The sequence below is a fragment of the Halorubrum shenae genome, assembly GCF_051194165.1.
In the GTDB taxonomy this organism is placed as follows: Archaea; Halobacteriota; Halobacteria; order Halobacteriales; family Haloferacaceae; genus Halorubrum.
In genome coordinates this window covers 1-45,414 of sequence record NZ_JBLZNI010000018.1, presented here as the reverse complement: position 1 = coordinate 45,414, position 45,414 = coordinate 1, and the positions used below count along the sequence as shown (strand labels likewise).

The window sequence follows — 45,414 nt, the reverse complement described above, 5'->3', positions numbered from 1 at the left end:
CGTCTTCGGCTCGAAATCGTTGGCGACCCGAACTGGCCCGACTACGAAGACCAAGGCCGACTAGAACTGTGGTACGACGAGACTAATAGCACCTTCCGAGCTTCGCAACCCGTGACTGTTTCTGACGAGACACGGGACACTCCACTGGCCAATGAGAAGGCCGCTCTGGATATTGGCGCAAACAATCTCGTCGCCTGTACCACCACAACCGGCCAGCAGTACCTCTACGAAGGCCGTGAGTTGTTCCAGCGATTCCGCGAGACAACGCGAGAAATCGCCCGGTTGCAGTCGAAACTTAAAGAAGGCCGATACAGTAGCAGACGTATCCGGCGGCTGTACCGGAAACGGACTCGTCGCCGCGACCACGCTCAAGAGGCACTGTGTCGTGGCCTGCTGGAACGGCTGTACGCCGAAGGTGTCGATATCGTGTATATCGGTGGCCTGACCGACGTGTTGGATACACACTGGTCAGTCGAGGCGAACGCCAAGACCCACAACTTCTGGGCGTTCAAACAATTCACCGAGCGACTGGCGTGTACTGCCGAGGAATACGGCATCTCGGTGGAAGTCCGGTCAGAGGCTTGGACCAGTCAGGAGTGCCCGCAGTGTGGTTCGACAGAGCGAACGACACGGCATCAGGACACGCTCACCTGCCCGTGTGGGTTCGAAGGGCACGCTGACCTCACGGCGTCAGAAACGTTCCTGAGACGGCACACAGAGAAGGCAGTCAGGCCGATGGCACGGCCCGTGCGGTTCGAGTGGGACAGTCACGAATGGCTGGAGTCACCACGCTCTCACGAAAGTCCCAAAGAACAGCGCACAGACCCGAGTACCGTCCACCGTGACGGGAATGTTGCCTCCGGGGATTCTCAAACAGTCTGAGACTCCCACGCCGGCGAGGAAACCCCGTCGTTCACGACGGGGAGGATGTCATTCGACGTCCGGCGTCTTCTCGCCCGCGGGGACAACGATCTCCAGCCAGTTCTCCTCGGGCGGGAGCGGGCAGGAGAACGTCTCGCTGTACGCGCAGAACGGGTTGTACGCGAGGTTGAAGTCGATCGTCACCGCGTCGCCGTCGGCGATGTCGCCGTCCGGCTCCAGCTCCATGTACCGCCCGTTGTGGTACGTCTGCTGGCCGGTCGTCTTGTCGCGGAAGGGGACGAAAACCGCGCCGTCGTCGCCCTCCTGTCGGTAGCCCGCGAGGGCGTGTTCCTCGCCCCCGACTTCAAACGCAAACGTGACGATCCGGAGGTACCGCACCGGGTTGCTCGCGGTGGTCTCCATCTCGACCGGCTCGGGATCGTCGTGGACGGTGACGGTCGCCTCGACCCGGTAGTCCGCGTCGGGCGCGAAGTAATCGAGCCCCTCGAAGTCGTCGCGGCTCTCGGGCGGGATCGGGGACTGCGGGTGTTCGGCGAAGAACTCGTCCTTCTCGCGGCGGTTCGCGCGGAGGCGCTCGGCGTAGTCGTCGGTCATACGCGCAGCGAGGGTCGCCGGGGGTTTCAGGCTCGCGGTCCGGGGACGGGCCGTCTTCGACGCACCTGCGACGGCCGCCTCACAGCGCTTGCAGGTCAGCCAAACAGTCGTCCAGGTCACGAGTCGAGGTCGCCAGCGAGAACCCGTCGACGCGAGCGAGGTCGGCAGCGTGGTCCCACAGGTCGCCGTCCTCGATCCCATGGAGCACGACCGCGTTCGGCGTCGGGCTCACGACCCGCAGCGCGACCAGCGGCGACTCGCCGCGCGTGACGCGGGTGAACACGAGCGCGCGGTTCGTCGACTGCCCGTAGAGCCGGTAGAACTCCTCGCTCGAGAGACGGGTGATCGCCTGTATCGAGTTGATGACGGTGTGGCCGTTGACGTGGTCCTGCTCGCCGCGCACGATCTCCGTCGCCCCCATCGCCTCGTAGAACTTCTCGAGGGGAACCGCCGTCGAGTACTCCCGGAGGTCGTGGACGATGTCGCTCTCGAAGCCGGCGGAGAGCACGCGTGCGTACTGGCGAAGGCGCCCGCCGCCCCGTCGCTCGTCGATGTCCAAGAGCCCTTCGACCGTCCGTCGAACGACGCCGATTCCCGGGCTCTCGCGGCGTCCGCTCTCGTAGTCCGAGACGACCGACGAGGAGACGTCGAGCTGATCGGCCAGCTCCGTTTGGGAGACGTCGAAGTCGGTCCGCCACTTCCGGAGCGTCGCCCCGGGGTCGTCGCTGAGCGTTATCTCGCCGGCGATCCGGCGAGAGAGCTCCTCACGTGCGTCGCTCATAGCCCGATCTGATGACGGAACGCTGCAAAAGACTACCGAAACCGAGGTTCGTCGAACGTCGATAGCGGGGGAGGGCGCGACGGGGACGCGACGGGGATGCGACCGTCCCGCCCGCACTACTCCATCGACAGCGAATAAACGATAACGCCGAACCCGATCGCCGTCAGCAGGCTGTTGATCGCGATCCCGACGACGAGTTCCGATCCGATGACCTGGTGGGAGACGCCGCCGATCAGCGCCCCGACGGTGACGACACCGAAGCCGATACCGAGCGCGCGCAGCGAGGGGTCTCCGGTCCGGCGGAACGCCCGAAGCGCATAGTAGGTGATGCTGCCACCGAGTACGAGGATGGCGGTCTTTGCGACGATGATGATCAGGTCGATATACATAGTCATGTTTCCTCGCGAAGTTCCGACCACAGGTCGGCCAGCCGTTCGTCCCGGGTCCGGTCCGGACGGGTGAACTCGATCGCGAACTCGCGGTCGTTCTCCTCGCTTTTTGCCCCGTCGATCGAGACGGTCACCGTCTCGAACGAGACCGAGTAGCGGGTCGTGTGTTGCCCGTCGCGGCGAATGTCCGTCGACTCCGACAGCAGGGACGCCTCCGTGAGCAGCTCCAGTTTCCGGTAGGTCGTCGACAGCGGAATGTCGCACTCCTCCGACACGTCGCTCGCCGTCTTCGGCTCGGAGAGTGCCGACACGATCCGCCGTGCGTCGTCGTCCGCCAACGCATCCAGCACGTCGTCGACCGACGGTGGCTCGCTCTCGCGCGACGGATTCCGCACCATACCTATCCGTTCGCCCGCCGGGACTTAAACCACCGAGCTTCGGAGCGGACGCCGACCGGTTCCCGGCGGCCGCCGAACGCACCCCGTTTCGCCGAACGCACCGTGTTTCGCCGGACGTTCCCGTTTCGTCGAACGCAACCTGTTTTTGTGTCGGGATGCCATATCCCGAACCAATGAACTCGTGGAAGCGGCGGGTCGCCGGCTACTCGGCCTTCGTCCTCTTCGTGCTGATTTTCACCGCAGTCGTCTACCAGTACGGGATGCGGGTGTACGAGGGCGATCCGCGGACGATGATCGAGGCGCTGCGCTTCTCGATCGAGATGTTCACGACGACCGGGTTCGGCGGGGACTCGCCATGGGAGAGCCAGCAGCTGAACGCGTTCATCGCCGTGATGGACCTCGTCGGCATGGTGCTTCTGATCGGGGCGCTGCCGGTCGTGGTGACACCGCTCTTGGAGGAGGCGTTCTCGACGACCGTTCCCACGTCCCTGGACGAGGAGCTGTCGGGTCACGTCGTCGTCTGTTCGGACACGTCGCGGTCGGCGGCGCTCATCGAGGAGCTCGACTCCCAAGAGATCCCCTACGTGATCGTCGAGCCGAACGCCGACCGAGCGGTGCAGGTGTATGAGGCAGGCCGGACCGTGATCCGCGCCGATCCGGAGTCCACGGACGGACTCGCTGCCGCGAATCTTCCGGACGCGCGGGCACTGGTAACCGACGTCTCCGATCAGGTAGACGCGAGTATTGTGCTCGCCGCGAAGGAGCTGTCGCCGGACGTGCCCGTCATCAGCGTCGTCGAGGACCCCGACCGCGAGCGGTACCACCGACTCGCCGGCGCGGACGAGGTGCTTTCGCCGCGGTCGCTGCTCGGCGAGAGCCTCGCTGCGAAGGTGACGACGGCGCTCCAGACCGACCTCGGCGGGGCGGTCTCCATCGGCGACTCTCTCCAGCTCGCGGAGGTGTCGATCCCGCACGGAAGCTCGCTCGCCGACTCGACGCTCGCCGACAGCAGGATCCGCGAGCGCGCCGGCGTCAACGTGATCGGGGCCTGGTTCAACGGCGAGTTCGACGCGGCGCCACCGCCGGACGCGGCGCTGTCTGCCGGGACGGTGCTGCTCGTTTCCGGGCGGGCGGATCAGCTGGAGCGGCTCGTCGAGCTGACGAACTCCGCCACTCGGCGGTTCGGCGCGGGTGAGACCGTGGTTATCGGATACGGGCAGGTCGGGCGGACAGTTACGGAGGAACTCGTGGACGCGGACCTCCCGGTGACCGTTGTCGACCGCGAGGAGATGGACGGCGTCGACGTGGTCGGCGACGCGACCGAACCGGAGACGCTGCGCGCCGCTGACATCGAGACGGCGCAGACCGTCGTCCTCGCGCTACCGGACGACACCACGACGGAGTTCACGACGCTCGTGATCCGGGACTTAGCGCCGAACGCGCAGGTGCTTGCCCGCGTCGAGGAGGCCGAGAGCGTCCGGAAGATGCACCGGGCGGGCGCCGACTACGTCCTCTCGCTCGCGACCGTCACCGGGCGGCTGTCCGCCTCAACCGTCGTCGAGGACCGCGACGTGCTCTCGCTCAACCAACAGATCGAGGTCGTCAGGAGTCGCGTCCCCCGGCTCACGGGACAGACCCTCGGCCGGGCGAACATCGGTGAGGCGACCGGTTGCACCGTCATCGCGATCGAGCGCGGCGACGAGACCCTGACGGAGATCGGCCCTGACACGCGGATCGGCGACGACGACGAGCTTGTCATCGTCGGCACCGACGAGGGGATCCGAGAGTTCGAGCAACGGTTCATGTGACCGATCGCCAAGTGGCGCATGGGTGCGTCCAGCCCACCGTGCCGCCGGTCTCGGCGGCCTCGGGGCCGACACGAGTCGAACGCTTCAAGTATTCGCTGGCTGTTCGTACCTGTATGAAAGACCAGGGACGCTCCACGCGCAAGCGGACGGGCGGTCGACTGAAGCACGCCTCGAACAAGAAGCGCCACCAACTCGGCCGCGAGCCGGCCGAGACGACCGTCGGCGAGACGCGGGTCCAGTTCATCGACTCACGCGGCACCGAGCAGAAGGTCCGCGCGCTCGCGACGAACGTCGCACAAGTCGCCGACGGTGGCGAGGTCAGCGAGGCCGACATCGAGAACGTCGTCGACAACCCCTCGAACGTTAACTACGCCCGCCGGAACATCGTCACCAAGGGCGCCATCATCGAGACGTCCGCGGGACGCGCCCGCGTCACCTCCCGACCCGGCCAGACCGGTCAGGTCAACGCGGTTCTCATCGACTGAGCGGCCCGCCGCCTGACGCGCGCCCGATCGCTTTCTGAACCTATTTACCGTTCCGAGACGACGAGCGACGCGTGTATCTCGGCGTCGACGAGGCCGGGAAGGGCCCCGTACTCGGACCGATGGTAGCCGCGGCGGTACTGGCCGATCCGTCGACTCTCCCGGACGACGTGGACGACTCGAAGCGAATCACGCCAGCGCGGCGCGAGTCGATCGACGCCGCGATCCGCGAGGCTGACCGCGTCGCCGTCGGCGTCGCGTTCGTCGAACCCGCCGAGATCGACCGCCCGGACACGGACATGAACACGCTCACCGTGCGCGGGCAGGCGCGGGCGGTCCGCGCCGCGCTCGACGGGAGTCTCGCCGCCGGCCTCGACGAGCCGATCCGGGTCGTCGCCGACGCGGGCGACACCAGCGAGTCGCGGTTCGCCCGTCGGCTGGCCGAGTTCGTCGCCGACCCCGGCGACGACACCGCCGATACCGACATCCCTGCGGTCGACGTGGCAGCCGCCCACGGCGCCGACGAAGACGATCCGATAGTCGGTGCCGCGAGCATCGTCGCGAAGGTGGCCCGCGACGAGCGGATGGCGACTATCGACGCCGACTACCTCGCGTACGACGGCGTCGGGAGCGGCTATCCGAGCGATCCCACGACGCGGTCGTTCCTGCGGGCTTACGTCGACGACCACGGCGACGTCCCCGACTGCGCGCGGCGCTCGTGGGCGACCTGCGACGACGTGCTCGCGGCCGCCGAGCAGGCCGGGTTAGACGAGTTCTAGCGGACCCGCAAAGAGTTAGAAGAGCCCCGACGCGGCCGCCGTCACGGCCCCGATAAACGTCTCCCAGAGAGAGAATCCGGCGACGATGAAGAGTACGGTGTCGGCACCGAAGAAGGCGAACAGTACTGCGGACGCGAGGTGCGCCCGTCGCATGTCGAACCGATGGGCGAACGTGTGGAAGAAGTACGCGTTCGCGAGGCTGATCGGGATGATCGCCAGCATCTCGCCCAGCCAAATGGCGGAGGTCGCGCCGTACTGGACGGCCAGCCCGATCGTCACCAGCTGGGTCTTATCGCCGAACTCACCGGTGGCGGTGAGTACGAAGATCGGCAGGAATCCGCCGTACGACCCGGCGTAGCGGTCGAGCGGGCCCGGAAGCGTCACCGATTCCAGCGCGGCGAGGGTCGAATCCCGCGGCTCCGGATCCGAATCGGTCGTCTCCAAGCCGCCGTCGCCGTCGACGGTGAGGCGCTCCGAGGCTTGGTCCGGCATCGACCGGTACAGCAGGTACGCGAAGACGAAGAACAGCGCCGCGGTCACGGCGTCGAGCACGATGCCGGGCAGCGCCGACTGCAGGGCTTGGCCGAAGGCGATCTCGACCGCCGTCCAGCCGGCGAACGCCGATCCCGCGGCCGCGACGACCACCTTCGGGTCGTATCGGGTCGACAGCGCGGCGATCATGAACTGCACCTTCTCGCCCGGCAGCACCGCGAGCTGGGCGACGAACGCGACGACGACGATCTCGGGGAAGGGCGTCACGCCGGATACTCCACGCGACTCCGCCCGCGCGACCGCTGCGGCTCCGGAGCGGGGTCCGTCGGAGCCGTCGCGTCGGGTTGGTTGTGAGTCACGTTTGAGCCGCTCTCGATATGGGGAACCGCGTTTGCGTTCGAAAGGCAGTCGCGGAGGGTCACCTCGTCTCTCGCGCTCCGATCCTCACCGGATCGTCAGTAGGCGACGCAGGATGTCGCCGTACGCGGGGCGCGTGATCAACACGCCGATCAGGACGCCGAGGATGGTGAAGATCGCGAACCCCGACAGGTCCCCGAGCGACAGCACCATCAGCGGTGACATCGCGACGATCGTCGTCGCCGCAGCCGCGCCGATCACCCAGAAGGCGCGCCGGAAGCGAGAGTCGAACACCTTCTTGGAGTTCACGTCGCCCTCGCTCATCACCTCGTCGGCGATGATCACGAGGTCGTCGACCCCCGTCCCGACGACCGCGATGAAGCCGGCGATCACGGCCAGTTCGAGGGGATAGCTCAACAGCGCGGCGAAGCCGAGCAGCGCGTACACCTCGGCGAGCGCCGTGACGATCATCGGCAGCGCCACCGCGGGCTCGCGGTAGCGGAGGAACACCATGCCGGCGACCGCGAACACCGCGAGGACCCCCGTCACCAGTGAGTAGTTCTTGTAGTTCTCTCCCTGTGACGCCGAGATGGACCGCGAAGTCCCCTGTCCGCTGATGTCGAGGTCGGCCGGGAGCGCGCCGGCACGCAGGTTGATGGCGATCCGCTCGGCCTCGGCGAACTCGCCCGTCGTAAGCCGGAACCCGCCGTCGGTGGCCCACGAGCCGCTCGCCATGCTGTCCGCGAGGCCCGGGTCCATCCCGAAGGAGTTGACGACCTCGCCGTCGACGGTGAGCAGGAGACACGGTCTGCTCACGTCGTCCGGGTTCTGGCTGTAGTCACACTGGTCTCCCGGACCGTTGTACGCCGCGGCGAACCCGCGGTCAGCGACCGCCTGCTGGAAACTATGGGCGGGCGACTGCTCGCCCTCCGGAGCCGTATTCCGGACCGTCACCGGCACGTACGCTCCGGTACCTCGCTCGCTCTGGGCCGCGGAACCGAGCTCCGCGAAGTCGTCCTGTGTCAACACCTCATCTTGGATAGCGGTCCCGTTCTCGGTCGGGTATGCGATGTCAATCTGGACGGTCCCGCGTTCTTCGAGGAGACTAGTCACGCTGCTCCGGTTCTCTCCGGGTACCTCAATGAGAATGAAGTACTCGCCGGTGAGCGACTGGACCTGCTGGACCGTTCCGCCGGAGAGGCCCGTCTCGTCGATCTTGTCCTCGATGACGCGCTGTGCGACGTCGCGGGTCTCCTGTGTCACGCCGTACCGAACGTCCTCGTAGGCGTATCCCGAGGCGTCCATCGCTTCCCGGAACTGTGCTTCGGTGACCGACGGCTCAGTGACGTCGACGGCGCTCTCCGCGGGCACCGCAGTGATGTCGCCTGCCGAGGCGTTCGCCAGCTCGCCGGCGATCGCGCTAGCGACCTCGTTCGGTTGGTCGCCGTCGAAGTCGACCTCAGTCGCTGTGTACCCGACGAGGGGGGCGCGGACCCGCGTCCCGCCCGCCAGGTCGAGCCCGTATTGGAGGTTCGTGATCCCCTGTTCGGCCTCGGAGACGTTCTCGCCGGGGGCGGTCTGGGGGCCGAACTGCGGCGCGAAAAGCGCCACCGTCGCGCCCAGCACGACGACGACTAAGAGCAGGATTCGCCAGTTGTTCTTAATGGATTCGAACATCAGCGTTTCACCCCCTCGAACTTGTACCAGCGAAGCAGCGAGACGTTCAGCAGGTACGTGTTCATCAGGTCGGCACAGAGCCCGACGGAGAGGATGATGCCGATGTTCCGGAGCAGGTCGACGCCGAACAGCGCCGCGACGATAGCCATCACGATCATCGCCGCCATCGACGTGAGCGTCATCGTCACCCCGGTCCGCATCGCGCGGCTTACAGACTCGTAGAAGTCACCCGTCCGGCGCAGCACGGAGTTGTTCAACAGGATGTCGGAGTCGACGCTGTAGCCGATGATCATCAGGAGCGCCGCGATCGTTCCGAGCGTCATCTGGATCCCGAGGAGGTTCATCACCGCGATGGGGACCACGAGGTCCGAAAACGCCGACGCGACGACCGCGATCGACGGGACGAACGTCCGGAACAGCGCGAACACGAGCACGCTCATCCCGAGGAAGGCGAGCGCGACGCCGTAAATCGCGGTTCGGGCCGTGTCGGATGCGAAGCTGGGGGACACCTGATCGATCGCGGTCGTGGAGAGCCCGGCCTCGTCGGCCTGCGCGGACAGGTCGTTAGCCAAGCCTTCCGGGTCCTCGTCGGCCGCCCGGAACGTCACTATGTACACGTCGTCCGCGGGAATCGACCGGACCGAGTCGGGCTGCCGCTCGAACGCGGTCTCGATCTGCTGTTCTACGTCGCCGCCGTCGTCGGCGATCCGAAGCTCCACGCCGCCCGTGAACTCCAACCCGAGGTTCGCCGGCGCCCCCGTGACCAGGTACCACCCGCCGATGATCGCGAGCGCGAGAACGAGGACCGCGAGTGGAATCGCCACGAGCTGCCGGTTCGAGTACTCGGTGTAGTTGACCTCCGGTACCTCGATCGCTACCATAAATACCGCTTCCACCGCGGGCGCGAATAAGCCTTCTTACTCACCGCTTCTCGCTCACCCGCGGCTCCGCCTTCGACCGCTCCCGTTTGCGACCGACCGTGGAGCGATCCGTCGCGCCGAAACCCATTAGCTGGCGGATATCGTAGTTGAACCCATGGGACAGAATGCCAGCCGCGTCGTCCTCTCGTACCCGGAGGGACTCAGCGACTGGGGACGCGATCAGGTCGAGACGGACCGCTACCGGGGCCACTTCGCTCGGGTCCTCGACCGCATTGCCGTCGGAGACGCCCGTGAGGAGTTCGTCGACGTCGGCTGTTGCGGCGACAGCCTCGACGTTCCCTTCCGCGTCGAACGGATCGAGGTCGACGGCGATTCGGTCGACGCGGCGACCGGGAGTGACCGTGCCCTTCGGCTCCGAGGCCGCGCTCAGGGCATGTACCGCACACTGACTACGCCCGGCTCCGACCGGATTTCGACGCGGTTCACGCCGAGTCGGGCCGCCCGCGAGAGCGTCGCCTCGCGGTCGTCGATCACGTCCGCGACCGCCTCCGTGGTGTCGTCTTCCGGCGGCGTCAACACGTGGATCTCGCCGACGCCCGCGCGGTCCTCGCGGGCGAGCTCGCCGGGATCCGTCTCGGCCGCGAGTTCGCGTTCGTGGACGGTCGGCGGCTCCTCGCTCTCCTCGATCGAGAGAGACCGCCGCTCCGCGACCTCGACGACCTGATACGTGACTTCCATCGGGGGGTTCGGGGCGACGGTCGCTTCCAGTGCGTCGTCGAGGGCGAGCTCAGGATTCGTGCTCAGCGTGTGTACCTGGCCGTCGTGGACGTCTTTCAACACCGCGGAGTCGCTCTCGGCGTGCGTGACGAGGAACGTGCTCTCCTTCTCGTCGGTCATTACCGGTCGGAGGCGACGGAGCCTTATCGGGGTTTCGAGCCGCGCTGCTCGCGGTTTTACGCACCGGGAGCCCGGACACCGGACCGTCGCGTCAGTCCCGAATGACCCGCGGGTCCCCGTCTTCGACGATCACGTCGAGGCCGTGTTCGTGGACGAACGCGGCGGTGTAGTCGGGGACGACGCGCTCGGCGGCGAATCGGGCGCGGAGCAGGGGGACGGCGTCGAGCAGGTCGTCGCCGTCGACCATCGAGGGCGAGGACGCCAAGAACTCCACGTCGAGGTCGGCGTCGGCCCCGCGTGCCGCCAGCGTCGGGAGGCTGGGGGCCTCGAACGCACCCTCGAAGTCGATCGGCGCGGTGAAGCCGGCGTAGTAGGTGCGCCCGCAGGTGGAGGGGCCGAGGACGACCTCGTTGGTCCGGAGCTTCATCGCGGCCGAGTCGATCACGGTCCGCGACAGCATCGGCGCCTGCGGGGTGACGATAGCGACCGAGTCCGCGTTCTCCTCGCGGAGCAGGTGGGTGACGGTGTTGCCGGCGCGCGCGCCGAACGACGACCCGACCTGTCGCTCGAAGCGGACCTCCTCGGTACCGCCGAGGGTGTCGGCGACGAGGGTTCGCAGCTCGGCCTCAGGGGGGGTGTCGGTGCGGTGCTCGGCGGGGAGGTCGTCGTCGACGGGGTAGTTGACGAGAAGTTCGCCGCCGGAGCGGTCGACAGCGAGTACGGCGTCCCGGAACAGCGCCTCGTACAGGTCGGCCGCCTCGGCGGTCGACAGCGGCGTCGACTCCGCGAGTCCGGTCCCGACGAGCCCCTCGCGGGGCGGCTTCGCAAGCACGGCGACGACGGTCATACCGAACGGAGTCGCCCGCGCGCCTTCAAGTCGCCGCTTCCGCTGCGTTCGCGGGGACGCTCGGCTCGCCCGCTCAGGAGAAGTCGCGCCGCATCGCGATCTCGAACCACGGGCACAGGCGGAGCTGCCGGTAGAGCGCCGGGTTCTCGTAGAGGTGGTCGTAGTCGGCCCACAGCATCCCGCCGATTTCGTCGTCGTCGGGATCGAGCGAGGTGTCGTCTAAGGTCACCTTCAGCACCGAGCAGACCTCCCACTCGACGCCCTCGTTGGGGTAGTAGCGCTTGTACTCGAACTTGTCCGTCACCCGGAGGTCGTCGTACTGATCCGGGGTGATTCCCAGCTCCTCCGCTAAGCGCTGTTCGGTCGCGTCCGCTTGCGACTGTCCCTCGATCGGGTGGGAGGCGACCGTCCCGTCCCAGTGGCCGTCCCACAGCCGTTTCGTGGGCGCGCGCTGCGCCAACAGGATTCGGCCGTCGGTGTCGTACACGAGGCAGGTGAACGCTCGGTGGCGGATCCCGTCGCCCGTGTGGGCGTCGAGCCGGTTCACCGTCCCCTGCTCGTCGTCGTCGGGATCGACGGCGATCACGTCTTGGAGCGCGTTCTCGTGGTCCGCGTCGGCGTCGGCCTGACCGGCGGAATCACCGGCGGCGGCCGCGTCGTCGGAGCTCATGCGACGTAGGTCGACCACCAGGGCTAATAAGCGTTCGATACGTCGGCAGCGAGTCGGCGGTGGTTGTCCACCACGCACATATCGGCCGCGGTTCGACGCGCTTAACCGCCTCCCGCGGCTACATAGCCCGGATGAGTGACCCGGCGCTCGACGTCGTCGAGTTCGTGTTGACGACGCACCTCTACACCGAGAACCGCGACCTCGACGAGAACGACCTGCCGCCGCGCTTCCGGCAGGTATTCTGGTCGCATGACGCCACCGATGACGCCCCGGTCGGCGTGGAACGGCCGCTCAAGCCGACGAGCGAGAGCACCCGGACCGCGACGGGTATCGATCACCCGTGGGACGCCGTCTCCGACCTGCTGTTCACCCAGCGGACGGAGTTTTCCGGCGAAATATCGCTGACCCAGCCGGCGATGGCGCTGGAGTGGTACCGCGACCACGCCACCGACGATCGGATCGCCGAGAACCCGACGATCGTCGCCGCGCTCGAGCTCGCGGAGGACCTCGACGCGCCCGTGACCCACGAGGAGGCGCGCGACAGCGTCCGACCGATTCAGGCGGATCGCGTCTGGATCGACGCCCTGCTGGAGGAGTACTTCGACGAGGACGAGGACGGCGAGATGCTCGACCTCGTCAACGTACAGGCCCCCGAGGAGATCGAGACGACGCTCGCGGACCTCGTCCTCACCGGCGATCAGGAGGGCGAGATCCAGAAGATCGTCAAGGCGATCGAACACCGAGAGTACCTCGCGCAGATCGGGCTTCGCGAGATCGGAAAGCTCCTGTTCGTCGGCCCGCCGGGGACCGGAAAGACGACCGTCTCGCGGGCGCTCGCACACGAGCTCGGTATCCCCCTCGTCGAGGTGAAGATGTCGATGATCACGAGCCAGTACCTCGGCGAGACGGCCAAGAACGTCGAGAAGACGTTCGAGGTCGCGAAGCGGCTCTCGCCGTGTATCCTCTTCATCGACGAGTTCGACTCGGTGGCGAAGACCCGGCGTTCCGACGAACACGCCGCGCTGAAGCGCGCGGTCAACACCCTCCTCAAGTCGATCGATGAGGTGTCGCTCGTGCGCGACGAGGTCCTCTTGATCGGCGCGACCAACCACCCGGACCAGCTCGACGCGGCCGCGTGGCGCCGCTTCGACGAGATCGTCAACTTCCCCAAGCCGGACCGCGACATGCGCGCGGACATCCTCCGGGTCGTCACCCGAGAGATGCAGATCGCCGACTTCGACCCCGAGGAAGTCGCCGACCGGACGAACGGGCTCACGGGCTCGGACCTCCGAATGGTGCTTCGCGAGGCGGTCCTCGGCGCGCTCACCGAAGACCGGATGACGATTACGCAGGAGGACGTGATGGAGGCCGTCGAGGACTTCGAGGAGCGCGACAACCTCAAGAACATGGACATGATCGACGGCGAGGGCGCCGAGGTCCTCGGCGAGACGGACCCCGACGGGCAGGACCACACCCACGACGACGAGGGCGACGGCGGATCGCACGGCGAGGACGCTGCCCACGACCACGGCGCACACAGCCACTCGCACGACTAGGGCGCGCTGAGAGAGCTTGAAGAAGTTCAGACGAGTGAGTGTTGCAGTTTGGTGGCGTCGATACGATATTTAAGTGAGTATGAGCGACGGCGAAGGTTGCTTATAAATGAACGCGACGTGATGCGGTGGCGCGCGCCTCCGAGCGGCCGTTTATAAACGGCCGCGAGGTGCGCGTGCGAGGGAGGCGGCGGGCCGGCGCGGACAGAACCGCGCCGGCCCGTCCGCCGAGGCTGGGGAGGTGTTCGGTGCCGATCCGGTGTCAACGACTTCTACGCGAGCGGCTGGGCTTTGCAGGTGTTCACTCCAGAGTCGTCGATCACGGATACATAGCCGTCAGCGATGTCTCGTTCTCACTTATAAACAACGACGCCACTGCATCGATATCCCCACTCCCGCTGTCGGTCAAGAGGCGATCGTCGCTATCCAACGTCTGCGACGACATCGACGCGTGTCCCGGTCTCTCCGTCACGGGCCAGATTCGCGTCCCTCACTCTCGCACGCCGACGACCGTGTAGCCGAAACCGCGGTCGACGATCCGCGGGTCGAACCCGGCGTCGGCGAGCGCCGCGGCGAGGTCGTCGGGCGATCGGAACTGCGACTCCATCCCGATCGCGTGTTCGCTCGCCACGAGCCCCCGCCCGAGCGGGTGCGTCGGGTCGAACTCCCGGATCACGAGCGCGCCGCCCGGAGCAATGACGCGCGCGGCCTCATCGATCGCGGCCGTCTGGTCGGGCAGGTGATGAAAGGCGTCGACGATCGTCGCCGCGTCGACCGACCCGCCGCGGAACGGGAGTCGCCCCGCGTCCCCGCCGACGGCCGAGAGCCCGCGATGTGCCCGAGCACGCGCCAACATTTCGATCGAGGCGTCGACGACGGTGATCTCGGGGCCGGTCAGCGCGGCCGCCGCGCGCCCCGAGCCGCCGCCGATGTCAAGCAGCCGGTCGATCGGCCGCGTCGCGTGGGCGAGCCCCGCGGCCAGCGCCTCGCCGTCGGCCGGCGGCATGACGCGGTCGTACAGCGGAGCGATCCGGTCAAAGAAGCGAACGTCGCCGAGGCCGTACATGACCGTTATCAGCGACGGAAGTATTTAAAAGCCGTTCGCGACGAGCCGCGCACATTTGTATACCCGCACCGTACCGGCCGCCATGGAGTACGCGTTCGTCGGCGCCCCGGGCTCGGGAGCGACGCTGCGGCTCGACTACCGCGCGTTCGCCTACGCCGGCAAGTTCGTCGTGGGCGCTCCGGGCAAGGCGGTGTTGCGGACTCCCGACGGCTCGCCGGCGGTCCCGGAGTGGGAGCCAGACGAGCCACTCCCGCCGACCGTCGAGGCGAGCGAGTTCGACGACGACGTGGTCGCGGCCGTCTCCTTCTCGCCCGACCGGACCGACCCCGACTGCTGTCGCCTCCGGTACGTCACCGTCCACGTCGCGCGCCGCGGCGAGGGGCTCGGCCCGCGTCTGATCGATCGGATCGTCCCTCGACTCGCGGCCGACGGCTACGACCGGGTGAAGATCGCGGTCAACAATCCGTTTGCCTACGCGGCGCTTTATAAATGCGGCTTCGCGTACACGGGCGAGCGGACCGGTATCGCGGAGCTGGTACTCGAACGTCCCGCAGCCGAGCCGGCTGCGGGACGCGGGGCGGGCGGAGGAGGCGACGCGAGCGGGGAGAACAAGGCAGATGGAGACCGGTACCGGGCGGGGTTGCACGCGTTCCGCGACGGCGACCGCACCCTCGATCCGGCAGAGCGGGAGTTCATCGCGGCGCGGCTCGGAACATGCGGGGAGTAGCCGATCTGTTAGTTCAGCGTCCAGATCCCGTAGTTGAGCGCGGTCGCGAAGCAGATCCACGCGAGGTACGGGACGAGCAGGAGGGCGGCTCGGCGGTCGACCCGGTCGAAGGCGACGATCGTCGCGACGACGAGCGGGAGGAGCGCGATGAGCACGACGAGGCCGAGGTCGGCGCGTTCGAGCCCCCAGAAAACGGGTGACCATCCGATGTTGACGACGAGCTGAGCGCCGAACAGCGCGAGCGCGATTCGGGCGTCGCGGGCGAGTCGTGGCGAGCCACCGACGTTCTCCTCTCCCTCGCGCCCGCCGAGGTAGACGAGCGCGGCCGCGGCGCCGATGAGCGCGTACAGGATCGGCCAGACGACGCCGAACGCCCAGCTCGGCGGGTAGTACGCCGGTAAGTCGAGCCCGGCGAACCACGCGCTCTCGGTGGCGGTGAAGGGGACGCCGAGCGCGCCGAGGAGGTTGACGGCGACCGCGGCGCCGACGACGAGCAGGGCGTCACGCCGGTCCGGGAGGCGCGGGCCGACGGAAGTAGTCATAAAGATCGATAGGTGCGCGAGCGATTTAAAGTGACCTCCGCGTGCCGTCTTAAAAGGGACCTCCGCGTGCCGTTTGGCCGCGTACCGTCAGATCACGTCGTAGTCCTCCCGGAACGTCTCTAGCGTGGCCGCGAGCACCCCGATGACGATAGGGCCGACGAACAGCCCGGTAAAGCCGATGGCGTAGATCCCGCCGAACACGCCGAGGAGGATCACCGCCGGGTTCAGGTGCGCCTGCTGGTCAATAACAATCGGGCGCGCGTAGTTGTCCACCATCGCGATGACGAGAACCCCGTACACCGCGAGGAATACGCTCGCAGTCACCTGATCGATCGCAAAGAGGTACGCCGCCGCGGGTCCCCAGACGAAGAACGCCCCGACGAGCGGTACCAACGCTAACACCGCCATCACGAACGTCCAGAAGATGACGTTCGGTATCCCGGCCGCCCAGAGCCCGAATCCAGCGACGAGCGCCTGTAACAGCGCCACGACGATGTGGCCGATCACCACCCCGCGAGTCATCGCGTCGACGCGGTCGACGAGGTCGGCGGTGACGTTCGACGGGAGCGGACTCGTCGCCCGGAGCCACCGCACGAACGCCGGGCCGTCGATCAGCGTATAGTAGACCAAGAACAGCGCCAGCGAGAGCCCGACCGACGCGCGAATCGCCGTCGTGACGACGCCGCTGAACCCGCCGAACAGCGTGTTGGCGAGCACCTGGCCGGCGGTCGCGAGGAAGTCGCCGACCTCGATCTGCTCGCCCGTGAGCGCCGCGATCTCCGTTTCAATGGCCTCGACATCGATATCGGTGTTCCCCCGTGCGATCGCCGTGAGGTCGCGGACGAACACCCACGAGATATACGCGAGCGGCAGGATGACGGCGACGATCGACGAGGCGATCAGCGTCAGTGCGGACAGCATGTATCCCAGCCGACGCGCAAGCGACGCGCGGAGCCGACCGGAGAGCGCCTTCCGAAGCCACCGAGAGAGCCGCACGTGAAACGGGAAGAGGACGTACGCGATGATCGCGGAGGCGATGACGTACTCGATGAACGGGCTGATGACGTACAGCGTCAGGAGCGCGACCGACCCGATGAGGAGGAGGAGAAACGATTGCCCGCGGTTCATGCCGGCCAGTCACACCGCCGTCGTATAAACGTGGGCGGCGGCTTCGGGTGTATCGACGCCGCCGCCGGACCGCGAACTCTCCGTTAGGCGCTCGCTTCGTCCTCGTCGAGCCCGGGCGCGGCGGACGGGTCGACCTCGTCCGGCTCCTCGGTCTCGCCGCCGACGACCGTCTCCCCGTCGTCGGTCTCGACGTACACATCGTCGGCGAAGCCGGCCAGCGCGTTCTCGTACTCCGCCGTCTTCAGTTTCTCGGGGGTCTCGGGAGCGTCGACGACGCCCTCCGCGGGCCGGAACTCGCCGAGCGGGTCGTCGATCGTGATCCCGTGTTCGCCGAAGAAGGACTCGTAGCGACGGTAGTGCTCCTCCAGTTCGTCGCCCGGAATCTCCATCATCTCCGTCCATCCGTAGTTGAAGAAGTCGAAGTTGGCCTGCACGTGGGTGATCTCGCGGGCCTCCGCCTCGGCGAAGCCGGTCTCCAGAGCGGCGACGTAGGTGTCCATCGTCGCGTCGAAGAAGCTGTCGAGGTGGTCGCGGCGCTCCTCGCGGCGGTCCTCGTCTGCCTTGTTGAGGAAGATGCTCGTGTGGAGGTCGACGAGCTTGTCGTTCGCTACGTCGCCGACGACCGGCGTCGTCAACGCCTTCTTGGCGGCCCAGTGACGGATGTTCTGCCGGATCTTCATATCCACCGTACGGGAGCGACGACCTTGAATCTGTGGCGAGGCGATCGCCGCTCGGCGTCTCGGAGATACCGATCTCTCCCGGCGAAACCGTTATTGCACAACACACACAATATAAATGTATGGTCGAAACGAGCCCCAGCGACGACTGGGCCGCACAGATCGAGGCACAGCGGCAGGCGAAACGCGAGCAGTTCCGGGACTCGGGGCGCTCGCCGCTCCCGGTCTCGATGCGGGGCGACGCGTTCCCCGGACTGGCGCACTTCGAGCCGGACTCGGCGTACCGGTTCGTCCTCCCGCTTCACGAACACGACGAGAAGGAGACGGTGACCGTCGAGACGACCGCCGACGGCGAGCAGACGTACCGCCGCTGGGGGGAGTTCCGGTTCGAGGCCGACGGCGAGTCGGTGACGCTACAGGCGTATCGGCCGACCGACGGCAGTGATCGCTTCTGGGTGCCCTTCCGCGACGAGACAAACGGCGAGACGACGTACGGCGCGGGACGGTACCTCGACTTGGAGCCCGACCCCGACCGCGTCGACGGCGAGTGGGTCGTGGACTTCAACGTCGCGTACAACCCGACGTGCGCGTACAACCACGCGTACGAGTGCCCGCTCATTCCCATGGAAAACTGGCTCGACGTACCGATCGAGGCGGGCGAGAAGGAGTTCCCTGCAGCGCCCGCCGGCGCCGACAACTGACGGGGTCGGCGTCGAAGAAATTGCGCCGAGCGACCCGGTGTCGAGAGACCGTCGATCGCCTCGTGAAGCCGGTTTGCGGTGAATTCGCACGGGTCAGGCACGGATGACAACCCACATTAACCATGAATCCGAACGCCCGCGTATGAGCGATTCGTACGTGATCATCGGTGACGGTATCTCGGGCGCGTCCGCGGCCGAGACGCTCCGCGAGGAAGCGCCCGACGCCGAGATCACGGTACTCACCGACGAGGGGGAGTCCCTCTACAACCGGATCCTGATCAAGGAGTACGCGAAGGGGAAGCTCCCCGAGGCCCCGATATCGATCCACCAGGAGTCGTGGTACGACGACCACGATGTCGACCTCCGACTCAACACGGTCGTCGTCGACATCGACGTCGAGAACGACACGGTCCACAGCCACGAGGGCGAGACGTTCGAGTACGACACCCTCCTGCTCGCGATCGGTGGCACCCCCCAACAGCTCCCGGTCGGCAACGCGGATGCCGACGGGATCCACCACTTCTGGACGTTCCAAGACGCCCGCAAGATCAAAGAGAGCGTCGAGGGCGCTGACCAGGCCGTCATCGTCGGCGCCGGACTCCTCGGCATCGACTTCGCAGCCATCTGCGGGGCGCAGGACGTTGAGGCGAAGTACCTGATGCGCGGCGACAACTGGTGGCGCTACGCGCTCTCCGAGGAGGGCGCGGAGATCATGCACGACGCGATGCGCGAGCGCGGCGTCGAGCCCGTCTTCGGCTCGGGCGTCGACCACTTCGAGGTCGACGACGACGGTTACGTTGAGGCCGCGGTCGATCCGAACGGCGAGCGCTACGAGTGCGACTTCGCCGGCGTCGCCATCGGCCTGAACTTCAACACCGAGCTCGTCGAGGACACACCGCTGGAGCTCGAGAACGGCATCGTCGTCGACGAGTTCATGCGCACCAACGTCGACAACGTGTTCGCCGCGGGCGACATCACCACGTTCAACGACCTGATCCTCGGCGAGCAGGCGAAGAACGGCTCGTGGGGGTCCGCCAAGGAACAAGGCACGATCGCGGCCCGCAACATGATCGATCACGGCAGCGAGGCGTTTGAGTGGGTCTCCTCGTACTCGATCACCCACTTCGACTTCCCGTTCCTTTCCTTCGGCCACCCGACGCTCGGCGACGACTCCGCCGAAGCGACGACAGCCGAGGGGGAGTGGCGGCGCGTCGCCCTCAAGGACGGCAAAGTCGTCGGCGGCGTCCTCATCGGCGACCTCTCGCCGCAGTCCGCGTTCAAACAGCTCATGCGCGAGGGTCGCGACGTGAGCGACCAGACGGATGTTCTGATGGAGCCCGGCTTCGCCGTCGACGACCTCGCGGCGACGACCGAACAACAGTAGCCGACGACCTCGCGGCGACGCCCAGACACCAACAGTCGACGCCCGAACGGGACGGATTCGGCGGTCTGGCGTCAGGTCCCGATCGACCACCGCTCGCTTGCTGCGGCCCTTTCCGACCGACGTGCCACCGACAGGTTTATCACTATTTACCATGTTATATGTCACCATATGGCATTTCGAGAGACGAATCGGCGAATGCGGCTCCGACGTACCGGTGTGATCCCACCGGACGCGCGGGTCCGCCACTACGACGAGCTCGGCGAAGACGCCCAGATCGTCGTCAGGGAGCTTGCTGGACGACCGCGGACGGCGCCGGAAGCCGACGACCTCGACGACGGCGACGTGGTGAAGTTCACCGACTACTACCGGGTTCGCTCGCGCTGAGGAGCCGCGCGTCTCTCCTCCGCGGTCGACGGGCAGCCGCCGCGGAAACGAAGTTGTTTTCGCCCGCCGCGAGAACACCGATCTATGGACAGTGGCGGATCTACCGACATGACGCTGGCGTTCGAACTGAAGGCGTTGAAGGCCCTCGCGGACCCCAACGACGTGTTCAACAACGCCCGGCAGTGGACGGAGTACGTCGGCGTCGTCAGCGAGAAGCCGACCTACGTCGTCACGAACTTCACCCGTAAACACCGCGTGCGACAAGACTTCTTCTCGGGTCCGCGCGGCGTCGAAGAAAGCTTGGAGAACATCGCCCAGCAGTTCGACACGGACCGACACGTGTTCGTCGGCGTCGACGAGGAGGACGAGGCGATGGCCGAGGCGACCGACTGGGAGTTCCTCCACGTCGAGGACGCGGCCGACGCCGCGGGCTGGACCCTCGCCACCGAAGATTCCGAGACTGAGGCCGTCGAGGAGCCCTCGCGCGACGATTGGCCCTGATCCGGTATCCGTCGACTGGCTCTTGAGTCGGCGCCCGCCGACCGCGAATCGGGGGATCGTCACATCGGAGAGGTGTTTTTACCGTCGACAAGAAACGTTGTACCATGAGCGACGCACGCGATCACGACGAAGAAAGCGACGATCACGACGGCAGTCACGGTGAGGACCACTCGCACGGTGAGGACCACTCGCACGGCGAGGACCACTCGCACGGCGAGGACCACGACCACCACAGCCACGACGCCGACACCGTCGCGGTCGCGATCGTGACGGTCTCATCCTCGCGATCGCTGGACGACGACCCTTCCGGCGAATACATCGTCTCCGCGTTCGAAGAGGCCGGTCACGAGGTCGCCGTCCGTGATCTCGTCCCCGACGAGTACGACAGCGTGCAGGGGACCGTCGACCGGCTCGCGCGTCGGAAGGACACCGACGCGATCGTGACGACCGGCGGAACGGGCGTGACACCCGACGACGCGACTCCCGAGTCGGTGCGCGGGCTGTTCGCCAAGACGCTCCCGGGATTCGGCGAACTGTTCCGCCGACTCTCCTACGAAGAAGTCGAAACGCGGACGATCGGCTCGCGGGCGACCGCCGGGATCGTCGTCGACACCCCGGTGTTCTGTCTGCCCGGCTCCGAGAACGCGGTCCGGCTCGGCGTCGACGAGATCATTCTCCCCGAGGTCGGTCACCTCGTCGGGCTCGCGGGACGGGACGTGGAAGAGACCGGTGACGAAGCGAAGGCGAAAGAAGGCAGCGGCGACGGGGAAGAGTCGGAAGGCGGTGACGACGACGGTGAGGGGTCAGTAGACGAGGCGTCTAAGTAGCGTCCGCGTCGCTGCGGACCCTCCGGTCTGCCTTTAACCGGTCTGTTACAATCCTCAGTAGGTGATACGCGTTGCTCTCGTTGCGGTCAATACGGGGAACCACGTACCGATGTCGAACGACGACATCTCCATAACATGTCAGTAGCAGGGTGCGAGATACAGAGGGTGTAGTCAGCACGGAAGCTGCGTTATTTTCTCTATCTAAATCCTGAACCAACCGATAGAACGTGCCTGCGGACGCACCGGAATAGCAAATTACGACTCTACTGTCTGTTGGAAGGTTGTAATCAGTCCAGATTGCTTGCCTTGGAGCGTCCGCACTCCCTCTTACTCATGGGCCCGATGGAGCGATAACGAGAATCGTAGAAACAATTATATAGTCAATCGACAATCATAACAACTGTGAAACGAACAATGGTTGGGTCTAGTCTATCCGAGTTCGGAGGCGCAGTCGAATGAGTAATACGCGATTCACCACACGACGGGGTGTACTGAAGGGCATTGGAGCCGCAGGGGTAGTTAGTACCACCGGGATGATCGGCTCTGCAGCAGCTACTGGGGGTCGGAACAAGCGATTTGTACTCAAACCGGATTTTGACGGGTTACAGGGTGGTGCCGTCGGGACTCGTAACGAATCATACTCCCTTGCAGGGTCGTGGAAGACTGGTGTCGACACGAACGGTGACGGAAACGATGACAAATTTGCGCTGTACCTTACTCCCGATGACCTGTTCCAAAACGCGGGAGACGTGACCGTTGATGACCTGACGCACGTGTCCTACCACACGAAGAAAGAAACAGAGACATCCGGGACAAATCCTTATAACGTGTATCTCCAGATTTACACTGAACAGGACGGGACTAATGACGGAAGTTGGTACGGGCACCGCATCACTGCGGAACCCTACTTCGCCCAAGATCTCGATGCCCCGGGCGGCGAGTGGATCAAGTGGTCGACGAGTGATGCCGATAATCAGCTCACGTTCTTTGATGACGCCTACGTCGGATACGGGTTCTACGGAGGCGGCCAGCCGACGCTTCAGGAACTCCAAGCAGGTTCGATCGACTGGAGTACCCGCAAGTCTGGGGCACCGTCGACAAACATCGATTACGGACAGGAGACGATCAGATACATTACGTTACAAACAGGGAGTGGCTACCCGGACTCGTTTGCAGCGTTCCTTGACACCGTCGAGATCGGGGTCTCGACCAGCGCGGGCAAAGGCAAGAAGGGGAAGGGGCAGACAGCTCGGATCGATCTCGAAGCCTGACAGCGCTCTACCGAGATATTCGTTGTGCGCTTTTGTGAAGCAGGTTGTTGGTAGCGATGCTCTGGTCTAGAGTCGGAGGAGAGAACTATCACCTCACCTGATGATAGTCGGCTTCTTGCTTTTGCTAGTCGTTTTTGGACCGGCCTCGGTGATTTTGCTCGATATCGTTGATGTCGGAGTGGGCGGGAACCCCTATTGGTGACACTCGATATCGCTGCCATAGCGATACTTGTTGTCGGATACCTTCTCCGGAGCGAATCTGCCACAACGGACTGCCTAGAGCCAGTGACCGTGATCGGTCTGAAGTGACCGCAATTCTATTTCTCTGGATGATACCTCAGGCTGGCACTGGTATGTGTCTCCGCTGTACTGATCGAATCGATCTATCCTGATTTCCTCACCGCGATGTGCCACATTCGCGCGTTGTGTCTTGCACAGCTATCAAAACATCTCTCTGAGCTGGCAGAAATATCAACAGCCAATCCGCCTTTTTATCGAACAGCTGTTTCAGACGGAAATACGCCTGAAAAGAGCATGTTAGCGTGGCAAATTAAACGGATTCGAGGAAGTTCCGGATCAGGTCGTGGCCGACCGCGGTCAGCACGCTCTCAGGGTGGAACTGCACCGCCTCGATCGGGCGGTCACGGTGGCGGATTCCCATGACGATTTCGTCGCCCTCGTGGTCGGTGGTCGCAGTTATCTCGAAGGCGTCGGGAATCCCGGTGGCGGCCAGCGAGTGGTAGCGCCCGGCACGGAACCCCTGATCGAGCCCGGCAAACACCCCCTCGCCGTCGTGGTCGACGGGGAACGCCTTGCCGTGGATCGGCTCGGGCGCGTGGCCGACCGTCCCGCCGTACTCGTAGACCGCGGCTTCGAGGCCGAGACAGACGCCGAGCGTCGGGACCTCCGGCGAGAGGTCGCGAAGTACCGCCATCGTCACGCCCACGTCGCGCTCGTTTTTCGGGTGACCGGGACCGGGACTGATGAGGATCGCGTCCGGGTCGGCGTCGCGGATCTCGGCCAGCGACGCCGTGTTCTTGAACACCTCGACCTCGATCTCCTCGCCGTCGAGCGGCTGGTCGGAGACGTACTCGACGAGATTGTACGTGAACGAGTCGAAGTTGTCGACGACGACGACCTTCATTCATCGACCTCCGTGCCGGCGGGGAGGGGGTCGTCGGCGTCTCCGCCACGCTCGCTATCAGTCCGAATCCGCTCGATCGCGGTCAACACGCCGTCCATCTTTTGTTCGGTCTCCTCGTACTCGGCGGCCGGGTCGGAGTCGGCGACGAGGCCGGCGCCCGCGCGGACGGTCACCGCAGTCTCGCCGGGCGGACCCGCGTCCGCCGGCGAGTGGTCGAGCATCGCCGTCCGGATCACGATGGCGAAGTCGGCGTCGCCGGTCCACGCGTAGTAGCCGACGCCGCCGCCGTACGCCTCCCGCGGAGTCGTCTCCAGCTCCTCGATGATCTCCATCGCGCGCACCTTCGGGGCGCCGGTGAGCGTGCCCGCGGGGAACGTCGCTCGCGTCGCGTCGAAGGCGTCGGCGTCGCCCGCCAGCGTCCCCGTGACGGTCGACTCGATGTGCTGGACGTGGCTGTACTTCAACACGTTCATGAACTCCTCGACGCGCACGGAGCCCGCCTCCGAGACGCGCCGCACGTCGTTGCGCGCGAGGTCGACCAACATCGTGTGCTCGGCGCGCTCCTTCCCGTCTGCGAGCATCTCGCCCGCCAGCCGGCGGTCCTCCACCGGACTCGTCCCGCGGGCGCAGGTGCCCGCAATCGGGTTCGAGACGATCCGGTCGCCGCGCACCGACACCAGCGTCTCCGGGCTCGCGCCGACGATGCTGCGGTCGTCGTGGCGCAGCACGTACATGTACGGTGACGGGTTCACCTCGCGCAGCGCCGCGTACAGCCCGAGCGAGTCGACCTCGCCGCGGAGCTCGCGGCTCCGCGAGATCACGCCCTGATAGATGTCCCCGTCGAGGACGTGCCGCTTGGCGGTCCGAACCGCCTCCTCGTACTCCTCGCGGGGGTCGGCAGACTCGTCGTCCACGCGGATCCCGTCGGGCGCCGGCGGAGACGCGTCCCGGAGTTCGGCACCGACCCGCTCCGCCTCGGCGACGAGGTCGTCGTAAACGGCCGCGGGATCGTCGTCGACGCCGACGACGGGAGTGAAGACGAGTTCGACGGTGCCTTCCTTGTCGTCGAAAACGACGGTCCGGGTCGTTAACGCGAACTCGGCGTCCGGGAACTCGGTCTCCGGGCGGTCGACGCCGACCTCCTCCAGCCAGAGGTCGTAGACGGCCTCGTACGCGAGGAAGCCGACGAAGCCGCCGGAGAGGATCTGTCGGTCGGTGTCCGGGAAGCCGCGCAGGCTCACGTCCGGGAACGCCGCCCGAATCCGGTCGATCGCGTCGCCGGCGTCGGGACCCAGATCGCTGTCGGGCTCGCCTCCGACGAACTCCGCCGCCGGCCCGAGCCGAGTCACGTCCGTCCGGTCGGGGTGGACCGAGACGATCGCCTCGGGGTCGTAGCCGACGAACGAGTAGCGGGCGTGTTTGTCGGCGTCGCCGTCGGCGGTGAACGCGCCGTCGGGATCGCTGGACGCGACCTTCTCGCCGGACTCGAGGAGGAATCCGTACGGGCCCTCACCGACCAGCCTCGCGTACGCCGCCAACGGGGTCACGTCGGCGTCGAGCGACGCGGACGCGCGGACCACGACCGGCTTCTCGGCGTCGGCCGCGAGCTCGACGAACTCGGCCTTCGAGCGGTCGATCGGGGTCGCCGACTCGCTCATACCAGCTCCATCTCCCGCCCCGCGTTCGCCACGAAGCGGGCCACCGCGTTGTGGTCTTTCCGCCCGTCGCTGAGCTCGACGCCCGAGGCCACGTCGACCGCGAACGGATCGGCGGCCCGGACCGCTTCGGCGACGTTGTCGGCCGTGAGTCCGCCGGCGAGGACCACCGGCGAGGTGAGCCGGTCGGCGAGGTCGCCGGCCCGCTCCCAGTCGTGGGTCTCGCCGGTGCCGCCCGCGCCGGACTCGTCGGTCGAGTCGATCACGAGCGCGTCGGCGACCCGATCGAACTCCTCGGCACGCGCCGGATCGTCGGCGTCGACCGCGAGCAGGACCTTCCGCTCCGTCTCCGCGCGGATGTACCGGATCTCGTCGGGCGTCCACTCGCCGTGGAGCTGGATGGCGTCGGGGCCGATCGTCCGGAGGAGTTCGACCGCCCGCTCGGCGGTGTCGGGCATGGTGACGAGCGTCGCGGTGACGAACGGGGGTACGTCCGCGAGCAGCTCCGCCGCTTTCGCCGGGTCGACCTCGCGCGGGGAGTCGGTCGGGACCTCGGAGATGACGCCCACCGCGTCGGCACCGGCGTCGATCGCGGCGCGGAGGTCGGCGCCCCGCGTCAGCCCGCAGATCTTCACCCGTGCCATCAGTCGTCCTCCGGGGTGGCGGTCGTCCCCGCTTTCGGGGCTTCTTCGTCGCCGCAGAGCGCCGCGAACTTCTCGGCGGCTGCGCCGGAGTCGATCGCCTCGGCCGCGCGCTCGACGCCCGCCGCGAGCGTGTCGGCCTCGCCGGCGACGTAGATCGTCGCGCCCGCGTTCGCCAGGACGAGATCGCGCTTGGGGCCGGTAACGGAGCCGTCAACGATCCCCCGCAGGTCGGCGGCGTTCTCCTCGGGGGTCCCGCCCGCGACCGCCTCGATCGGAGCGCGGTCGAGCCCCAGATCCTCGGGCACGATCGTGAACTCGGTCACCTCGTCGCCGTCGACCTCGGCGACGACCGTCTCGTCGTGGATCCCGATCTCGTCCATCCCTGCGCCGTGGACCACCAGCGCGTGCTCGACGGGCATGTGCGCGAGCGACCGCGCGATCGTCCCGACCAGCTCCGGGTCGTACACGCCGAGCACCTGCGCGTCGGCGCCGGCGGGGTTGGTGAGCGGGCCGAGCACGTTGAAGATCGTCCGCATCCCGAGCTCCTTGCGCGGGCCGATGACGGCCTTCATCGCCGGGTGGAAGACGGGCGCGAGCATGAACCCGATCCCGTCGGCCTCGATGGCGTCCTCGACCGCCGGCGGCTCGGCCTCCACGTCGGCGCCCGCGACCTCCAGCACGTCGGCGCTCCCCGAGGAAGAGGAGACGGAGTAGTTGCCGTGCTTGGCGATCGGTACGCCCGCGCCCGCCGCGACGATCGCGGCGGTCGTTGAGACGTTGATCGTGTCGTAGTCGTCGCCGCCGGTCCCGCAGGTGTCGACGAGCGGCTCGCGGTCGGGCTCGATCGTCCGCGCGGCGTCGCGCATCCCCTGCGCGAACCCCGCGATCTCCGCCTCGGTCTCCCCCTTGGCGCGGAGCGCGGCGAGCAGGGCGCCGATCTGCGCCTCGGTCGCCTCCTCGAAGACGAGCCGCGCGGCCTCGCGCGCCTCGTCGACCGTCAGATCCGCTCCGTCCGTCACGCGTTCGACCGTGTTGTTTATATTCATTGTGTACACCGATGTAGTGTTTCGCGTTGTAATGTACAAGTGTGTACATCGGTATAACGCTGTCGCCGGGGCGAGAACCGATAGCACGCGACGAGGTGCGGAAAGGGGAGAGGAGGCCGCCCGTCCGAGTCAGTCGTCCGCGACCGCGGGCTCGGGGGCAGCCGGCGCCTCCGGTTCAGTCTCGGGGAGGTCGGTCTCGGCCGGCTCGGACAGCGACTGCCACTCCAGGTCGCGTTCGTACTCGAACGCGCGGTGCCCCTGGGTCGGGTCGACGACGGTCAGCGAGAGCCAGTCGTTGTCCAGCAGTTGGGTGACTTCGTCGTGGTCGGCCAGGACCTCGGTGACGCGCGCGACGGGCGCGTGGACGACCGTCGAGAGGCGGAGCGGCCGGTGGTACGGGTCGTCGTCGGCCGCCATCAGCGACTGGAGGGGGAGCCCGGTCATCAGGTCGCCGCCGTTGCCCTGGTAGACGCCGACGTTGCCGACGGGGTTGTGCGTCACCTTCGACCCGCTCCCGTAGGCCGCGTTGTCGACGGTCGAGAAGTAGTACTGGGCGTTGATCCACTGGGTGACGACCATCGGTCCCGCGAGGATCGCTTCGAGCGCGTCACCGTCGGGGTCGGTCGACCAGTCGTACGAGTGGAGGAAGGCGCGGCCGTCGAGGTCGAGATCGCTCGTCAGCTCGCGGGGGCCGACGACGAAGCCGGCGTTGCCCGCCAGTCCCCACTCGGGACGCGTCTCGGCCCAGTCGGCGGCGCGGCGCTCGGTCTCGTCGACGCTTTCCGACGCGTCGCCGCCCATCGACGCGACGCGCTCGGCGGTCGCGTTCTCGCGGGCGTCGGCGAGGTCCGCGCGCAACGTTTCGAGGTCGTCCGCGTGGCTCTCGGGCACGTCGCCGTAGATCTCGATCTCGTCGGTCGTCGTGTTGTGCTCGCCGGCGAGGAAGACCGTGTCGTCGGGGATCTCGAAGCCGCGGTCGCGCAACGCCGCCTTCACGTCGGGGTCGGCGCAGATCTGCGCGAGGACGCGAGCGTTCGGCCCGCCCGGGTTGCCGGCACACGCGCCGCAGTCCAGACTCGAGTCGTAGGGGTTGTTGGTCGTCTCGCTCGCGTGCCCGACAAAGGCGACGAGCCGACCGAACTCGGTCCAGCCCATCAGCTCGAAGGCGGTCGCGGCGTACTCGACCTGCTCTTCGCGGGTCAGGCCCACCGGGAGCCCGTCGGCGTGGGTGTGCTGGTGCTGAACGATCTGCTCGCAGAACTCGTGATCGTCGGGTACCGCGTCGTCGGCAGTGTCCAACAGGTCGCGGACGCGACCGGGGAGGAGCGTGCGCGCCGCGAGCGCCAGCCCGTAGCCGCTCCCGGCGTTCTCGACGAACCCGAAGGCGCTGGCGGGGTTCGTCTTCAGCTTCTTGACGACCTCGCCCGCGACCTCGCGGACGCTCGACCACCGGTCGTGGCGGTCCCGCGTGTCCGTATCGGTCGGGACCTCGCTGACGCGGTGTTGGGCGTCGAGGATGGGCGGACAGGCGTCCACCGAGGCCTCCGCGTCGTACCCCTGATACTCCATCGGGACGCCGAAGAAGCCGGCGTAGCCGTGGGTATCGTACGCGCCCGTGGCCTCGATGTGACGGCGGATTACCTCGGAGCGAGTGTCGATACAGAACACCAACTGCGCGTCGGGACGCGCCGACGGCCCGCTCTCGGCCTGCGCCCGACTCTCGGCGGCGACGTGGTCGACGACCTCCGAGCGGTAGCTCGCCTCCCACGCGCTCAGGAACGCCTCGGCGAGGTCGTCGGCGGGGTCAGCCTCGGGGATGTCGGGCCCGGTCGACGGCTCGACGTCGACGCCGAACCCGTCGAGGAGCGCGAGGCGGACCGCGAGGTACTCCGCGAGCGTGATCGGACACGCCGACTGCCACGGTCCCCCGTCGTCCGCGCGCTGCTTGATGAAGCCGGTCCACCCCGGGAGCGCAGCCAGCTGCTCCTCGAAGATGGGCACCCACTGCCCCTCCGGATACGGCTCCAACGCGGTCTTGATGGCCTCGGTCGGAGTGTCGGGCAGCGACGCGAGGACCCCCGAATCGGGGATCTCAGCGTCGTGCGGGGCCATCTCACGGAAGGCGGCGTAGAACCCGTCGCCGCGGTTCGGCATCGACCACGCGGCGTGCCCCTCGTCGAGGAAGGCCGACAGCCACTTCGTCAGCACGCGGTCGACCTGATCGGCATCGGTGTTGGCGTCGGTGTCGGCGTCGGTATCAGGCGTCCCCGATCCAACGTCGGTCTCGATACGCTCGAGCAGCGTCTCCGGGTCAGCGTCGTAGCCGCGGTCGGCGAGCTCCGACTCGAGCGTCTCCGGGTCGATCTGGCCGTCGTCGAGCGCCGCCCGGAACGTCTCACGACTCGGGTAGCCGCGACCGCCCAGTAGGTCGGCCGCCTGCGTCACCGCCTCGCCGAACGGCATGTCTTCGAACCCCGAGAGGGGGTTAGCGGTCACGAACGAGTGGATCGGCCAGACCGATCCGACCGTCGTCGCCGCGTCGTCGATACCGTCTTCGATGGTGGGGTGGATACTCATTGCGTGCCTCCGTTGTCGTACTCGTTCGGGTTCGTCAGCAGGGTGCCGGGCGACGGTTGGCTCGCGTTCAGGAGCGCGACGTAGAGCCGCCGACTGCGTTCGTGGACGCCGGTCTCGATGGCGACGTACGTGACCAGGAAGACCGCGGCCACGACGCCGTGAAGCGCGGTCAGCTCGGTCGGGGCCGTGACGACCGGGAGCCCGGTCAGGAGTCCCGAGATCCCCTTATAAACGAGCGCGTACAGAGCGATAGCCGGGAGGAACACCAGCGGAACCGCCCCGTAGCGAACCGACGCCGGAAGCGATGCGTGCCGGACCGCACCGCGCGCCGCGTGAAGGGTGGTAAACACCACGAACAGCGCGAGGAGGAGACCGGTGTCGAGACTCGCTCCCTTCCCCGTTACCAGCACGAAGACCGCGCCGCCCGCCAGTCCGGTCAGGAGCGTCACGGCGACGTCGACGACGCCGGAACCGCTCGTCACGTGCGCTTTCGCCTTGCTCGGGCTCGTCCGCTCGACCCCGCCGCCCGATCCGAGAAACTGGTAGGCCTTATAAAAGCCGTGAAGGACGAGGTGGGTGATGGCGGCCCCGAAGAAGCCGAGACCGGCCTGCATGATCATGAATCCCATCTGGCCCGTCGTCGAGCAGGCCAGCTTGCTCTTGACGTCCGGCCGGACGGATTTGAGGAGTTTCCCGAGCAGCGCGCTGGTCGCGCCGACCGCGACGATCGCGAGCATGAGTCCGCCGTCGACGGTGACGACCGGCGCGAAGCGGATCAAGAGGACGCCGCCCGCGTTGACGAACCCGGCGTGCATCAGCGCCGACGCCGGCGTGGGCGCGGTCATCGAGGAGAGCAGCCAGCCGTGGAACGGGACGAGCGCGGACTGGATCATCGCCGCGAGGACCAGCGCGACGGCGGCGAGGAGCCACACCGGACCACCGAGGCTGTCGGCAGCCGCGGCGATACCGGAGATCGTCGTCGCACCGGTCGTCCACCAGAGCGCCCCAAGCGCGACGCCGAGGAGCGCGCTGCTGGCGAGGAAGGAGCGACGAGCGACCGTCGCGGCCGCCCGCGCCTGCTCCCACCCGCTGAGGATGCCGATCAGCTTCGCCATCACCAGTCCCATCGCCAGCCACAGGAGTCCGAACAGGGCGACGTGGTCGGCTGCGACGAGCGCCATCACGGTTATCGCGAACCCGAACACGGCGAAGAAAAAGCCCGTCTCGTGGGCGCTCCCGGCCATGTAACGGCGCGAGTAGCTGTGGACGATGCCGGCGAAGAACGTGACGACCACCCACAGCAGGACGGTGAGTCCGTCGACGGCGATCACGCCGGGGACCTCCGGAGCGAGACCGAATCGGACTCGGCCGAAGAGCATCGCGAGGCTCGCGACGAACAGCGACCACACGAGCCACGTGAGTGCGACGGGCACGAGCGGCGACGTCGCCGTCGTGTCCGGGAGCGCTCCGACCGTCGATTTCGGGGTAGATCCTGACATCGTTCAGTTCGTTCGACCACGCTCGACAGCCGACACGGGGTCGGTTGGCCGGGATTGGTCGTCTTCACTCCGTTTTAAGAACAGATTACCTATTAAACCTGTCTATATTCACAATCTGTTCGTTAAACTGTTGTTAAAGAACGTTATGGTTTCGGTCCTGCAGCGGATTCGCCGACGAAGACACGCGTCGCTGCGAGCAGAAAAGTCGTCGCTTGGGTCAGAAGCGTCCCCGATCAGGACTCCGTCTCGGCGTCGAACTTGCCGAAGGGCGTCGTCTCGTGGCTCCGAACGAGGACCTCGTCGGCGACGGTGAGTCCCATGTCGAGGAGCTCCTGTGCAACGGGCGTGATGTCGCCGTCCGACTCCCCGACCACCGTCACGAGGAGGTTCTGTTCGCCGGTGACCAATTCCTGGACCGAGACGACGCCGTCGATCTCGAGGATCTCCGGGAGCAGTTCGCCGCGCTCGGGTATCGACGCGGTACAGTAGAGCAGCATCCGGAGCGGATACCCCGACTTCTGGTAATCGACCTTCGCGCTGTACCCCTTGATCACCCCGTCGGATTCGAGGCGTTGGATGCGCTTGCGGACGGTGCTGTCCGACGTACCCGTCCGCTCCGCGATGTCTCCCGACGAGGAGTTCCGGGCGTCTTCTTGTAACGCGTACAGGATCGCCCCGTCCACGTCGTCGATCGCGTCGTCAGTCATACCCGAGGGTCCGTGGCAGAGCCACTTTATCTTTGTACGTCGTTTTCACCCCCGAAAGCGACGCGCTCTACACGACGTCGAGGGCGGCTTCCCCGTCCGCTTCGACGACGACCACGGGGACCTCGGCGTCGTCGACCACGGTGTCGGTCGTGGAGCCGAACACGAAGCGCCCGACGGTCCCGGTCGTGGGGGCGCCGACGACCACGAGGTCGTAGTACGGGGACTGCTCGACGATCGCGCTCGCGGCCGACCGGTCCTCGACGAGCCAGCGGTCGACCCGGTCGAAGTCGCCGAGGCGGTCGCGGGCGGCGTCGAGGAGCCGCTCGCCGGTCGCGGCGTAGTCGTCGCGGTCGCCGGTCTCAGGATCTGTGCCGTCGGCCGCGCCCCCTTCGGTCTCCGCCGGGGAATCGGCGAGCGCGGCGTCGGTGGGGACGACGTGGAAGAGTTCGAGCCACGCGCCGGTGGCGTCCGCGATCCCCCGAGCCACGTCGACGGTCGCCGCCGAGTGCGGCCCGGGACCGACGGCGACGAGGACCGAGGAGACGCGGTCCCGACGCGTCACGCGGTCGAGCCCTTCGAGCGTCGCGTCGGCCGCGGCCGGCGTCGAGTCGGTCGCCTCCGCCACGGCCGATTCGACGGCGGGCTCGCCGACGCGCGGTGCTCCCTCGCCCATGTCCGGCTCTCCGTCGGCCTCCGGGTCCGCCGCTCCGCCGCCCGCGCTCCCGCCGTCGGCGTCGCTCCCGTTCATACCGCATCGTCAGACGTGCGTCGCATAAATCCCGTTGGTCCCAAATCCGACGTATCAGTCGCGAAAGAACTCCTCGCGCTCGAACGGCTCGTCTTCGCCCTCGACGGCGACCACGTCGAGCGCGGTGACCTCGGCCCCGACGCCGAGTAGCCCGGCGAGGCTCGGCTCCGTCCGCCCCTCGTCGCCGGAGATCAGCTCCTTGACGTAGAGCCCGCCGGCACCGCGGATCTCGACCGTCGCGTGGCGCGCGTCGTCGAGTTCGGCGGTCGCCTCGTACACGTCGCGCTCGCGGGTGATGCTCGCGCGCCGGTGGTCGACGCGGTTTGGGGTGTACTGCTCGACCGTGGTCCCCTCCAGTTCCTCGACCGCGGCCGCGAGCGCGTCGGCGTCCACGTCGGCGTCGAAGGTCACCTCGGCGCGGTAGCGCTTCGCGGCCTCGTGTTCCTTCACGCGTTCGACCATGTCGTAGGTCGCGAGCCGGAGCCCCTCGACCTCGACGGCGCCGTCGGCGAAGGCGTTGATGTCGGCCTGGAGACGCTCGACGTCGACCCGGCGCCGCCGCGGCTCCTCGACCTCGATCACGAACGGGCGCCCGGTGCCGAGCATGAGGGCGTCCACGTCCTCGCGGCCTGCGCCGTGGAACGTCGCCTCTGTGCCGTCCATCACATCCTCGACGACGGGCGCGGTGTACTCCTCGACGCTGTCGTCGTAGAGGTAGCCGGAGCCGCCGCAGTGGTCGCAGGGGTCGGCGCCCTGTCGCCCCGATCCCTTGCACTCCCGACAGGGCCACTCGGTCTGGGGGATGTCTCGTTCCAGCTTCCGGTACCGCCCGTATACGAACGTGGAGTTCACCTTCGCGTCGATCGCGTCCTCGGCGAGGTCGATGGTGAACTGTACGTCCGGGCGGTCGAACGACACCTCCGTCTCGGTGACCCGGCCGAACCGCTTGCCGACCTCGCGGTTGAACTCCGATTTAAACGGCTCGCCCGCGTCGTCGTCGAGCTCGGCCTCCTCGCGGAGCAGCGCCTCGTTCTCCTCGATGAGCGGCGGGGGACGAGTACCGACGTTGTAGGTGGCGAACTCCGTCCCCTCGACCGCCTCGGCGGCGCGCTCGGCCCACTCGTCGAACTCGGTACAGCGGCCCTCACAGACCCAGCAGTCAGCCGTCTCGACCGATTCGTGGTCCTCGTCGTCGCGGAGCGAGAGCGAGACGCGCAGCGCAGACCCCCGCTCGGCGTTCGACAGCCCGAAGCTCCGGTCGGCGACGAGCCGGCCGAGACACGCGTCGCACACCGGTCCCGTCCCGGTCGCCCGCGCCGCGACCTCGAGTACGTCCATACGGTCCCCAGCGTCCCCCGTGGTAACTGTCTTACTACATGGCGGGGACACGGCGCCCCCGGAGACGGCCGTTCGGCTCCCTCCCGGCCGACTTAAGAGGGTCCGATTCGTTTCGCCGGGCGTGAACGAACCGGCCGCGCGCGAGGAGAAGCTGGAGCTCGGCGTCGAGCTGTTGGCCCACCTCGAACACGAGGAGCTGGCGCTGCCGGACGCGATCGACCGGATCGAGACGGTGACGACGAGCCCCTCGCTCACCCGCGAGATCCTCGACGCCGCCGAGAAGCGCGGCGTCATCGAGCGCGAGAACGCCCGCCTCCGAGTCCAGCGCGGCGGGACGTACGTGAACTACGAGCGTCAGGTGATCCAGCGCGAGGGGGAGTTCGAGTGCCGCCGCTGCGGGACGACGATCACGACCGGCCACTTCGTGCAACTGGACGCCGGCGAGCTCGGGCCCTTCGGCTCCTCGTGCATCCGGAAGGTCACCGGTCGGGACAGTGATGGGGGCGACTCCGAAGCGTAGCAGTTGTTGAGGTGTCAGAGAACGAGGTAGAAACATCAAAGCGGTACCGGAAAACCGAGGCGGTACCGACACGAAACACAGATCAAGGAACAGCCGGCCTACCAAAGGGGTCGTCTGGGTGCGAAGTAGAAGAACTAACTTTACTCGACAGCGTCAACACCCACAAATGGGGTACGAGTACACCGGCGACGTCCACGAAGAACTCATCGAGTCCTATCGAGCAGACGAATCGACCCTCCCGAGAGACACCTCGCGGGTCTATCCTCCCCGCGATTCTCTGCGTGATGAACCACCTCTCCTCAAACAGCTCCTGTTTCCCCGATGCTGGAACGCGACGGAGCTACTGGACGACCCCGACGAAACTCGTGCCCGCCTGACCGAACTCGGCAGCTGCATACACATGGGTATCACAGCCTATTCGGGTCGTGACGCAGACGATTTGACCGCGATCGTCGACAGGACGCTCGACCGCTTGCCGGCGATTCGACGGAGCCTCGAAAAGGACGTCGAGGCCGCGTATAAAGGCGATCCCGCAGCGAAGAGCAACTGTGAGATCATCCGATCGTATCCCGGTTTTCACGCGATCATGACCCACAGGGTGGCGCACACCCTCTACGAGGAGGGCAGCTTCGAGTACGCCCGCGAACTCGCCGAGTACTCGAAGGTCGAGACGGGCATCGACATCCATCCAGGTGCGGAGATCGGCGAGTATTTCTTCATCGATCACGGGACCGGGGTCGTCATCGGCGAGACGGCGACAGTCGGCGACTGGGTCCGGATCTACCAGAACGTCACTCTCGGCGCACTCCACTTCGAGGAGGAAGAGGGCGAGGACCACATGCTGGCGAAAGATTATAAGCGCCATCCCGACATCGGCGATCACGTCGTCATCGGTGCCGGAAGCAACGTACTCGGGACGATAGAAATCGGCGACCACGTGAGCATCGGTGCGAACGCCTGGGTGACCGACGACGTCCCGGACGACACGAGCGTGTTTATTTCGGATCACCCCGATCAGGAGCAGAAATCGAACAGGTAGTGGCTTCGGAGTTCACGGACGGTACTCGACACAGTTCGGCTACGAAGCGCCGTCTCGTTGACGGCAGTCTCATAGCGACCGTCTTGCAAGACTCGCGCCCCGTATCTTGCAGCGTCTCTCTGAGTTGTCGGGGAACTACCAGTATCGACATGGACGATACAGAGCGTGTAGTCAGCAGGGGACGTAGCTTTTATTTAGGTGTGACTGAGCGAATCGTCTGATTGGTACACCTACGGAACGAACAGTATCCGATGTCGGTCACGACAAACGTAGAGCCTCGTCGGGGTCACCGAACACCTACCAGTTCACGTGTACTGTATTCCGGTCCGGATAAGGCGCACCGCACCCCTCCAAAGGACTATTGCCGGAGGGTTGTTCGACTAACATAATGTCTACATCACGTACGACAACGACCGAGACCAACCCACAGACGTCTGCGCGAGACACTCGACTCCGACTATGGAACGCCGTCATGGCTATCCTACACGTTCTACAAGGGCTGGCGATGGTCATCTTGGCCGACAAGGTTCTGTGGCCGATCACACGTACGAGATACGGCTTCAACCCCCAAACAGAGACTATCTTCCCGGAGACCGTCTCGTTTATCGAGTTGAATCTCCCGCTACTCGTGGCGGGTTTTCTCTTCATTTCCGCGTTTGCGCACACCGCTATTGCAACCGTGTTGTATGAACGGTACGTCGAGTATCTCGACAGAGGGATGAATCCCTACCGCTGGTACGAATACTCCGTGAGCGCCTCGTTGATGATCGTCGTCATCGGTATGCTAGCCGGAATCTGGGACCTCGGGACGCTCGCGGCGCTGTTCGGACTCGTCGCAGTAATGAACCTCGCCGGACTTCTGATGGAACGTCGCAACGAATCAACTGATGAAACCGACTGGACGCCGTACTGGGTTGGTGTCTTCGCCGGTATTGTACCCTGGATCGTCATCGCAATCACGTTCATCGGCACGGTAACGGCCAGCGGCGGTGAATTCCCCGAGTTTGTCATCTACATCTACATTTCGATTTTCGTCTTCTTCAACCTCTTTGCGCTGAACATGGTGCTGCAGTATCTGGAGATATCACGATGGAATAACTACCTCTTCGGGGAGAAAACGTACGTTTTGTTGAGTCTCGTGGCCAAGTCCGCCCTCGCATGGCAGGTGTACTTCGGCACGCTGAACTCCCCGATCTAAGCATCGAAGGCGTAGGTGGCCAACGAGACCTTATTGAAGACGACTGGACTCAGTCGGCTTCGTTGAAATCCTCAACAGGAGACACACTTTGACCCGGTTTCGATCAGTACAGGGAACTGATTTATCTGTCTGTCTCTTTCCAGTCGCCCGTATCCCCTTCCCGGAATTCACCCTTGGCATGGCGCTCGTGGGGCCATAAGGTGATGCCCAGCAGTACGACGTAGAATACGCCTACAACGGCAACCACTGCAATCCCAGGGAGGCGGGAGATTCCAGCGGTTGTCAGCCAGTCTTGGCGCGGCGCGAACGCTGTAATCCTGAACACCCACGCGGCCAACAGGACACAGAGTAGAGCAAGGTACACACTCCGGAGTCGGTTTGCGAGTGCTTCGTATAACGACACTTTCAGCGTCGGCCTGCGATAGTCCCTGCTCAGTTCCGCTCGCCAGTCGTGATTTTCGACACCCTGGGACGGATCGAGGGCGTTTGCGAACAGGTTCTCTTGGAGGAGCCGAACGCGTGAGCGAAAGACATCGTAGTTCCGGTAGCGTCGCGCTTCGATGCCCAGAAAGACGGTGACGACGACCATCCCGACCAGCAAGATGTAGTGAGGGTTGTCGGCACTCGAAAATGCCCACGTCAGGATCGCCGCCATCAGCGTCACCGCCCACGTCGTCGTCTGGTCGAGGCGCTGGCGCCACGTCCCTACTCGGTCGATCTCTCCGCGGTACGCGTCGCCCAGCACCGAACCGAGCTCCGTACTGTCGTCGGCCATTTCGCGGCCGATCTCCCGTTGGTCCGGTGCCGTTGGCTCGAACTCGTCGTTGCTCGGATCGGTCATAGCGGATAGACACCACCTCGCTTCATAAGCGGCCATGGTGACCGCGTTGTCTGAGTGTCACGTACCGGAGACTGTCGAACAGTACGCAGGCATATTCTCACGGCTGATTCAGCGAACGACGAGTGAAACCGAATCCTCGCGAATCGCTCTGTGACAGCCTCACCGTTGTTTATAAGCCTCGCCCGATCCCTTCCTCAGTCATGACTGACGACCTCGACACGCCGGTGCTCGACAACCACCTCCACCTCGACCCGCGTCACGGCCGCGGGGTCGACGCCGTCGAGGACTTCGTCCGCCTCGGCGGCACCCACCTGCTCGTGGTGAACAAGCCGTCGTGGCACCTCGGGGTCGACCCCGACGAGCCGGCGGACTTCTGGCCCGTCTTCGAGGAGACGCTCGACGCGGTCGTGGCCGCGAACGACGTGCTTCCGGGGCGCGCGTGGCCCGTCCTCGGCGTCCACCCCGGCCTCATCAGCCGGCTCGTCGACGAGCGGGGGTTCTCGCCGGAGGACGCCCGTGACCTGATGTGCGGCGGGATCGAGGTCGCGAGCGAGTTCGTCGCCGACGACCGGGCGCTCGCGCTGAAGTCGGGGCGCCCGCACTACGACGTGAGCGACGCGGTCTGGGACGCCTCGAACGCCGTGACTCGGCGCGCGTTCGAACTCGGCGCCGCCCTCGACTGCGCCGTCCAACTGCACACCGAGGCCAGCGAGGACCTCACCGATCTGGCCGCCGTCGCCGAGGAGTCGGGGCTCGACCCGACGAACGTCGTGAAACACTACGCCGAGGGGCGGCTCGCGGGGCCGACCCCGAGCGTGATGAGCGAGAAGGACCGGCTGGAGCGCGCGGCGGAGTCCGGCGAGCCGTTCCTGATGGAGACCGACTTCGTCGACGACCCCGAGAAACCGGGGATGGTGCTCGGCCCGAAGACCGTCCCGCGCCGCGTTCGCTGGATGCTGGAAAAAGGGTACGACGACGCGGTTCGGCGCGCGCACGTCGAGACGCCGGAGGCGGTGTACGGGATCGACACCGAGGCGACGCGAGAGGAGCCCTCACCGTGAGCGACCGCGCCTCCGCGGACGGCTCCACCGGCGCCGCCACACCGCCGCCAGAAGTCCTGTTCACGGGCTTTCCCGGGTTCCTCGGGTCGGCGCTGCTCCGGCGGGTCCTCGCCCGCGGCGACGGCCCGGTGGCGTGTCTGATCCAGCCGCAGTACCGCGAACTGGCCGAGAAGCGTGCGAGAGAGATCGTCGCGGCGGTCGGAGATGGCGGTGACGGCGACGCCGACGACTCCCCTGCCGACGCCGACGACGCCCCGGCAGTCCACCTCTACGAGGGCGACATCACGGAGCCGGACCTCGGACTCGGGTCGGCGCTCGACGACCCGGACCTGCTGGCGGGCGTCGAGGAGGTGTATCACCTCGCGGCCGTCTACGACCTGAGCGTCGACGCCGACCTCGCGGAGGCGGTGAACGTCCACGGCACCGAACACGTCCTCGACGCGTGCGAGCGGATCGGGATCGACCGCCTCCACTACGTGAGCACCTGCTACGTCAGCGGCCGGTACGACGGCGCCTTCACCGCCGATCTCCTTCGAGAGGGACAGTCCTTCAACAACCACTACGAGGCGTCGAAGTACCGCGCGGAGGTGGCGGTGCGCGAGCGGATGGCCGACGGGCTCCCGGCGACCGTCTACCGCCCGGCGATCACCGTCGGCGACAGCGAGACCGGCGAGACCGACAAGCTCGACGGGCCGTACAACCTCCTCCGGCTCCTCTTAGCCCAGCCGAAGCGGCTGGCGTTCGCCTTCTCGGTCCCGGACGCGGCCGAGACCGAACTGAATGTCGTGCCGCGCGACTACGTCGTCGACGCCGTCGCGGAGCTGAGCGGCCGCCCGGAGACCGTCGGCGAGACGTACCAGCTCTGTGATCCGGACCCGCTGACGGTCCCCGAGTTCGTCGCGGCGCTGAGCGACGCGGCCGGGCGCCGAACGGTGACCGTTCCGACCGCGAAGCGAGTCGCGAAGGCGGGGGCCCGCGTGCTCTCGGCCGCCGGAGTCAGCGTGGAGCCGGCGACGATCGACTACTTCGACCATCCGACCCGGTACCGCTGTCCGAACGCGCGCGAGGCGCTGGCCGGGACCGGGGTCTCGATGCCGCCGTTCGAGTCGTACGTCGACCGGCTCGTGACGTTCGCCCGCGAGAACGCCTCGGTCGGGGACGATCCGATGACGTGACGGGGAAACGCTGAGTGCCCGAATCCCGGCATCGAGCGGGTGAGACGCCCTCTCGCGCGGCGATCGATAGGAAAGGCATTTGAGTAGTCCGGGCGACGTACGGTACATGACCGACGACGACGCCGTTGAAACGTTCTATACCGACGAACGCTGGCAGAACTGGCTCGACCGGCTGAAAGAAGAGGAGTTAGACCCCGAAAACGAGGATTCGGCGCGGCTCCTGTTGAACCTCCAAGACGACGCCGCGATCGCGGTCGTGAAGGTGCTCGCGGCGTTCGACGACGGGCGCATCGACGACGAGCGCGCGGTCGAGGAGATCCGCGACGTCCGCGACATCGTGCTCGCCGACGTGGAGTTCGACGACGAGGACAAGGTCATGCTGATCGACGGCGTCCAGACCTCGCTCGTCCCCGTCTTCTACGCGACCGAGGAGTACATCGTCGGCGGCGTCGTCGAGGGCGACGTGAGCGAGTTCGTGCGCGCGGCCGCCGACGCCGAGGCCGAGGACGACCTCGACGCCGCGCTCGGCTACGTCGTGCAGGCCGGCACCCGGGTCATCGACGGCGAGGTCCTCGATATCGACCTCGTCGAGGATCTGGAGTACGGGCTCGTCTCCGAGTGGGTCAACGGGCTCGACTCGCTGCAGTCTGCCATCGAGGACCCGGAAGTCGTCGAAGAAGAGGACTGAGCGCAGCGGTCCGTTCGGGGGTTCCTTCTTCCGTTTTCGTTCTCGTCCGACGAGCGGCCGGCTCGTTGAGCGGTGGCGATGACCGTCTGCTAAACCGTTTTGAACTCGGGTGCCGTTGTCGTAGTATGGCCGTCTCCCTCGCTGGAATCGCGATCGTGTTACTCGTCGTCTGGACGGCAAGTTCGTTCGTCCCGTTCGTCCCGAGCGGCGTCCTCGCTGCGCTGACCGTCGTCGGCTACGCGTACACCACCGGCTTCGCCGAGCCGAGTCTCGCCGTTCTGGTCGCGCTCGTTCTCGTTTCGCTTCTGGCCTCCGCGGTGGAACTGCTGTCGGGGATGGTCTCCGGCAAACTCGGTGGCGCCCCGACGTGGACCGTCGTCGTCGGCACGCTGGTGGGTATCGCGTTGTTGTTCGTGATGGGTCCGATCGGTCTCGTCGTCGGACTGGGCGGAACCGTCTTTCTCGCGAGCCTGTACGAGGACGCCGGCGAGCCGCGCGTCGCCGTCCGCCGGTCGGCCTACGCGGTGATCGGTGTCCTCGCGAGCTCGTTCGTGCAGGCGGTCATGTTGGCCGGTGTCGCCGTCGTATTCGCGATCTCTGTCTTATAAATACCGGTGCGGTGACCGTCACCCGGCAACCGCGAACAACAGCAGGTTGTGCGCCGCCGGACCGAGCCCCATCGCTGCGACGAATCCGAGCAGGAGGTACCCCTCCGCCGGTCGGTCGCGGACGTACTCCGCGAAGAGCCAGACGACGGCGCTCGCGACCGCGAGTTTCACGAGCACGAACAGCCATCCCTCGCCGAGCACCGGGACCGGTGGGATCCAGTCGAACTCCAGCAGGATTCGGGAGACGGGCGTCCGTTCGCCGAAGCCGAGCTGGGTCGTTCCGACCGCGGTCGAGACGCCGTCGAGCGCGTGGCCGAACACCGCGAGGGCACCGATCCCGCCGGTGACCGCGGTCTCGGGCCGGAGTCGCGTCAGACCGACCCAGGTAGCGGCCGCGATCGGCAGCGCGAGCACGAGCGCGACCGCCGACCAGCGCGCGCCGTCAGGGGAGACCCCGGTCGAGACCGCGACCGCGACGACCGGGGCGAGGAGGAGCGCGCCGGCGACCGCGAGCGCCTCCGGGACCCGGTCCGGGCGGGCGGCGTCGGCGGCGAGCCACGCCGCGCCCGCCAGCGAGCCCACCGTGAGGTAGACGGTCGGCGAGCCGGCGAAGGGAGAGAGGAGCGGCGGGAGCGCGTCGACGACGTAGAGGACGTGGGCCGCGGAGCCGAGCGCCATCCACGGGGCGAGTGCGAGCACGCGCCGGCCGGTGACGCGCGGTCGCCGGCGGTGGAGCGCGGCGACGACCGCGCCGGTTGCGAGCAGGACGACGAGGAGGTACGGCGCGGGCGGGAGAGTCGTTCCGGCCGGGAGGAAGGGGAGACCGCCGCCCATCACACGGACAGCACGGGCTGGCTGGCGTACAGGAGGACGTATTCGGCGGCTTTCCCGAGCACCTCGCCGGGGTCGCCGGTGACGGGCTCGCGCGGGACGACGATGAAGTCCGACTCCAGCTCTTCCGCGGTGTCGAGGACGACGCTACCGGGGTGGACCGTCTTCACTTCGGTGGAGAATCCGTAGGCGATGGAGTTGCTGTGGGGGATTCCGGCCGCCTCCGCGCGCTGCGCGACGGAGTCGGTGAACGCCTCGGTCTTGTCGGCCACGTCGGTCTCGTCGACCACGCCGTGGTCGATGGCGCGGACCACGTCCTCGTCGAGCACGTATAAGGCGTGGACGCTCGCGTCGTACTCGGCGGCGACGGCGATCGCGTAGTCGACCGCCTCGTGGGATTCCTCGCTGCCGTCTACCGACACGAGGACGAGGTCGGTGTCGAGATCGGTCATACGCGTGCCGTCGGCGCGGGAGGGCAAAAAGCCAGCCCTCTGTGGTCGCCGCCGATACGGTGGGCGGGAACGCGGGCGCGACCGTCCTCAGAACTCTGCAAGGTCGCGTTGTCCGCCCGTGCGACGCTCGGACGGGGGGACGTTGGTCGCGACGATCTCGTCGACCTCATCGCGGTTCCCCGCGTCGCTGTTGATCGCGCGGGTCGCGCCCTCGCGATCGACGCGGAAGCCCGCCTCTACGTACGGTTCGTACATCACACCGCTGTTACTGAGGACGACCCGTACGCCGGCCTCGTCGAGTTCGGTGGCCACGTCGAGCAGTCGGCGTTGGTCCTCGCGGTCGAACCCCTCGGCGCTGTACTCGTTGAAGCTCGCGGTCGCGCTCATCGGCTCGTAGGGGGGATCGAAGTAGACCAGATCGCCCGGCTCCGCGGCGTCGAGGACGTACGCGAAGTCGTCGTTCCGGATCGTCGCGTCCGCGAGCGCGTCGCTCCCCCGTCGGATCCGGTCGCGCTGGACCCAGTCGGGGTTCGCGTACCGGCCGACGGGGACGTTGAACCCGCCGTCGGCGTTCTCGCGGTAGAGGCCGTTGTAGCAGGTGCGGTTGAGGTACAACAACAGCGCCGCCTCCTCGAGCGGGTCGAACTCGTCCTCGTACGGGCGCCTGTTGAACCGCGCGCGCTGCTGGTAGTAGTAGCTCTCCACGTCGCGACCGCGGGCCGTCTCCTCGTCGTACGGGAGATCGGGATCCGGGTCAGCGTCGGGGTCGTCGAACGACGCCAGCCGGTCGATCAGCGCTTCGGGGTCCTCGCGCACCCGCTCGTAGAAGTTCACCAGCCGCGGGTTCGCGTCGTTGACCGTCGCGTCCGGCGGTTCGAGGTCGAAGAACACCGCGCCGCCGCCGAGAAACGGCTCGTGATAGCGGCCGTACGACGCCGGAAAGCGGGCGTACAGCTCGTCGAGGAGCTGCCGCTTCCCGCCGGCCCACTTCAGTATCGGCTCGGCCATGCAATGTCAGGGGTCGCCCGCCGCGGCGTATAAACGTCCCGGGCGCGGCTCGCGATGGACTTCGGCGGCGAGGCCGGCGACGTGGACCAGGAGTCGTCGGCGTCAGTCAGAGTCAGTCGTCGACGGACTCCGCGCCCGGATCCGGGAGGTCAGCTACGTGAGCTGCCGCCTCTTCGAAGTTCGGTCCGGGCTCGATCGTCCCCTCCTCTCGGTCCCACTCGATGTACCCGGCCGCTTCGAGGGCGGGGAGGTGAGTCTCGCGGAGTTCGGCGGCGATCTCGTCGGCCCGACCGCGGACCTGCAGGTCCGCGACCGTCTCGACCGCGTCGTCCGCGAGTCCGGCGATAACTCGACGACGGTCCGGCGTCGCGACCGTCTCCGTGCCTGTGGAGGAGGTATTGTGGGCTGTTGACATGGACGGTTCGTAGATACAGTATAAATTGTAGAGAAATAAAAGTACGGGCCGAGGGTATCGATCGCGTCCCGCTATCGCACTCGCAGCCCGCGGTGAAGCGTGTACGCGGGGACGAGCAGATACAGGAGGGGAACTCCCGCGATCGGATGCGCCAACAGGGAGCCGGCCGCGAGGATCAGGTATCCCTTGGCCGGCGGCGACCACGCGGTCCGGATCCGCATCGCCCCGAGCTCCGCGGCGAAGGCGTACAGGAATCCGCCGGCGACGACGAGCCACAGCGCTCCGGCGACGACCGTCGCGGGCAGGGTACCCGCCGCGTCGATCACGGCTCGCGGCACGCCCCGCCGACCGGCCGCGTACGCCGGATCGACGAGCGCGTGGGCGGCGATCGACGCCGGCAGGTACAGCGCTGCGACGGCGACCGTCGTCCAGAAGGGGGCGTTCCCTCGTCCGCCCGACGCCGGTATACGGGTCATGGTCGAAACGAAGCGACCGAACGGAAGAAGTCCTCCGATCGCCGGTCCTCGTCGGTCCATCGTCGATCCATCGCCGATCCATCGTCGGTCTGAACACCGTATTCGGTGGCTTCCAGAGTTCTCTCCCCGCCGAGTACGGCCATATTTGATAGATCCGTTATGAGTGTACGAACGACTACCATGCTAACAGTTACACCAGATTTACAATCGTTTGAGACCGTTTAGCTGAGTGTGGTGTGTCACCTATTCTCAAAACATATTTGTAATATGAAAGGTTTTTATCGCCCCAGGAAGTACGTGTATACATGCAATCAACGACATACGGACCCTCAGCCGCCGGTCGCTCGCCGGGACCCAACGTCGCGCCCGCCGGCAGCGTTCTGGGCTCGTTGGTATTCCTCGGACTCATCGTTCTGGGGGTCGTCGCGGCCTCGTACCCGGTCGCCTCGATCGTCGTCCTGACCGGCGTCGTCGCCCTCGCGATTCTGGCGCGCTCGCTCGCCCGCCACGTCGATTCCGAGACGGTGGGCCGCGTCAGTCTCCCCGGACTGGGCACCGTTGAGTACCGCTTTATCCGGAGCTAACGACCGTCGATATCGGACAGACGGACAAACAGCCGTTTTCGGCCCTGCTGAACGTCACTTCTTTTGGCAGCGTCTCGATCGATACCGAGCGTCCGTGAATCGGGACGGTTGATCGATCGCTTATAAATCGAGGTCGAGTTTTTATAAGTGGTTGACCGCAGATCGGCGGAGAACACCTCCGAGACCGCAGATCGGCGGAGAACACCCCCAAAGCCCCAGCCGGTGAGGCGGGCGCACGCTCGCTGCGGTCCTCAGTCGGTCGCTCACGCTCCCTCCTTGCGGTCCTTACGTCACCTGCGCCCGCCTCACCGGCTGCCCCTTTGAGTCCCACCCCGCACCGCACAGCACCGCACCTCACACCTCCCCAGCCTCGTCGGAGCGGCGCTTATAATGAGTACGAAATCTTTTGTGATCTAAGAGATATAGTGAGGTAATGGAACGCTCGCGCCGAATAGATATCAAGCA

At 66.6% G+C, this 45,414-nt stretch carries 50 protein-coding genes and 1 pseudogene; 22 read left to right on the top strand and 29 right to left on the bottom strand.

The genetic code is table 11. The features are described from left to right. Window positions 1-882, top strand: an 882-nt coding sequence (locus tag ACNS88_RS15345) for an RNA-guided endonuclease TnpB family protein (protein WP_435099404.1), incomplete at its 5' end; no start/stop codon positions are given. Window positions 883-930: 48 nt separating this feature from the next. Here ACNS88_RS15345 and ACNS88_RS15340 read toward each other — a convergent pair. The 4 genes from ACNS88_RS15340 to ACNS88_RS15325 form a co-directional block, all read right to left on the bottom strand. After that, window positions 931-1,476, bottom strand: a complete 546-nt coding sequence (locus ACNS88_RS15340) for a DUF1684 domain-containing protein (protein ID WP_435099402.1) — start codon at window positions 1,474-1,476, stop codon at window positions 931-933. Window positions 1,477-1,555: 79 nt separating this feature from the next. Next, window positions 1,556-2,257: a helix-turn-helix domain-containing protein gene (locus tag ACNS88_RS15335; protein WP_435099400.1), complete on the bottom strand. Its 702-nt coding sequence runs from the start codon at window positions 2,255-2,257 to the stop codon at window positions 1,556-1,558. A 116-nt stretch (window positions 2,258-2,373) separates the two neighbouring features. Then, entirely contained in the window at window positions 2,374-2,652 is a 279-nt protein-coding gene (locus ACNS88_RS15330) for a DUF7521 family protein (RefSeq protein ID WP_435099398.1), read from the bottom strand. Further along, window positions 2,649-3,044, bottom strand: a complete 396-nt coding sequence (locus ACNS88_RS15325; RefSeq protein WP_435099396.1) for an ArsR/SmtB family transcription factor — start codon at window positions 3,042-3,044, stop codon at window positions 2,649-2,651. Before ACNS88_RS15325 ends, ACNS88_RS15330 begins: the two co-directional genes overlap by 4 nt. A 173-nt stretch (window positions 3,045-3,217) precedes the next feature. Between ACNS88_RS15325 and ACNS88_RS15320 the strand changes: the two genes are divergently transcribed. The 3 genes from ACNS88_RS15320 (at window position 3,218) to rnhB (ending at window position 6,113) form a co-directional block, all read left to right on the top strand. Then, a complete protein-coding gene (locus tag ACNS88_RS15320; protein WP_435099394.1) occupies window positions 3,218-4,852 on the top strand; it encodes a potassium channel family protein in 1,635 nt (544 codons plus the stop codon). Window positions 4,853-4,965: 113 nt separating this feature from the next. After that, entirely contained in the window at window positions 4,966-5,337 is a 372-nt protein-coding gene (locus ACNS88_RS15315; RefSeq protein WP_435099392.1) for a 30S ribosomal protein S8e, read from the top strand. A 71-nt stretch (window positions 5,338-5,408) separates the two neighbouring features. Continuing rightward, window positions 5,409-6,113 carry a ribonuclease HII gene (gene rnhB / locus ACNS88_RS15310; RefSeq protein WP_435099390.1) on the top strand — a complete coding sequence of 235 codons (705 nt, stop codon included), beginning with the start codon at window positions 5,409-5,411 and terminating at the stop codon, window positions 6,111-6,113. A 15-nt stretch (window positions 6,114-6,128) separates the two neighbouring features. Here rnhB and ACNS88_RS15305 read toward each other — a convergent pair whose 3' ends face one another. From ACNS88_RS15305 to secF, 3 genes are all read right to left on the bottom strand, one after another. Then, a complete protein-coding gene (locus ACNS88_RS15305; protein ID WP_435099388.1) occupies window positions 6,129-6,872 on the bottom strand; it encodes a TMEM165/GDT1 family protein in 744 nt (247 codons plus the stop codon). Window positions 6,873-7,049: 177 nt separating this feature from the next. Next, entirely contained in the window at window positions 7,050-8,639 is a 1,590-nt protein-coding gene (locus ACNS88_RS15300; RefSeq protein ID WP_435099386.1) for a preprotein translocase subunit SecD, read from the bottom strand. Continuing rightward, on the bottom strand, window positions 8,639-9,520 hold the full coding sequence (secF, locus tag ACNS88_RS15295; RefSeq protein WP_435099384.1) for a protein translocase subunit SecF: 882 nt from the start codon (window positions 9,518-9,520) through the stop codon (window positions 8,639-8,641). The genes ACNS88_RS15300 and secF overlap by 1 nt, the downstream gene beginning before the upstream one ends. Before the next feature lie 154 nt (window positions 9,521-9,674). Here secF and ACNS88_RS17665 point away from each other — a divergent pair. Further along, window positions 9,675-9,905 (top strand): annotated as a pseudogene (locus ACNS88_RS17665) (DUF7968 family protein); the annotation flags it as partial. A gap of 41 nt (window positions 9,906-9,946) precedes the next feature. Here the strand turns inward: ACNS88_RS17665 and ACNS88_RS15290 are convergent. From ACNS88_RS15290 to ACNS88_RS15280, 3 genes are all read right to left on the bottom strand, one after another. Then, window positions 9,947-10,417: a DUF5812 family protein gene (locus ACNS88_RS15290; RefSeq protein WP_435099382.1), complete on the bottom strand. Its 471-nt coding sequence runs from the start codon at window positions 10,415-10,417 to the stop codon at window positions 9,947-9,949. A 91-nt stretch (window positions 10,418-10,508) separates the two neighbouring features. Next, on the bottom strand, window positions 10,509-11,264 hold the full coding sequence (locus ACNS88_RS15285) for a DUF2064 domain-containing protein (RefSeq protein WP_435099380.1): 756 nt from the start codon (window positions 11,262-11,264) through the stop codon (window positions 10,509-10,511). 73 nt (window positions 11,265-11,337) lie between these two features. Continuing rightward, window positions 11,338-11,934 (bottom strand): NUDIX hydrolase, encoded by a 597-nt coding sequence (locus ACNS88_RS15280; RefSeq protein WP_435099378.1) that lies wholly within the window; start codon window positions 11,932-11,934, stop codon window positions 11,338-11,340. Window positions 11,935-12,065: 131 nt separating this feature from the next. Here ACNS88_RS15280 and ACNS88_RS15275 point away from each other — a divergent pair, with 131 nt between their 5' ends. Both ACNS88_RS15275 and ACNS88_RS15270 read left to right on the top strand, forming a co-directional pair. Then, on the top strand, window positions 12,066-13,490 hold the full coding sequence (locus tag ACNS88_RS15275; protein ID WP_435099376.1) for an ATP-binding protein: 1,425 nt from the start codon (window positions 12,066-12,068) through the stop codon (window positions 13,488-13,490). 125 nt (window positions 13,491-13,615) lie between these two features. After that, a complete protein-coding gene (locus ACNS88_RS15270; protein ID WP_435099374.1) occupies window positions 13,616-14,005 on the top strand; it encodes a hypothetical protein in 390 nt (129 codons plus the stop codon). Here the strand turns inward: ACNS88_RS15270 and ACNS88_RS15265 are convergent. Continuing rightward, on the bottom strand, window positions 13,978-14,553 hold the full coding sequence (locus tag ACNS88_RS15265) for a class I SAM-dependent methyltransferase (protein WP_435099372.1): 576 nt from the start codon (window positions 14,551-14,553) through the stop codon (window positions 13,978-13,980). The two genes, ACNS88_RS15270 and ACNS88_RS15265, sit on opposite strands and share 28 nt — an antisense overlap. A gap of 82 nt (window positions 14,554-14,635) precedes the next feature. On the opposite strand from ACNS88_RS15265, the gene ACNS88_RS15260 reads away from it, so the two are divergent. Next, window positions 14,636-15,280 (top strand): GNAT family N-acetyltransferase, encoded by a 645-nt coding sequence (locus ACNS88_RS15260; protein ID WP_435099370.1) that lies wholly within the window; start codon window positions 14,636-14,638, stop codon window positions 15,278-15,280. 8 nt (window positions 15,281-15,288) lie between these two features. Here the strand turns inward: ACNS88_RS15260 and ACNS88_RS15255 are convergent, their stop codons facing one another. The 3 genes from ACNS88_RS15255 to ACNS88_RS15245 all read right to left on the bottom strand — a co-directional run bounded on the left by ACNS88_RS15255 (window position 15,289) and on the right by ACNS88_RS15245 (window position 17,630). Then, a complete protein-coding gene (locus ACNS88_RS15255; RefSeq protein ID WP_435099368.1) occupies window positions 15,289-15,822 on the bottom strand; it encodes a TspO/MBR family protein in 534 nt (177 codons plus the stop codon). Between the two features lie 87 nt (window positions 15,823-15,909). Next, window positions 15,910-16,950, bottom strand: a complete 1,041-nt coding sequence (locus ACNS88_RS15250; protein WP_435099366.1) for an AI-2E family transporter — start codon at window positions 16,948-16,950, stop codon at window positions 15,910-15,912. Window positions 16,951-17,033: 83 nt separating this feature from the next. Next, entirely contained in the window at window positions 17,034-17,630 is a 597-nt protein-coding gene (locus tag ACNS88_RS15245) for a DUF6149 family protein (protein WP_435099364.1), read from the bottom strand. A 119-nt stretch (window positions 17,631-17,749) separates the two neighbouring features. Here ACNS88_RS15245 and ACNS88_RS15240 point away from each other — a divergent pair, with 119 nt between their 5' ends. The 6 genes from ACNS88_RS15240 (at window position 17,750) to ACNS88_RS15215 (ending at window position 22,695) form a co-directional block, all read left to right on the top strand. After that, on the top strand, window positions 17,750-18,328 hold the full coding sequence (locus ACNS88_RS15240; RefSeq protein ID WP_435099362.1) for a DUF1684 domain-containing protein: 579 nt from the start codon (window positions 17,750-17,752) through the stop codon (window positions 18,326-18,328). Between the two features lie 142 nt (window positions 18,329-18,470). Continuing rightward, window positions 18,471-19,712, top strand: coding sequence for an NAD(P)/FAD-dependent oxidoreductase (locus ACNS88_RS15235; protein WP_435099360.1), 1,242 nt, complete (start codon window positions 18,471-18,473; stop codon window positions 19,710-19,712). Window positions 19,713-19,907: 195 nt separating this feature from the next. Next, window positions 19,908-20,096: a DUF7979 domain-containing protein gene (locus tag ACNS88_RS15230; protein WP_435099409.1), complete on the top strand. Its 189-nt coding sequence runs from the start codon at window positions 19,908-19,910 to the stop codon at window positions 20,094-20,096. An 84-nt stretch (window positions 20,097-20,180) separates the two neighbouring features. Next, window positions 20,181-20,597 carry a DUF7124 domain-containing protein gene (locus ACNS88_RS15225; RefSeq protein ID WP_435099358.1) on the top strand — a complete coding sequence of 139 codons (417 nt, stop codon included), beginning with the start codon at window positions 20,181-20,183 and terminating at the stop codon, window positions 20,595-20,597. A 104-nt stretch (window positions 20,598-20,701) separates the two neighbouring features. Continuing rightward, entirely contained in the window at window positions 20,702-21,424 is a 723-nt protein-coding gene (locus ACNS88_RS15220; RefSeq protein WP_435099356.1) for a MogA/MoaB family molybdenum cofactor biosynthesis protein, read from the top strand. A gap of 455 nt (window positions 21,425-21,879) precedes the next feature. Continuing rightward, the gene (locus ACNS88_RS15215) at window positions 21,880-22,695 is read left to right on the top strand and encodes a hypothetical protein (RefSeq protein ID WP_435099354.1); all 816 of its coding nucleotides are present in this window, start codon (window positions 21,880-21,882) and stop codon (window positions 22,693-22,695) included. 550 nt (window positions 22,696-23,245) lie between these two features. On the opposite strand, the gene trpG is transcribed toward ACNS88_RS15215, so the two are convergent. The 9 genes from trpG to ACNS88_RS15170 all read right to left on the bottom strand — a co-directional run bounded on the left by trpG (window position 23,246) and on the right by ACNS88_RS15170 (window position 34,053). Next, the gene (trpG, locus tag ACNS88_RS15210; RefSeq protein WP_435099352.1) at window positions 23,246-23,839 is read right to left on the bottom strand and encodes an anthranilate synthase component II; all 594 of its coding nucleotides are present in this window, start codon (window positions 23,837-23,839) and stop codon (window positions 23,246-23,248) included. After that, window positions 23,836-25,497: an anthranilate synthase component I gene (gene trpE / locus ACNS88_RS15205; RefSeq protein WP_435099350.1), complete on the bottom strand. Its 1,662-nt coding sequence runs from the start codon at window positions 25,495-25,497 to the stop codon at window positions 23,836-23,838. Before trpE ends, trpG begins: the two co-directional genes overlap by 4 nt. Continuing rightward, complete coding sequence (locus tag ACNS88_RS15200; protein WP_435099348.1) at window positions 25,494-26,138, bottom strand: phosphoribosylanthranilate isomerase; 645 nt, start codon at window positions 26,136-26,138, stop codon at window positions 25,494-25,496. The genes trpE and ACNS88_RS15200 overlap by 4 nt, the downstream gene beginning before the upstream one ends. Then, window positions 26,138-27,184 (bottom strand): anthranilate phosphoribosyltransferase, encoded by a 1,047-nt coding sequence (trpD, locus tag ACNS88_RS15195; protein WP_435099346.1) that lies wholly within the window; start codon window positions 27,182-27,184, stop codon window positions 26,138-26,140. Before trpD ends, ACNS88_RS15200 begins: the two co-directional genes overlap by 1 nt. Before the next feature lie 129 nt (window positions 27,185-27,313). Then, window positions 27,314-29,761 carry a DUF2309 domain-containing protein gene (locus ACNS88_RS15190; protein WP_435099344.1) on the bottom strand — a complete coding sequence of 816 codons (2,448 nt, stop codon included), beginning with the start codon at window positions 29,759-29,761 and terminating at the stop codon, window positions 27,314-27,316. Beyond that, a complete protein-coding gene (locus tag ACNS88_RS15185; protein WP_435099342.1) occupies window positions 29,758-31,260 on the bottom strand; it encodes a proton-conducting transporter transmembrane domain-containing protein in 1,503 nt (500 codons plus the stop codon). Before ACNS88_RS15185 ends, ACNS88_RS15190 begins: the two co-directional genes overlap by 4 nt. Before the next feature lie 233 nt (window positions 31,261-31,493). Beyond that, complete coding sequence (locus ACNS88_RS15180; protein ID WP_435099340.1) at window positions 31,494-31,967, bottom strand: Lrp/AsnC family transcriptional regulator; 474 nt, start codon at window positions 31,965-31,967, stop codon at window positions 31,494-31,496. A gap of 67 nt (window positions 31,968-32,034) precedes the next feature. Further along, window positions 32,035-32,715: a universal stress protein gene (locus tag ACNS88_RS15175; RefSeq protein WP_435099338.1), complete on the bottom strand. Its 681-nt coding sequence runs from the start codon at window positions 32,713-32,715 to the stop codon at window positions 32,035-32,037. Window positions 32,716-32,769: 54 nt separating this feature from the next. Then, a complete protein-coding gene (locus ACNS88_RS15170) occupies window positions 32,770-34,053 on the bottom strand; it encodes a tRNA pseudouridine(54/55) synthase Pus10 (RefSeq protein WP_435099336.1) in 1,284 nt (427 codons plus the stop codon). Between the two features lie 121 nt (window positions 34,054-34,174). Here ACNS88_RS15170 and ACNS88_RS15165 point away from each other — a divergent pair, with 121 nt between their 5' ends. From ACNS88_RS15165 to heR, 3 genes are all read left to right on the top strand, one after another. Beyond that, window positions 34,175-34,573 carry a DUF5830 family protein gene (locus tag ACNS88_RS15165; RefSeq protein WP_435099334.1) on the top strand — a complete coding sequence of 133 codons (399 nt, stop codon included), beginning with the start codon at window positions 34,175-34,177 and terminating at the stop codon, window positions 34,571-34,573. A 166-nt stretch (window positions 34,574-34,739) separates the two neighbouring features. Then, the gene (gene epsC / locus ACNS88_RS15160) at window positions 34,740-35,612 is read left to right on the top strand and encodes a serine O-acetyltransferase EpsC (RefSeq protein WP_435099332.1); all 873 of its coding nucleotides are present in this window, start codon (window positions 34,740-34,742) and stop codon (window positions 35,610-35,612) included. Window positions 35,613-36,000: 388 nt separating this feature from the next. Further along, window positions 36,001-36,810 carry a heliorhodopsin HeR gene (gene heR / locus ACNS88_RS15155; RefSeq protein WP_435099330.1) on the top strand — a complete coding sequence of 270 codons (810 nt, stop codon included), beginning with the start codon at window positions 36,001-36,003 and terminating at the stop codon, window positions 36,808-36,810. Between the two features lie 121 nt (window positions 36,811-36,931). Here the strand turns inward: heR and ACNS88_RS15150 are convergent, their stop codons facing one another. After that, the gene (locus tag ACNS88_RS15150; protein WP_435099328.1) at window positions 36,932-37,651 is read right to left on the bottom strand and encodes a DUF2270 domain-containing protein; all 720 of its coding nucleotides are present in this window, start codon (window positions 37,649-37,651) and stop codon (window positions 36,932-36,934) included. Between the two features lie 200 nt (window positions 37,652-37,851). Between ACNS88_RS15150 and ACNS88_RS15145 the strand changes: the two genes are divergently transcribed. The 4 genes from ACNS88_RS15145 (at window position 37,852) to ACNS88_RS15130 (ending at window position 41,183) form a co-directional block, all read left to right on the top strand. After that, a complete protein-coding gene (locus ACNS88_RS15145) occupies window positions 37,852-38,712 on the top strand; it encodes a TatD family hydrolase (protein ID WP_435099326.1) in 861 nt (286 codons plus the stop codon). After that, window positions 38,709-39,887 carry an SDR family oxidoreductase gene (locus ACNS88_RS15140; protein WP_435099324.1) on the top strand — a complete coding sequence of 393 codons (1,179 nt, stop codon included), beginning with the start codon at window positions 38,709-38,711 and terminating at the stop codon, window positions 39,885-39,887. Before ACNS88_RS15145 ends, ACNS88_RS15140 begins: the two co-directional genes overlap by 4 nt. Before the next feature lie 106 nt (window positions 39,888-39,993). Beyond that, the gene (locus tag ACNS88_RS15135; protein ID WP_435099322.1) at window positions 39,994-40,575 is read left to right on the top strand and encodes a DUF2150 family protein; all 582 of its coding nucleotides are present in this window, start codon (window positions 39,994-39,996) and stop codon (window positions 40,573-40,575) included. Between the two features lie 125 nt (window positions 40,576-40,700). Beyond that, window positions 40,701-41,183: a DUF456 domain-containing protein gene (locus ACNS88_RS15130; protein WP_435099320.1), complete on the top strand. Its 483-nt coding sequence runs from the start codon at window positions 40,701-40,703 to the stop codon at window positions 41,181-41,183. Between the two features lie 18 nt (window positions 41,184-41,201). Here the strand turns inward: ACNS88_RS15130 and ACNS88_RS15125 are convergent, their stop codons facing one another. The 5 genes from ACNS88_RS15125 to ACNS88_RS15105 all read right to left on the bottom strand — a co-directional run bounded on the left by ACNS88_RS15125 (window position 41,202) and on the right by ACNS88_RS15105 (window position 44,365). After that, the gene (locus ACNS88_RS15125) at window positions 41,202-42,017 is read right to left on the bottom strand and encodes a DUF63 family protein (RefSeq protein ID WP_435099406.1); all 816 of its coding nucleotides are present in this window, start codon (window positions 42,015-42,017) and stop codon (window positions 41,202-41,204) included. Beyond that, entirely contained in the window at window positions 42,017-42,466 is a 450-nt protein-coding gene (locus ACNS88_RS15120; RefSeq protein WP_435099318.1) for a universal stress protein, read from the bottom strand. The genes ACNS88_RS15125 and ACNS88_RS15120 overlap by 1 nt, the downstream gene beginning before the upstream one ends. Window positions 42,467-42,553: 87 nt before the next feature. Further along, window positions 42,554-43,474, bottom strand: coding sequence for a DNA adenine methylase (locus tag ACNS88_RS15115; RefSeq protein ID WP_435099316.1), 921 nt, complete (start codon window positions 43,472-43,474; stop codon window positions 42,554-42,556). A 112-nt stretch (window positions 43,475-43,586) separates the two neighbouring features. After that, window positions 43,587-43,889 (bottom strand): DUF7344 domain-containing protein, encoded by a 303-nt coding sequence (locus ACNS88_RS15110; RefSeq protein WP_435099314.1) that lies wholly within the window; start codon window positions 43,887-43,889, stop codon window positions 43,587-43,589. Window positions 43,890-43,960: 71 nt separating this feature from the next. Further along, the gene (locus tag ACNS88_RS15105; RefSeq protein ID WP_435099312.1) at window positions 43,961-44,365 is read right to left on the bottom strand and encodes an abortive infection protein; all 405 of its coding nucleotides are present in this window, start codon (window positions 44,363-44,365) and stop codon (window positions 43,961-43,963) included. A gap of 305 nt (window positions 44,366-44,670) precedes the next feature. On the opposite strand from ACNS88_RS15105, the gene ACNS88_RS15100 reads away from it, so the two are divergent. Next, complete coding sequence (locus tag ACNS88_RS15100; protein WP_435099310.1) at window positions 44,671-44,949, top strand: hypothetical protein; 279 nt, start codon at window positions 44,671-44,673, stop codon at window positions 44,947-44,949. The last annotated feature ends 465 nt before the right edge of the window (window positions 44,950-45,414 follow it).

Bases quoted from the DNA above. Each gene is read 5' to 3' on its own strand.
- ACNS88_RS15340 (WP_435099402.1), bottom strand. From the start codon at position 1,476: ATGACCGACGACTACGCCGAGCGCCTCCGCGCGAACCGCCGCGAGAAG.
- ACNS88_RS15335 (WP_435099400.1), bottom strand. From the start codon at position 2,257: ATGAGCGACGCACGTGAGGAGCTCTCTCGCCGGATCGCCGGCGAGATA.
- ACNS88_RS15330 (WP_435099398.1), bottom strand. From the start codon at position 2,652: ATGACTATGTATATCGACCTGATCATCATCGTCGCAAAGACCGCCATC.
- ACNS88_RS15325 (WP_435099396.1), bottom strand. From the start codon at position 3,044: ATGGTGCGGAATCCGTCGCGCGAGAGCGAGCCACCGTCGGTCGACGAC.
- ACNS88_RS15320 (WP_435099394.1), top strand. From the start codon at position 3,218: ATGAACTCGTGGAAGCGGCGGGTCGCCGGCTACTCGGCCTTCGTCCTC.
- ACNS88_RS15315 (WP_435099392.1), top strand. From the start codon at position 4,966: ATGAAAGACCAGGGACGCTCCACGCGCAAGCGGACGGGCGGTCGACTG.
- ACNS88_RS15300 (WP_435099386.1), bottom strand. From the start codon at position 8,639: ATGTTCGAATCCATTAAGAACAACTGGCGAATCCTGCTCTTAGTCGTC.
- secF (WP_435099384.1), bottom strand. From the start codon at position 9,520: ATGGTAGCGATCGAGGTACCGGAGGTCAACTACACCGAGTACTCGAAC.
- ACNS88_RS15290 (WP_435099382.1), bottom strand. From the start codon at position 10,417: ATGACCGACGAGAAGGAGAGCACGTTCCTCGTCACGCACGCCGAGAGC.
- ACNS88_RS15285 (WP_435099380.1), bottom strand. From the start codon at position 11,264: ATGACCGTCGTCGCCGTGCTTGCGAAGCCGCCCCGCGAGGGGCTCGTC.
- ACNS88_RS15280 (WP_435099378.1), bottom strand. From the start codon at position 11,934: ATGAGCTCCGACGACGCGGCCGCCGCCGGTGATTCCGCCGGTCAGGCC.
- ACNS88_RS15275 (WP_435099376.1), top strand. From the start codon at position 12,066: ATGAGTGACCCGGCGCTCGACGTCGTCGAGTTCGTGTTGACGACGCAC.
- ACNS88_RS15265 (WP_435099372.1), bottom strand. From the start codon at position 14,553: ATGTACGGCCTCGGCGACGTTCGCTTCTTTGACCGGATCGCTCCGCTG.
- ACNS88_RS15260 (WP_435099370.1), top strand. From the start codon at position 14,636: ATGGAGTACGCGTTCGTCGGCGCCCCGGGCTCGGGAGCGACGCTGCGG.
- ACNS88_RS15255 (WP_435099368.1), bottom strand. From the start codon at position 15,822: ATGACTACTTCCGTCGGCCCGCGCCTCCCGGACCGGCGTGACGCCCTG.
- ACNS88_RS15250 (WP_435099366.1), bottom strand. From the start codon at position 16,950: ATGAACCGCGGGCAATCGTTTCTCCTCCTCCTCATCGGGTCGGTCGCG.
- ACNS88_RS15245 (WP_435099364.1), bottom strand. From the start codon at position 17,630: ATGAAGATCCGGCAGAACATCCGTCACTGGGCCGCCAAGAAGGCGTTG.
- ACNS88_RS15240 (WP_435099362.1), top strand. From the start codon at position 17,750: ATGGTCGAAACGAGCCCCAGCGACGACTGGGCCGCACAGATCGAGGCA.
- ACNS88_RS15235 (WP_435099360.1), top strand. From the start codon at position 18,471: ATGAGCGATTCGTACGTGATCATCGGTGACGGTATCTCGGGCGCGTCC.
- ACNS88_RS15230 (WP_435099409.1), top strand. From the start codon at position 19,908: ATGCGGCTCCGACGTACCGGTGTGATCCCACCGGACGCGCGGGTCCGC.
- ACNS88_RS15225 (WP_435099358.1), top strand. From the start codon at position 20,181: ATGGACAGTGGCGGATCTACCGACATGACGCTGGCGTTCGAACTGAAG.
- ACNS88_RS15220 (WP_435099356.1), top strand. From the start codon at position 20,702: ATGAGCGACGCACGCGATCACGACGAAGAAAGCGACGATCACGACGGC.
- ACNS88_RS15215 (WP_435099354.1), top strand. From the start codon at position 21,880: ATGAGTAATACGCGATTCACCACACGACGGGGTGTACTGAAGGGCATT.
- trpG (WP_435099352.1), bottom strand. From the start codon at position 23,839: ATGAAGGTCGTCGTCGTCGACAACTTCGACTCGTTCACGTACAATCTC.
- trpE (WP_435099350.1), bottom strand. From the start codon at position 25,497: ATGAGCGAGTCGGCGACCCCGATCGACCGCTCGAAGGCCGAGTTCGTC.
- ACNS88_RS15200 (WP_435099348.1), bottom strand. From the start codon at position 26,138: ATGGCACGGGTGAAGATCTGCGGGCTGACGCGGGGCGCCGACCTCCGC.
- trpD (WP_435099346.1), bottom strand. From the start codon at position 27,184: ATGAATATAAACAACACGGTCGAACGCGTGACGGACGGAGCGGATCTG.
- ACNS88_RS15190 (WP_435099344.1), bottom strand. From the start codon at position 29,761: ATGAGTATCCACCCCACCATCGAAGACGGTATCGACGACGCGGCGACG.
- ACNS88_RS15185 (WP_435099342.1), bottom strand. From the start codon at position 31,260: ATGTCAGGATCTACCCCGAAATCGACGGTCGGAGCGCTCCCGGACACG.
- ACNS88_RS15180 (WP_435099340.1), bottom strand. From the start codon at position 31,967: ATGACTGACGACGCGATCGACGACGTGGACGGGGCGATCCTGTACGCG.
- ACNS88_RS15175 (WP_435099338.1), bottom strand. From the start codon at position 32,715: ATGAACGGGAGCGACGCCGACGGCGGGAGCGCGGGCGGCGGAGCGGCG.
- ACNS88_RS15170 (WP_435099336.1), bottom strand. From the start codon at position 34,053: ATGGACGTACTCGAGGTCGCGGCGCGGGCGACCGGGACGGGACCGGTG.
- epsC (WP_435099332.1), top strand. From the start codon at position 34,740: ATGGGGTACGAGTACACCGGCGACGTCCACGAAGAACTCATCGAGTCC.
- heR (WP_435099330.1), top strand. From the start codon at position 36,001: ATGTCTACATCACGTACGACAACGACCGAGACCAACCCACAGACGTCT.
- ACNS88_RS15150 (WP_435099328.1), bottom strand. From the start codon at position 37,651: ATGACCGATCCGAGCAACGACGAGTTCGAGCCAACGGCACCGGACCAA.
- ACNS88_RS15145 (WP_435099326.1), top strand. From the start codon at position 37,852: ATGACTGACGACCTCGACACGCCGGTGCTCGACAACCACCTCCACCTC.
- ACNS88_RS15135 (WP_435099322.1), top strand. From the start codon at position 39,994: ATGACCGACGACGACGCCGTTGAAACGTTCTATACCGACGAACGCTGG.
- ACNS88_RS15130 (WP_435099320.1), top strand. From the start codon at position 40,701: ATGGCCGTCTCCCTCGCTGGAATCGCGATCGTGTTACTCGTCGTCTGG.
- ACNS88_RS15125 (WP_435099406.1), bottom strand. From the start codon at position 42,017: ATGGGCGGCGGTCTCCCCTTCCTCCCGGCCGGAACGACTCTCCCGCCC.
- ACNS88_RS15120 (WP_435099318.1), bottom strand. From the start codon at position 42,466: ATGACCGATCTCGACACCGACCTCGTCCTCGTGTCGGTAGACGGCAGC.
- ACNS88_RS15115 (WP_435099316.1), bottom strand. From the start codon at position 43,474: ATGGCCGAGCCGATACTGAAGTGGGCCGGCGGGAAGCGGCAGCTCCTC.
- ACNS88_RS15110 (WP_435099314.1), bottom strand. From the start codon at position 43,889: ATGTCAACAGCCCACAATACCTCCTCCACAGGCACGGAGACGGTCGCG.
- ACNS88_RS15105 (WP_435099312.1), bottom strand. From the start codon at position 44,365: ATGACCCGTATACCGGCGTCGGGCGGACGAGGGAACGCCCCCTTCTGG.
- ACNS88_RS15100 (WP_435099310.1), top strand. From the start codon at position 44,671: ATGCAATCAACGACATACGGACCCTCAGCCGCCGGTCGCTCGCCGGGA.